Here is a 57153-nt window from a genome sequence, read left to right as displayed (position 1 = left end):
GTCCGCGCCGCGCAGCACCAGGTCGCTCGCGCGGCCGTCCAGCGTGATCTGGCCCAGCGGGGCGCCGCGGAAGGCCTGCGCCACCGCCTGCCCGACCTGCGCCTCCGACAGGCCGCGCTCGGCGGCCTCCTCGCGGTCGACCACGACCTCGACCCGCGGCGCGCTGGTCTCCAGGTTCGACGCCAGGTCGCGCAGCCCGGACACCTCGCCCATCGCGGTCTTCACCGCGTCGGTCGCGGTGCGCAGCGTCTCGGTGTCGGGCGCCTGCACGATCACCTCGATGGTGTCGGAGGCGAACCCGCCGCCGCTCGCGCCGCCGACGGTGACCTCGCCGACCCCCGACAGGCCGGCGATCTTGTCGCGCAGCTCCTGCTCGATCTTCGCCGTGTCGGCGTCCTCGTTCAGGGTGACCGAGTACGACGCCCGGTCGGCGCCGCCGCCGGTGCCGCCCATCATGGCGTTGCCGCCGCCGACGTTCACCTGGTAGGTGTCCACGCCGTCCTGGTCGGCCAGCACGTCCTCGACCTGCTTGGCCGCCTTGTCGGTGGTCGCCAGGTCCGTGCCCACCGGCATGCGCTGCGAGATCGACAGCGTGTTCTGGCCGGAGGAGTCCAGGAAGTTCGTCTGCAGCCCGCCGGCCAGCCCCATCGTGCCGATGAACACCGCCACGCCGATCAGGATCGTCACCAGCTTGAACCGCGTGGCGAAGCGCAGCACCGGCAGGTAGGCCCGCTGCAGCGGCGAGCGCAGCTCCTTGGCCTCGGCCTCGTCCCGCTGCTTGCGGGCCTCCTCCGGCGTCAGGTCGGGCGCCTTGAGGAACCAGAACGCCAGCACCGGCACCACGGTCAGCGACACCACCAGCGAGGCCAGCAGCGCCACCGTCACCGTGATCGCGAACGGGCTGAACAGCTCGCCCACCATGCCGCCGACCATCGCGATCGGCGCGAACACCGCCACGGTCGTCAGCGTCGAGGCCGTCACCGCGCCCGACACCTCGCGTACCGCCGTCAGGATCGCCTGGAGTTTCGCCTCGCCGTACGCGAGGTGCCGTTTGATGTTCTCCAGCACCACGATCGAGTCGTCCACGACCCGGCCCACGGCGATCGTCAGGGCGCCCAGCGTCAGCATGTTCAGCGAGTAGTCACCCGCCCACAGCACGATCAGCGCGATCACGACCGACAGCGGGATCGACACCGCGGTCACCAGCGTCGAGCGCACCGACAGCAGGAACACCAGGATGACCAGCACCGCGAAGATCAGGCCCAGCAAACCCTCGGTGGTCAGGCTCTCGATCGACTGCTCCACGTACGGCGCCTGGTCGAACACCACCGACACCGCCGTGTCCGAGCCGTCGCCCAGCGCCTTGGTCAGCTCGGGCAGCTTCTCGGCGACGGCGTGGGAGATCGCCACCGCGTTGCCGTCGGGCACCATCGTCACCGACACGCCGAGGCTGGTCCTGCCGTCGGTACGGGTGATCGTCGTGGCGTCCGCCAGCCCGCGCGTGATCTTCGCGACGTCGCCCAGCTTGACCGGCTTGGGAGGCTTGGGCTGCGTCACCGGCTGCTGCGGCAGCTGCGTACGCCCCTGGGCCTGGGCCTGAGCGCGGGCCGCGGCGGCCTGCTGGGCCTGCGCCTGGGCGGCGGCCTGCTGCTGCGCCGCCGACGGCTGGGCGGGCGTCAGGTAGAGGTTCTTCAGCTTCTCCACCGAGTCGACCCGCGAGCCGACCTGCACCGACAGCGACTTGTTGTCCGAGGTCAGCGTGCCGGCCGGGATCGGGGTCCCGTTCGCCTTCAGCACCTCGGGGATCTGCGCCGCCGACACGCCCTTCTCCGCCATCTTCTTGGCGTCGGGCTCGATCGTGACGACCTCGTCGCGGGTGCCGGTGACCGCGGCCTCCCGTACGCCCTCGACGCCCTGGATCTCGGGCACCACGATGCGGCGCAGCTTGTCGGCCATCGCCCGCTCGTCGCCACCGTCGCCCACCGCCAGCACCAGCACCGGGATGTCGTCGGTGTTGCCCGCCACGACCTGCGGATCCACGCCGTCCGGCAGCGCCACCCTGCTGATGGCCTGCTGCATCTTGTTCAGCGAGGACTCGACGTCGGTGCCGTACTCGAAGGCGACCTGGATCTGTGCCAGGCCCTCCTTCGAGGTCGAGGTCATCTGCTCCATCCCGGCAAGCCCCTGGAAGGAGTCCTCGATCGGGGCGGTCACCTGATCCTCTACGATCTCAGGCGACGCTCCCGGATACGACGCGATCACGAACGCGCCCGGGAACGACAACGACGGCAGCAACTGCTGCTTCAACTGCGGGATCGTGAACGCGCCGAATGCGCTGAGCACGACCGCCACCAAAATCACAAGGCTCCGGTTGACCAGGCTCAACCGAGCAAATGCGGTCATAGGGTCCCCCTCCAAGAGTTCGCCCCAGACTAACACTTTGCCTTGTACGAATATTTAGATCACTCAAGCGTTCCTGATAACCTTCTCAGGAAGCGAGAGGTGAGCGTGAGCAACGAACGCGAAGACCTGATCCTCCGGATCACCGAGACACAGCGAGGCCTGGCACGGCTGTTCGCCCAGCACCAATCCCCCCTGTTCAGCTCCAACCTCACCATGAGGCAGCTCAAGGTCGTCATGGTCCTGTCCATGAACGGCTCCGCCTCAGGCCAGGACCTGGCCCACAACCTCGGCGTCGGCCTCGGCACCGTCACCGGGATCGTCGACCGCCTCGTCGCCCAGGGCCTCGTCAGCCGCCACGAGGACCCCCACGACCGCCGCGTCCGCCGCGTCGAGCTCACCTCCGCCGGCGCCGGCCTCATCGAGGAGATCAACAACGCCGGCATCCAGCAGTACCGGCGCATCATGGAGCACCTCGACACCGAGACCCTGCGCACCCTCGACGACGTCACCCGGAAGATCCGCGACGTCGCCGGCAAGCTCGCCTCGGCCGGCGCCTCGGACAAGGCACCGGCTTGTGGTGAGCTCACCTCCGACAACGGCTGAGCGCCGGCCCCGGTTCCGGGCAGGGTGCACCAGAGCCGGCGCCTTTACGTTGTAGATTTCTAGGCCAGCCGGGACAGCACCGGCGGCAGGTCGCCCTCGTGCACCACCGTCAGCCGCCGCGTGGCCCGCGTCACCGCCACGTACAGATCCTGGCCGCCCATCGGCGACTGCCCGATGATGCCGGCCGGATCCACCACCACGACCGCGTCGAACTCCAGCCCCTTGGCCTGCCCCACCGTCAGCACCACCACCGGCGCGTCCAGGTCCCCCGCCGGGAACAGCCGCGCCACCTCCGCGTGCCGCGCGTCAGGCGTCAGCACGGCCACCCGGCCCTGCTCCCGCCCGGCCCCGATCTCCGCCAGCTCCCCCGCCACCAGCTCCGGCAGCCCGGACACCGGCATGCGCACCGCGCGCGGCTCCGCCTCGCCCTCGCGCACCGACTCCGGCGGCTCCTGGCCCGGCGCGAACGCGCGCAGCACGTCCGCCGCCACCCGCATGATCTCCACCGGGGTGCGGTAGTTGACCAGCAGCCGCTCCTCCCGCCAGCGGCCCTTCAGGTACGGGTCCAGCACCTCGCCCCACGAACGCGCGCCCGCCGCCGAGCCCGTCTGCGCCACGTCACCCACCACGGTCAGCGACTTGGCCGGCACGCGCCGCATGATCATCCGCCAGGCCATCGGCGACAGCTCCTGCGCCTCGTCCACGATCACGTGCCCGTACGCCCAGCCGCGGTCGGCCGCCGCCCGGTCGGCCGTGGTCAGGCCCAGGCCGTCGTCGGCGTGCCGCTCGGCCAGCACGTCGGCCCGCTCGAAGACGCCCGCCTCCGCCACACCCGTCGTGACCAGCACCTCACGCGCGTACAGCTCCTGCTCGGCCTGCTCCTTGCCGGCCAGCCTGGCCGCCACCCGCCGCGCCGAGTCGTCCTCGCCCAGCAGCTCGGCCGCCTCGTCCAGCAGCGGCACGTCCCCCACCGTCCATCCGGCGTCCGGCGGGCGCACCAGCAGCCGCCAGTCCAGCCCGGGCGGCGCCGCCTGCCGCAGCGCCTCCGGGTCCGACAGCAGGCCCGCGATCAGGGACTGCGGCGTCAGCTCCGGCCACAGCTCGTCCACCGCGCGGCGCACCTCCGGCTCCCCCCACAGCCGCTGCGAGGCCAGCTCCAGGTCCAGCTCGTCCAGGTCGCCCTCCAGGTCGAGCGGCTCGCTCAGCTCCGGCTCGTCCTCGATCACCAGCTCCTCGATGTGCAGCGACTCCTCCAGCGCCCGCGCCTCGGCCCTGGCCAGCTCCTTGAGCAGTTCGGTGACGTACAGCTTGCGGGCCATGTTGTGCGGCAGCCGCACCGCGCGCGCCCGCTCGCGCAGCCGCACGCACGTCTCGTGCGGCACCCGCAGCCGCAGCCCGTCCAGCTCCACCACCAGCTCGCCCTGCGGCCCGCGCCGGCGCAGCTCGAGCGCCGCGGCGACCACCCCGGCCATCCGCGCGTCGCCCTTGACCACCGCGGTCCGCGGCTCGTCGGCCGCCTGCGCCCGCACGCCGGGGAACATCTCCCCCACCGTGGTCATCACCACCTGCGTCTCCCCCAGCGCGGGCAGCACCTGGCCGATGTAGCGCAGGAACATCGGGTTCGGGCCGATCACCAGCACGCCGCGCCGCTCCAGCGTGTCACGGTGGGTGTAGAGCAGGTACGCCGCGCGGTGCAGCGCCGCCACCGTCTTGCCGGTGCCGGGACCGCCCTGCACCACCAGCGCCCCCTGCAGCGAGGCCCTGATCACCCGGTCCTGCTCGGTCTGGATGGTCGCCACCACGTCGCCCATCCGCCCCGTACGGCCCCGGCGCAGCGCCGCCAGCAGCGCCGCCTCGCCCACCAGCGCACGCCGGTCGCCCTCGCTCATCCCCTCCAGGTCGAACACCTCGTCGTCGATGCCGACGACCAGCCGGTCCTTCAGATGCAGGTGGCGCCGCCGCACCAGCCCCCCCGGGTCGGTGGCCGTGGCCACGTAGAACGGCCGCGCCGCCGGCGCCCGCCAGTCGATCAGGGCCGACTCGTGCGCCTCGTCGCGCAGGCCGATCCTGCCGATGTAGGTGCTGCGCCCCGAGCCGTCGTCGATGCGGCCGAAGCACAGGCCCCGCTCGACCGCGTTGAGCTGCGCCAGCCGCCGCGCCTGCTCCGAGGCCAGCACCTCGCGCTCCACCCGCGCCTGGCGGGTGACCGCGACGCCGCCGTTCGCGTACACCTCGCGCAGCGTGCGCTGGGCGCTCTCCCTGGCCGCGTCGAGCCGCTCGTAGAGCCACGACACAGTGCGCTGCTCGGTGTCAAGGGCTTGCGCGAGACCATCTTGACGATTAGTCATTCGGTGATATACTCCTAACAGGAGGTCTGTGAGAGCTCGCATTGGAGAATGGCAATGTTCGAGCTTAGACCCGCGCGTCGCCGCGCGCAAACCCCTCCGTCAACTTTCCGCTTCCTCGGCGCCCCTACAGGTCCGCCCGTACGGGCACGCAGCGGGATCGCAGGGAACGCGTTGTCCAGCGGCAGGATCGGTTTCCCGCCCGGAGTTCGGCTCGCACCGTTCGCTGTCCGACGGCAGAGCGCGCCCGCCGGCGCCCGACCGGCGGTGTCCGCAGCCGACCATCTGCATCCGGATGAGACGCCGAAGGCCGTGTCCGAGGCAGGCTCGCCGCCCGGCGGCGAGCCTGCCCTGGGTCAGTTGCTTGCCTGGTCGGCGGGCTCGGACGCGGACTGCTCGGGAAGGGACTGCCCGGCAGCCCGGCGCGTGTCGCGCCTGGACTTGATCATGCTGGCCACCGTCGTGACGGTGAGCACGGTGACGATGACGGCCAGGGAGATCCAATTGTTGATCTCTGGGACCCAGGTGACGTGCTCGCCGCCGTTGATGAACGGCAGCTCGTTCTCGTGCAGGGCGTGCAGGACGAGTTTCACGCCGATGAAGCCCAGGATCACCGCCAGGCCGTAGGTGAGGTAGACGAGCTTCTCCACCAGTCCGCCGAGCAGGAAGTACAGCTGTCTCAGCCCCATCAGCGCGAACGCGTTGGCCGCGAAGACCAGGTAGGCGTCCTGGGTGATGCCGAAGATGGCGGGGATCGAGTCGACCGCGAAGACCAGATCCGCGCCGCCGATGGCGACGATGACGATGAACATCGGGGTCAGCACGCGGCGGCCGTCCTGCTTGATGGTCAGCCGTGAGCCGTGGTAGGCGTCGGTGACCGGGAACAGCCTGCGGACCAGCCGTACGACGCCGCCGTTGGGGTCGTACTCCTCGTCGTCGTTGTTGTTGAAGGCGAATTTCCACGCGGTGTAGATGAGGATGCCGCCGAAGAGCCAGAACACCCAGCTGAAGCGCTGTACGGCCTGTGCGCCCACGCCGATGAAGATCCCGCGCATGACCAGCGCCATCATGATCCCGATGAGCAGCACGCGGTGCTGGTGGATCGCGGGCACGGCGAAGTTCGCCATGATGAGCATGAAGATGAACAGGTTGTCGACGCTCAGCGTGTACTCGGTGATGTAGCCGGTGATGTAGGAGGCCGCCTGGTCATCGCCGCCGAAGATCCACACTCCTGCGCCGAAAGCGGCGGCACAGCCGATGTAGAAGGCGATCCAGCGGGCCGACTCGGCGATCGTGACCTTGTGGGGTCTCCTGTTGACGATGATCAGGTCGAGGAGGATGAGGCCGAGCAGGGTGGCGATGGTGGCCGCCCACAGCCAGGCGGGCACGGACATAGGTGGGGGCATGAGTGCTCCTCCGACTTGGCGTTGACACGTCCGTCGGAGGTCTTCTCCGCCCGCGTCGTCGCGGACCGACCGCACCGGGCCCCGAGGCGGGTCCGTGATGACGACGCGGCCGCGAAGGAGTACTCCCCTCCACTTCGCCTGTGATCATACATACTGAATGCAGTATCCAACATCCACCCCCGGGTGTTGCTCGGGAGTCAGCCTCTTCACGCTGGACGGAGGAAAGGCATCGAGGACCGGCTTGGGTGATCCTTCAAGGCCGCCGTCCGAAGAACGTGCAGGGTGACGATCAAGTTCCTGGATGCGGCTCGCGCCACCAGTGACACTCACCACCCCGTCCCGCGCTGGGCACTGCGTGCCGCCTACGCGCTTGCCTGGCCGCTGCTGTCCTCGTGCCCGTGGAGATCGCCGTTCGCCTTCCCCTTCGACATGGATCAGCTCAATGACGCACCCGTGTCACCGTTCGGGCTGGATCTCCGTCATCGGCGGGCGGCGCCTGACGACCGCATGGCGTACGAGAGCGGCTGGTGGCATCTACCGCGGGGAGCTGGTCTGCGTGCGGCGGAACAGCGCCGACAGCAGGAAGGGGGCGCCGAAGAGCGGGCCGCCCGGTGGCTGGCGCACCATCGGCCGCAGCTCCACCTCGGCGTAGTCGGAGAACAGCCACCGCAGCTCGCCGGGCGTGTAGGCGAGGCCGCCGTGCAGCTCACCGTCGCGGTACAGCTCCTCGTCGCTCTTCTCCGACCCCATGCCGCCGGCCGCGAAGCAGGTGATCGCCAGGTGCCCGCCCGGGGCCAGCACCCGCTCCAGCAGCCCGAGGTAGCTCACCCGGCGGTGCGGCGGCAGGTGGTGCAGGCAGCCGGAGTCGTACACCAGGTCGTAAGGCCCCGCCACCTCCGGCGAGGTGAACGCGTCGCCGCACACGAAGCGCACCTCGGCACCCGCCTCCTTGGCCCGCTCCTCCCCCCACGTCACCGCGGCCGGCGACAGGTCCACGGCGTCCACCTCGAACCCGAGCGAGGCCAGGTGGACGGCGTTCCTGCCGGGCCCGCACCCCAGGTCCAGCGCGCGCCCGGGCTTGAGCAGCCCCCGCTCCAGGTAGGAGACCAGGCTCTCGTCCGGGCCCGGCACGAAGAACGGGACCGGCTTGGACCGGTCGGCGTAGAAGCCGTCCCACCAGGTGGAGGCGTTGCCCGTCCACCGGTCGGCGTCTGAGGCGAACATCCGGTCCATGAGGGCCAGGACGTCGTCGATCGTACGAATGGTGCGGTTCACTCGGGATCTCCAGAACAGGGCGGCCGCCCCGCGCGGCCGAACGCTCATGATCCTACGGCCATCGCCCTCTGTCTTCCCTGGTCAGAGCGCGTTTTCGGGGTGTCGTGGCGGGCCCGGGAACGGCTGCCGGCAGGCGTTCCCGGACGCACGGCCCTCCCCTTCGCGCCGGCCGCTCCGCGCCTGCCGTCCTGGCTCCGGCGGGCGGGGAAGGGCATCCCAGCGCCGCTGGGGCGGCCCGCACGGGCGCGGCCGGCTGTGGTGTCGGTCACACCGCCCCCTCGTGGCGGCCGGGTGGCGGCGGGGTGCTAGCTTCATCGACCATGTCGGACTATCTGCGGGAGCTGTTCTCCCTTCACGGCCGGCGCGCGCTGGTGACCGGCGGCAGCTCCGGAATCGGGTACGCCATCGCCGAGGCGATCGGGCGCGCCGGTGCCGAGGTCGTGGTGGTGGCCCGTAGGGAAGCCGAGCTGGACAAGGCCGTCACCCGGCTGCGCGAGCACGGTGTCACCGCGTCCTGGATCAGCGCGGACCTCGGCGACCGCGCCGACGTGCGGCGGGTGTGCGAGACGGCGGGCAGCATCGACATCCTGGTCAACGACGCGGGCAACAACATCCGCAAGCCCATGGCCGAGCTCACCGCGGACGACTACGAGCGCACCGTGGCCGTGAACTTCACCGCCCCGTACCTGCTCGGCCAGCACTACGGCCCGCGGATGGCCGCGCGCGGCTGGGGCCGCATCATCAACGTCGGCTCGCAGCAGTCGGTCAGCGCATTCGGCGACAGCGGCATCTACGGCGCCGCCAAGGCCGGCCTGGCCGGGCTGACCCGCTCGCAGGCCGAGGCGTGGTCGGCGGCCGGGGTGTGCGTCAACACGATCATCCCGGGGTTCGTGCTGACCCCGCTGACCGAGCCCGCCCAGGCGGTCCCCGGCCGGGTCGAGGCGCTGGCCGCCCGCCACATGGTCGGCCGCAACGGGGTGCCGGAGGACTTCGAGGGCGCCGCGGTGTTCCTGGCCGGGAACGCCTGCGCGTTCGTCACCGGCCAGATGCTCTTCGTGGACGGCGGCTTCGCCGTCCACTAGCCGGGCCGATCGCTGGTCCCCGGCCGAACCGCCGTTGACGCAGCGAAGGGGGCGGGCGCCTTTACATTGTAGATCAGGTACGGCGGAACTCCCGCTCCCCCACCCCCTCGCGCCAGGCGGCGATGACGATCTCGTTGCCCTGCACCCTGGTCCAGGCCACCTCGGTCAGCTCGATCCGGAACAGGTGCGAGTCGGCCTCGATCGGGCCGAACGAGGCCAGCACCGCGGCGTCGGTGATCTCCACCGCTCGCCCGGACAGCTTCAGGTCCCCCTCCCATGAGGACGGGTCGGCCTGGTCGGGGTCGCGCGAGGTGACGTGGATGGCCATGCGCGGATCGCGGCGCAGGTCGGCGGCCTTCACCGCGCGGGACATCGAGCCCGTCCACAGCTCGCCGTCCTTGAAGCTCGTCTCGATGCCGCTCACCCTGGGCGAGCCGTCCTTGCGCAAGGTCGCCAGGACCTTGTGCGTGTAGGTGTCCATCAGCCGGCGGGCGGCCTTGGCCAGCTCCGGCGCCTGGGTCTCGAACTCCTGCCATGAAGCCATGCCCCCCATCATGGCGGCCCGGGCCGGCCGAGTCGCCCCGTTCCTGAATGTGCGTTTACAAACCCTTCCGGGCTCGCTACGTTAATAAACGAAGAGTCATTTACTAACGGGGAGACGCACACATGACTGCAGGCCGTCCGTTCACGTGCTCGGTGTTCATCGGGATCAGCCTCGACGGGTTCATCGCCCGCGAGGACGGGGATCTCCACTGGCTCACCAGCAGAGGCGAGGCCGCCGGGGGCGATCTGGGCTACCAGGAGTTCATCGACGGCATCGACACCGTCGTCATGGGACGCGGCACCTACGAGCCGGGCCTGACCTACGACCCGTGGCCGCACGAGGGGCGGCACTGCGCCGTCCTCAGCAGCAGCCTTCCGCTCGACGCCGACCCGCGCGTCACCGTCCACCGCGATCTCGGCACGCTGCTGCGCGCGCTGGAGGAACGGGGCACGAAGAGCGTGTACGTGGACGGCGGGCAGGTGATCCGCACGTTCCTGCGCGAGGGGCTGATCGACGAGCTGACCATCACCACGGTGCCGGTGCTGATCGGCACGGGGTTGCCGCTGTTCGGGCCGGTCGGCCGGGACGTGCCGCTCACGCACGTGTCGACCAGGGTGTTCGGGGCGGGTGTGGTGCAGTCCACCTACGCCGTCGAGCAGTCCGCCAACGCCGCCGGGCGGGAGGTCTGAGCACCTGGGCCACCGGGTGGAAGGCGTGAGACAGAATCAAGACCGTGATCGACATCACGGCTGATCTCGTACGGGCTCTGGTCGCCGAGCAGTTCCCCGCCTGGGCCCACCTGCCGGTGATACCCGTGGCCCGCCAGGGCTGGGACAACCGGACGTTCCGGCTCGGCGACCGGCTGGCCGTGCGCCTGCCCAGCGACGACGCGTACGTGGAAGGTGTCGGGAAGGAGGACCGCTGCCTGCCGCTGCTGGCCGGGCGCCTGCCGCTGCCCGTGCCCACGCCCGTCGCGACCGGCCGCCCCGGAGCGGGATACCCGTACCCCTGGTCGGTGCGGCGGTGGCTGCCCGGGGACACCGTGGAAGGCGCCGCGGACGTCGACCGGTCGGCGCTGGCCCGTGACCTCGGGGCCTTCCTGTCGGCGCTCCGTGCCGTCCACGCGGAGCACGGGCCCGCCGCCGGAGCGCACTCGCACCGGCGCGGCCGCCATCCGGCTGTCCTGGACGGCGAGGTCGAAGAGGCCCCTGCGCAGGCTGGACGGCGACGTCGACGCCGCCGCGTGCCGGGCCGTCTGGGCGGACGCGGTGGACTCGGCCTGGAGGGAGGCTCCGGTGTGGTTCCACGGTGACGTCGCGCCCGGCAACCTGCTCGTCCGCCGCGGGCGGCTGTCGGCGGTCATCGACTTCGGCACCTGCGGGGTCGGCGATCCCGCCTGCGACCTGGTCATGGCCTGGACCTACTTCGACGGCCCCGAGCGGCAGGTCTTCCGCGAGGCGGCCGGGCTGCCCGCCGACGCCTGGCGGCGGGCCCGCGGGTGGGCGCTGTGGAAGGCACTGGCGACGATGGCCGGCCTGTCCAGCCCCGATCCGGAGGGTTTCCAGCGCGGGGTGCTCGGCCGCGTGATCGAGGACCCGGTGGCGGTCTGACGGGGCCCGGCGCCAGGATCCGGCGCACACGACTCGGCGCCGGATCCTGGCGCCGGCATCCTGGGTGACGACCACGACCGGCTGACGGCCACGACAGCGTGACGGGCGCGGCGCACGTCGGATGATGCGCCCGTCCTGCCGTCTCGGCGGAGACGTACCGCCTAGGGATGGGTAGGAGGCCGGGGATGGAAGTGACAGGCGAGGGGTGAGGACGTGCGGAGCGACGGTGAGCGCGCCCTTGGCGGCCTGCTGGAGGCCATGCACCTGGCCGGGATGGAGGACCTGCCTGCCCAGGTGGCCGAGCACGCCCGCCTGTCCGGGTTCGCCCACGTCATGATCTACGTGACCGACCTGCAGGAGCAGCTTCTCGTGCCGCTGCCGGGCCAGCACGACACCGCCGGCGAGCCGCTGGAGACCCTGCGCATCGACGCGACCATGCCGGGCCGGGCCTTCCGCGCGGTGACGATCATCCGCGGCCGCTCGCCGAAGGACGGCCGGACGCCGCTGCTGTGGGTGCCGCTGCTGGACGGCACCGAGCGGATCGGCGTGCTCGGGCTGATCGCGCCACAGGACGACGAGCTCGCCGAGACCCGGGCCAAGGACCTGGCGTCCCTGGTGGCGGTGCTGGTGGTCAGCAAGCGGCCGCACAGCGACTCCTTCGCCCGGCTGGTACGCGCCCGCCCGCTGACCCTGTCGGCCGAGGTGTTGTGGAACCTGCTGCCGCCGGGCACGTTCGCCAACGACGACGTCGTGGTCAGCGCCGCGCTGGAGCCCGCGTACGAGATGGGCGGCGACGCCTTCGACTACGCGCTCGACAGCGGCACCCTGCACGTGTCGATCTTCGACGCCATGGGACACGACACCTCCGCCGGGCTGACCGCCTCCATCGCCATGGCCGCCTGCCGGAACAACCGCAGGCAGGGCATGGGGCTCGCCGCGATCGGTGAGGCGATCGACGTGGCGATCAGGGAGGAGTTCACCGGCCGCTTCGCCACCGGCATCCTGGCCCAGCTCGACCTGCGCTCGGGGCTGCTGAGCTGGATCAACCGGGGGCACCACCCGCCGCTGGTGCTGCGCGAGGGCCACCTGGTGGCGAGCCTGGAAAGCGAGCCGGACCCGCCGATGGGCTTCGGCATGGACGCCTCCACCGGGCTGCTGCGCTACCAGCTCCAGCCCGGTGACCGGCTGCTGTTCTACACCGACGGCGTCATCGAGGCGCAGAGCCCGCAAGGGGAGCTGTTCGGGCTGGAGCGGTTCATCGACTTCGTGGTGCGGTGGGAGGCCGACGGGGTGTCGGCGCCGGAGACGCTGCGGCGGCTCATCCAGGCCATCCTGGCGCACCAGCACGGCCGGCTGCAGGACGACGCGACCGTGGTGACGGTGGAGTGGCAGACGCGGCGCCGCTTCCAGCTCGTCCTCTGACCCGGGCACATGGGATGATCGTCCGGAAACCGTACGATCACGAAGGAAGGCGGACACGGTGCCAGAGCAGCAGGCGCGCCGCGTGCCCGGGACGGACACCCCCCTGGAGGCGATCACCCTCGGCACGTCGGCGCTGGGCCGCGAACCCGGCGGCGAAGAACTGGCGCGGGCGCTGGTGTCCGGCCGGTTCCGGCAGCTCGACACCTCCAACGAGTACGCCGGCGGGCGCAGCGAGACGCTGATCGGGCAGGTGCTCGGCACGGCCGTCGGGGTGACCGTCTTCTCCAAGGCCGACCGGGACCCGGACACGGGCGTGTTCGACGGCGACCGGGTGATGCGCTCGTTCGAGGAGACCGTCTCCCGGCTCGGCGTCGGCACGCTGCCCATCTACCACCTGCACGACCCGTTCACGATCACGGTGCGGGAGGCGATGGCGCCGGGCGGCGCGGTGCCGGCCCTGGTGTCGCTGCGCGAGCAGGGGCTGGTCGGCGCCATCGGCATCGCCGCCGCCGGGGGGACGCTGGTGGAGGACTACATCCGCACGGACGCGTTCGACGCGGTGCTCACCCACAACCGGTACACGCTGGTGGACCGGGGCGCCGAGGACATCCTGCGGCTGGCGACCGAGCGGCGGATGACGGTCTTCAACGCCGCGCCCTTCGGCGGCGGGATCCTGTCGGGTTCGCCGCGGCACGCCTCGCGGTACGGGTACCGGCCGATCTCGCCGGAGTTCGGGCGGCACGTGGAGCGGGTGCGGGAGCTGTGCGAGCGGTGGGAGATCGCGCTCCCCGCGGCCGCCCTGCACTTCTCGCTGCGGGAGCCGCGGGTGCACTCCACGGTGGTGGGGATCACCTCGGTGGAGCGGCTGGAGGCCCTGGACGCGCTGGTGGACGCGGTGATCCCGGACGGGTTCTGGGACGAGCTGCGGGCGCTGGGCGCGCCGCCGCCGTCACCGGTGGACTGACCGATCACGGTTCGGGTAGGAGGGCGGCTCCCTGTGGAAGGAGAGGCGTGCCGCTCGAATCGCTGGTCCGCACCGCCCTCGGCATGAAGCTGGCGGTGTGGCGAAGTCACGGGCCCGGGCCCGCCGTGGTGTGCGTGCACGGCGCCGGGGTGTCGAGCCGGGAGTTGCTGCCGTTCGTGCGGGCCATGGGGGTCACGCACGACGCCTGGAGCCTGGACCTGCCCGGGTTCGGGCGCAGCGAGAAGCCGCGGGCGCCGCTGACGCTGACGGCGCTCGCCGACACGGTGGCCGACTGGCTGGCCGCCAGCGGGCTGGAGCGGCCGTGCCTGCTGGGCGGGTCGTTCGGATGCCAGGTGGCGGTGGACGTGGCGGCCAGGCATCCGGGCGCGGCGGGCGCGCTGGTGCTGGTGGGGCCGACCGTGGACGCGCGGGGCCGGAGCCCGGCGCGGCTGGTCGGCCAGTGGCTGCGCAACTCGGTCCGGGAGAGCCCGCGCATGCTGCCGCTGAACGTGGCCGACTACGCCGACGCCGGGCCGCGCCAGGTGCTGGCCAGCTTCGGCACCTCGATGCGCGACCGGATCGAGGACAAGCTGCCCCACGTCACCGTGCCCGCCCTGGTGGTGCGGGGCGGCAAGGACCGGATGGTCAGCCAGGCGTGGGCCGAGGAGGTGACCCGGCTGCTGCCGCGGGGGCGGCTGGTGGTCATGGACGGGCTGCCGCACATGGTGCCGTACAAGGACCCGGAGGGGCTGGCGCGCGAGGTGGCGGCGTTCCTGCAGACGGCGTTGCTGGAGGCGGAATGGTGAAGCCGCAGAAGGCGGTGGCGTCGTTCGACTCGGCCACCGGGATGTTGCGGGCCCTGTCGCGGTTCCTGCGCGACCAGGACGTGCCGATGCTCGGGCAGGCGCCGGGCGCGCTGGAGCCGGTGGCCGCCGCCGTGGCGGGCGCGGCGGCGCGGCTGCCGAGGGCGGCCAAGGAGAAGGCGTACGCGGTGAGCGGCTGGGCCGAGGCGGTGCCGCTGCGCCGCGTGCCGGAGATCCGCTCGCAGGAGCTGGCACGCTGGGTGAGCGGGCACTACCCGCGGGGGCCGTACCCGGTGGCGTTCGTCGGGTCGTCCAACGGCGCGCTGGTGCACCTGGCGGCGGCGCTGCGGGCGCCGTGGCTGCCGCAGACGCTGCTGCTGCCGGTGCGCCGCCGCGGCGTCGGCCCCGACGACCCGCAGGGCGACCTGCGCGCGACCCGGGCGGCCGGCGAGGCGCTGCTGGCGGCCAACCCGGACCTGGTGCTGCATCACATGCACGACGCCAACCAGGACCGGCTGATGATCGCGGGCATGACGTACTTCCGGGTGAAGTGGCGCAGGCTGCCCGAGGCCTACCGGCGGTTCCTGGAGGAGTCGCTGCCGGCGGGCGCGACGCTGGTCGTGCCGGAGTGCGGGCTGCGCTGGCCGGTCACCCGCGTGGGGCCGCGCTACGTGTTCCAGCACGGCGCGCTGGGCGGCGCCACCCGGGAGGAGTACGAGCACGGCGGGCCGCGCGTGGCCGGCTACCTCAGCCGGTACGGCGCCGGGAGAGAGCGGTGGGACTACCCTCCGGCCGACGGCGAGAGCCCGGAGGCGGAGTGGGGGTTCGAGCCCGAGCTGCTCGCCGACCTGGAGGAGCTGGCGGCGCGCAACGGGTGGCGGCTGGCGCGGATGCGCTTCTCCGAGCCGGAGGACCTGAGCCCGGTCGTGGCCGACCTGTACCGCGACTGGTACCGGCGGCGGGGGCTGCCCGGCGACCGGCTGCTCGTGGAGTGTTTCCTGCTGCTGGAGCCGTGGTGGGCACTGCGCAGCGGGTCGGTGCCGTACTGGATGGTGTTCAACGCCGAGCAGTCGCACGCGCGGGCCATGGCCTACCTGGACGGGGCCGATCCGTTCGACGAGATCAGGCTCATGCTGTTCTCGCACGGGGTGGAGTCGGTGGGGCTGGCCGGCGTCGGGGACTGGCGGCGGCTGCTGGAGCGGGCGCGCAAGATCGGGGTGTTCACCGGGGTGGACACGCGGACCTACCCCCGCGACTTCGCCGGGCTGATCCGCGCGCACCGGGAGCTGTCCAGGATCCGGACGACGTATCCGATGCCGTTGCCGCTGGAGTGGGAGGCGGCCGAGGAGTTCCTGGGCAAGCGGGAGGAGATCGACTGGTCAGGGTGAGGGCAGCAGTCCCTCGTGCCGGACGTGCCAGGTGCCGGGGAAGCCGGGGGTGCGCGGGCCGGCGTCCCAGCCCCTGGCCATGAGCGCGACCGCGGCCAGCAGGCCGCCGTTGCCGGGCAGGTAGACGGGCAGGGCGGCGGTCTGGAAGTTGTGCCCGTTGGGCAGGTAGGTGTTCTTGGCCGTGGGCATGAGCAGCGCCTCGACGGCGGTGCGCGGGTCGCCGAGGCGGGTGGCGGTCATGGCGATGGCCGGGTAGTCCCACCCCCAGGTGCTGTCCCAGTCCCAGGTGCTGTCCCAGTCCCAGGTGCTGTCCCAGTCCCAGGTGCTGTCCCAGTCCCAGCCGGACAGCGCGTCGTGCAGGGTGGCGCGCATCGTGGCGGCGTAGATGAGGCGGGTCGGGGGTACGAGGCCGAGCGCGTACAGCATGGAGGGGTGGTCGTCGCGCACCGTGTACGGCGGCGCGGCCATCGCCGCGTACACGCCGCCGCGCACCAGGGGCCTGGCCATGCCCGCGGCCACCTCGGCCCAGCGGGGCTCGGGCGCCAGCCCCAGCAGGCGCCGCCACCGCTGGGCCACCTCCAGGGCCCACGACCAGTAGGCCAGCTCGAACGTCGGGTTCGCCGCGCGGGCGCGTACCGCGGCGTACGACTCCTGGGCGGGCACCAGCGGCGGCCCCAGCCCGTACCCGCCGGGTCCCTCGACGGCGAACGCCGCCATGAACGCGGCGGTCTCCAGCACCAGATCGGCGTAGCGGCCGAGGGCGTGGCGGGTGCCGGCGGCGCGCCGCACCAGCTCGGCCAGGAAGATCGGGTGCGGCTGCTGCCACACCAGGAACGGCCCGATCGGGCTGGGGCTCTCCCGCCCGTCCGGGCCGGTCTGCTTGGGCCAGCGCGCCCCCGGGCAGCCCTGGGCGCGGGCGGTCCCGCCAGCTTGGCCATCAGCCCGGTCTCGGCCGGCGGGCTGGAGCCGGCGCAGTGGATCGCCGTCAGGTACCGCGACAGCACGATCCGCCGCTCCAGCTCGTGGGCGCGCTCGTCGCGGCTGCCGGACAGTTCGACCGCGCCGCCCGTGCTCCAGAACCACGCCCAGTGCGCCGCGGCCGCCTCCACCACCTCGGCGAAGCCGGGCACCCGGGTCGCGGCACCGCGCTGGAAGGCGAAGGTCAGCTCGGCGGCGGGCCCGGGGAAGGTGATGCGGAACTCGTGCGGCCCCGTCCGCATCACCTCGCCGCCGCCCGCCATCCGCACCGACACCCGGTACGCGGTCGCGTCCAGCGTGCGCTCGACGGTGAACCCGCCCTCCTCGATCCGCAGCTGCGACGTGTGCGCGTCGGGCCGTGCCCAGTCGGCCGCGTTCCCCCAGGCCTGCGACCCGTACGGGAACGCCACCCGCACCCCCGTCTTGGCCAGGGCGGGTGACCGCAGCCGCACGGCGATCGCGTCGGGCCCGATCCGGCCGAGGTCCAGGCGGTGCGGGTTGGCGCGCAGCCACGACTCGGCCGCCGACGCGGCGGGCTGCTGCCGGCCGAACAGCACCTCGGCGTTGACCCGGTCCAGGATCTTCGGCGTGTCGGTGGAGCCGGCGGGGCCGATCACCAGGGGCGGTCCGGCCTTCGGGGTGAGCGCGTCGATGAAGGCGGCCTGCGTCTTCTCCGCCTCGCCGAGCACACCCTGGATGGCCGCGCGGACGTCGGAGTTGGCCGGGATGCCGCGGTCGGCGAGGATGATCTTCCCGGCTTCCGGGCTGTTGACGAGGAAGTCCACGAGCTTGGCCGCCTCCTGCGGATGCTCGCTCCTGGCGTTGATGCTGTAGATCTGCGAGGCCTGGAGCCACATGGCGGACAGCGGCGGGGGCGGCGCGCACCACCGGGTGGTCGGCAGCCTGGGCACGGCCATCGTCAACGGCGAGCTCGCCCCGGACGCCGACCTCGACGCGGTGGCGCTGCAGGAGCGGTTCGGGGTGAGCAGGACCGCGGTGCGCGAGGCGCTGCGCGTGCTGGCCGCCAAGGGGCTGGTGGGCGCGCGGCCGCGGCGCGGCACGTTCGTCGCGCCGCGCGAGGAGTTGGGCCCTGCTCGACTCCGACGTGCTGCGGTGGCGGTTCGCCGCCCGGCTGGACGAGGTGTTCCTCGACGAGCTGGGCGAGGTGCGGCTGACCGTCGAGCCGGAGGTGGCGCGGATGGCGGCGCTGCGGCGTACGGACCGGGACCTGGCCGAGCTGGAGGACGCGCTCGCCGCGATGCGGGCCGCCGCCGGCGATCAGGTGGAGGCCGACCTGGCCTTCCACCACACGCTGACTGCGGGCGGCGCACAACGAGCTGATGGCACGGATGGCCACGGCGATCGAGGCGGGGCTGCGGCTGCGTGACCAGTTCGTGCACGCCACGATCGCCGGCGAGTCCGCCGGCGAGTCCGCCGACGGGCACGCCGAGGTGCTGCTGGCGGTGCGCAGGCGGCGGCCGAAGGCGGCCGAGTCCGCGATGCGGGCGCTGGTCGAGCGCTCGATCGCGGACGTCGAGCTGGCCAAGAAGGTCCACGGCCAGAACGCCTGCCGCCAGCCCGACCGGGCGGAGTGCGGGCGGGCGGACGGGACTTCGGGCAGGCGAAGTACGGGGCGGACAGGACTTCAGGCGGGCAGAGTACGGGCGGACGGATTTTCGGCGGGCAGAGTACGGGCGGACGGATTTTCGGCGGGCAGAGTGCCGGCGGCGGACCTGACCGCCGGTGCCGGTTGCGGGGTCAGCCCGCAGCGGCCGTGATCACGGTGCGGGGCAGCGGGACGAGCGTGGCCGAGCGGAGCTCCAGGACGGCGCCGCCCGGGTAGGCGGGCGGGCGGAAGCGCGGGGAGAGGTAGACGGGCGCGTCCTCGCGCAGGGGCAGCAGCCGCAGCTCCAGGCCGTGCGCGAGGACCTCCTCGCGGAACCTGCGCAGGCCGATCTCCCACGGCGGGCCGTGCCAGAACTGGTCGGCCACCAGGCGCCCGCCGATGTAGGCGCGGCCCACGTCGCCGGTCCAGTCCAGGCGCAGCAGCACCTCGTCGTCGCCGGTGAAGGCGTCCGGGGGGATGGTGAGGCGGTAGACGGCGGCGGCGTCGAAGTCGGCGTCCACCGGGGCCGACGCCCGTCCCGAGGCCGGGTCGATCACCGGGGGCCGGGCGGGGCCGGCCTGCTTGACGGTCTCGATCGCGACCGCCGGGGGCTCGCCCGCCTGCGGGGGCAGCGGCAGGACGCCGAACACGCCGTGGGTGCCGGTCGCGTAGGCGGGTGCGGGGAAGACCAGCACGCGGTCCCCCGCCGAGGCGCGGTCGCCGCCCGCGTTCCCGCCGCTCGCCACCGAGGCGTGGTTGCCGCCGGTGTCCCCGCCGCTCCCCGCCGGGGCCCGGTCGCCCTGCCCAGGGGCGGCGCCGCCGTTCCCGTACACCACCAGGTGGTCGCCGTCGATCACGGCGGGGCGGTCGCTCAGGACGAGCCGGTCGGCGCCCCAGAGGTGGCCGCGGGTCGCGGTGAGGGCGCTGTCGTGATCCAGCACCAGCACCGATGCGGTGCTCCCGCCGGGGGCGGTCACCCGCAGGAGGCATTCCGGGCCCGGCCGCAGCCCGCTCACCACGACGTCGCCGCCGGTGGTGGTGACGGTCGCGGGCCCTTCCACGCCCGCGACCGTGGCGGCGTCGAAGGCGAGCTCCACCGGGATGCCCGCGGTCTGCGTGAACACGTGCACGGGCTCCCCGGCGTCGATCACGCACACGGGCTGCGCGGTGGCCGTCAGCAGCACGCAGTCGCCGACGCGCCGCGCGAGCGGCCAGGCGAAGCAGGCGCCCGCCGGCACGGTCACGGGCTCGCGCGGCACGACGAGCGAGCGCCCGTCCAGCTCGACCGCGAACCGCACCCCGTCGTGATCGGGCAGCGTCTCGACGGGCTGGTGGTTGTTGACGAACAGGAACCCCGAACGCCCGTCCGACCGCACGGCCCAGCGCAGCGCCGCCCGGTCTGCGGGGTCGGTGGGCGCGCCCGGCGGCATCGTGAGCGTCATGGTGGCCAGGTCGGGCCCGTCGCAGGCCAGCCAGAGGTGCTGCAGCCGCAGGTGCCGGTAGGAGTCGCGGAACTGGCCGTACTCGCCGAGCGGCGCCTGGAAGTCGTAGGTGATGACCGGGCAGTCGTTGGGGTAGCCGGTGGCGTGCGACTCCTGCAGCGTGGACAGCTCGCCGATCTTCTGGGACGCCCCGTGGTACATGTAGTAGCCCTGCCACACCGAGCCGCTGCCCAGCTTGACCAGCGCCAGCGCGGCCACGTCGGCCGCCGCGACGACGGGCCGGCGGTGGTAGGCGGTGTACATGCCGCCGCCCAGCTCGCAGGTGGCGAACGGGTAGCGTGCCAGGTGGCTCTCGTCGCCGCCGGACGCCGCGCCGGTACGCAGGTCGGCGCCGATCGAGTCGTCGTCCCGCCCCGGCCCGAAGAAGTAGTGGGCCCGGCTCTGCGCCGGCCAGCCGTCGTGCGCGGTGTCCCAGGCGGCCTCCGGGTAGCCGCCGAACAGCGGGATCACCTCGTCGGGCGGCAGTTGCGCGTGCCCCCAGCCGGTGGCCGTCCACAGGGGCGCGTCGATGCCGGCCTGCCGGGCCATGCGCTTGAGCGTGAGGAGATGGCCGGGCTGGTCGTGCAGCTCGTTCTCCAGCTGGACGGCCACGACGGGCCCGCCGTGCTCGCGCGTCAGGCCGCGCAGCCGCGCGCCGATCTGCGCGAGGAACGGCCGGACGAGGTCGAGGTAGCGGGGGTCGTCGGTACGCGGCACGCAACCGGCGGCCAGGAGCCAGTCGGGGAAGCCGCCGTTGCGCGACTCCCCGTGCGCCCACGGGCCGATCCGCACCACCACGTCCAGGCCCAGCTCGGCGCAGGTCGTCACGAAGCGGCGCAGGTCGCGGTCGCCGCTCCAGTCGAAGAGGCCGCGGCGCTCCTCGTGCAGGTTCCAGAAGACGTACGCGGCGACGATCGTGACGCCGCCGGCGCGCACCTTGAGCAGTTCCTCGCGCCATTCCGCGGCCGGGTAGCGGGCGTAGTGGAACTCCCCCATGACGGGGAACCAGGGCCGTCCCGCCCGGCTGAGGTGGCGGGAATTGACGGTGATCGCGTCCGGCCGGTCCGGCGGGTCGCCGAGCCGCAGGTGGCCCTGCGTGGGCGGGGTCGTCTCGGGCGGCACGGTGATGCGCTGCACTCGGGGCCTTCCTGTCGTCGCACGAACGAATACGAATAAATCGTATTAGTTGAGCCGCCGGTCGAGGGCTGGGGCGAGCTCCGTCGTGGTCAGGAGCAGCGCGACGATGTAGTCGACGAGGTGGTCGCGGCCGGTGTCGACGTCCCCGCGCAGCCAGGCCGACAGCAGCTCCCACAGGCCGCTCACGACGGTCAGCGCGGTCATGCGCAGGTCGGTCTCGCCCAGCGGCGTCTCCTCGAACAGCTCGCCGACCTGCCCGAGGTAGATGCCGGCCAGTGTCGCGATGATCTGCCTGCGCCGCTCCTGCAGCAGCGGGCTGGCCGGGAACTCGTACGCCAGCACGCGGGCCCGGCGCGGGTCGGCGGCCAGGAAGTCGACGATGGCGCTCACCACCGCGGTGGCGCGGGCCCGCAGGCGGCGCGGGGACTGCGCCGCGACGGTCGTGATCAAATCGGTGACCTGCGCGGCCTGGTCGTCGACCACGGCCAGCAGCAGCGCGTCGAGGTCGGTGAAGCTCTCGTGGAAGTAGCGGTCGTTCAGCCCCGCCCGCGAGCAGACGCCCCGCACGGTGGCGGCGGCCCAGCCTTCGGTGCCGAGCACGTCGAGGCCGGCCTGCAGCAGCGCCGCGCGCCGCCGGGCGCGCCGCTGCTCGGCCGGCACGCCGCGGTAGGGGCGCATGGAGGTGCGGTGGGGCGTCATGTCCCCGATTCTGCCGCAGGCCCTTGACGCCCGCGGCAAATCTGGTGATGGTAAACACCAGATCCGTGGAAGGCGGTGGACCGTGACGGCGGAGAACCCGGCGGCCCTCACCCTGGCCGACATCGACCTGAGCGACCTGCGGTTCTGGGAGCGGCCCGAACAGGAGCGGGCGCGGGCGTTCGCCAGGCTGCGGGCCGAGCCCGGCCTGCGGCTGTTCGCCATGCCCAAGGTGCCGTTCCTGCGCCGGGACCCGGGCGCGTGGGCGCTGGTGCGCCACGCCGACGTGGTGGCGGCCAGCCGCCGGCCCGAGGTGTTCAGCAGCGAGCCGAGCGCGACCAGCCCGGCCGACCTGCCGCGCTGGATGGACGGCTACTTCAACTCGATGATCGACATGGACGACCCGCGGCACGCCAAGATCCGCCGCATCGTCTCCCGCGCGTTCACGCCGAAGACGCTGGCCAGGACCGAGGACGACATCGCGCGCCGCGCCCGGCGCATCGTGGACGAGCTGATCGCGGGCGGCCCCGGCGACTTCGTCTCGCGGGTGGCGACGCGGCTGCCGGTCGAGGTGATCTGCGACATGCTCGGCGTCCCGCCGCGCGAGCACGAGCGCGTGGTACGCCTGACCAACATCGTCGTCGGCTACACCGACCCGGAGTACGTCGGCAATCCCGTCGACTACGCCGGCGGCACGGCCCGGGTCGGCCGCCTGCGCACGGCCCGGCTGCTGGGCACGGTGTCGGCGGCCGGCTGGCGGCTGCACCGGCTGGCCGCCCAACTGGGCAGGCGGCGCCGCGCCGCCCCGACGGGCGACCTGACCTCGGCCCTGGTCAACGCCAACATCGACGGCGAGCGGCTGAGCCCGCGGGAGTTCGGCGCGTTCTTCCTGCTGCTGGTGGTGGCGGGCAACGAGACCACCCGCACGGCGCTGGCCCACGGGCTGAAGCTGCTCACCGACCATCCCGGCCAGCGGGAGCTGCTGCTGTCCGACTTCGACGCCCGCATCGGCGGGGCCGTGGAGGAGATCGTCCGCCACAGCACACCGGTGATCTTCATGCGCCGCAACGTCACCCGCGACCACGAGCTGAACGGCCACCGGTTCAGGGCGGGCGACCGGGTCACCCTCTGGTACGCCTCGGCCAACAGGGACGAGAGCGTCTTCGCCGACCCCGACGCGTTCGACATCACCCGCTCCCCCAACCCGCACGTGGGGTTCGGCGGGCCGGGACCGCATTTCTGCCTGGGGGCGAACCTCGCGCGCCGGGAGATCACGGTCATGTTCCGCGAGCTGTTCGGCCGGCTGCCGGACATCAGGGCGGGCGAGCCGGACCGGCTCCTGTCCAGCTTCATCAACGGCTACAAGCGGCTGCCCTGCACGTTCACCCGCTGAGCGAGCGGCCGGTCCGCGGCAGGAGGGCCGGCGCCCCGTCCTGACCGCCGGCGAGTTGAACACCCGCGGCGCCTGCCGCGTACCTCCTCATGGAACGGCGCGAAGGAGGCAGGCGGGTGACGGTGTCGGCGAGGCTCGCACGGGCGGCGGCTGCCACGGCGCTGGCCATGACCGTTTCGGTCGTCATACCGGGCGCGGCCTGGGCCGACCCGTCACCCGCCCAGGTCAGGGCCCGGCTGGTGAAGCTCAACGAGCGGGCCGACCAGCTCGTCGAGCGCTACAACCAGGCCACCGAGACCTACCGCAAGGCCAGGAAGACGTACCGGGCGCTGGAGACCGAGCTGGCCGGCAAGGACGAGCAGGTGGCGGCGCTGCGCGAGGAGCTGGCCGCCATCGCGGCGCACAACTACCAGTTCGGCCCGTCGCTCGGCTGGCAGCGGCTGGCCATCGGCGGCCCGCCGGAGGCGATGCTCAGCGGCATGGCCTCCCTCGACCAGATGGCCCGGGACCGGGCGGCGAAGATCCAGGCGTTCGAGGAGGCGACCCGGGGCCTGCGCGATCGGCGCGACCGGGCCAGGGCCGCCCTGGAGGAGGCCGAGCGGGCCCGTGACGACGTACGCGGCAAGCAGGAGGAGGTCGACGACCTCGTCGACGAGCAGACGAAGCTGCTGCGCCGCCTGGGCGCCTACCGGACCGGCGACCCGCGCAGCACCGGCATCAGGTACACGGGCCCGGCCTCCGGCAACGCCCGCGAGGCGCTGGAGTTCGCCTTCGCCCAGGTCGGCAAGCCCTACCGGTACGGCGGCACGGGGCCGGGCTCCTTCGACTGCTCGGGCCTGACCCAGGCGGCCTGGCGGGCGGCCGGGGTGGAACTGCCCCGCACCACGTACACGCAGTGGGCCTGGGGCGCCGGCCGGCGCGTGCCCCTGGACCAGGTGCAGCCCGGCGACCTGCTGTTCAGCAAGGGGCTGGGGCACATGGGCATGTACGCGGGCGGGGGGAAGATGGTGCACGCCCCGCAGACCGGCGACGTCATCAAGGTGGTCGATCTCGACGACTACTGGCGGGGCCGCCTCGTCGGCGCCATCCGGCCCTGAGACGTCACCGGCAGATCCGGGTGCGGACGTGCCCGGCACCCCGTCCACGCGGCACCCCAGCGCGGCCCGGCAGGCTGCTGAACGCCCCCCGGAACCGGTGCACCCCGAGTACGGGAACCTTGCCGCCGATGCCGTGATCGGGCGATGACGTCCGGGGATAGACCTCAGAGACCCCGGGGTTCGCGCGCCTGCCAGGGGGGCGGATCGCCCGGATTCTCCGGATCTCCCGGTCGCGTACCGGTACGGCATGGTAGTGATCTGTAGGCGCCCGCCGAGCGTGGCCGGGGCCGCGGTCATCGGCCCGCCCGGCGGTGATCACGTACAGCGACACGATGGATACTCGTCGTCGATCGAAGGGTGTGAGACTCATCCAGACGCAAGACGGAGGTGCTCGATGCCGTATTTGACCCAGCTCGCCGACGTCGCCCGCCGCACGGGCCACCCGGTGACCGAGGTGGCGGGGTGGAAGAGCCGCGGCCACGGGCCGCAACCGGAGGTGCAGGGCATCGTCTGCCATCACACCGCCGGCCCGGCCGGCGGCGGCGACCACCCCTCGCTCGCGGTGGTGCGCGACGGCCGGCCGGGCCTGCCGGGGCCGCTGTCGCAGTTCGGGCTCGGCAGGTCGGGCCGCATCTACGTCATCGCCGCCGGGCGCTGCTGGCACAACGCGCCCTCGACCTCGCCGCGGCACGACAACTCCAGCTCGCTCGGCATCGAGGCCGAGAACAACGGCTTCCAGCCGTGGCCGGAGGTCCAGCTCGACGCGTACCGGCGGCTGTGCGCGGAGCTGTGCCGCGAGTTCGGGCTGGGCGCCTCGCGCGTCAAGGCCCACCGGGAGGTCAACACCGCCAAGCCCGACCCCCACTCCATCGACATGACCGACTTCCGGGCGGCCGTCGCCGCCCTCATCGCCGGCGCGCCCGGCCCATCCTGGACGGAGGAGATCGTGAAGGAACTGCCGCTGATCCGGCTCGGCGACGACAACTACGACGTCAAGACCGTCAGGGGTTGCCTGTTCGCCCGGGGGCACGTGCCTCCCGCCGCCTACGCCTCGGTCCAGGACGGGCTGGAGGGGTGGCTGAAGTCCACCCGCTGCGACGACGGGCTGGTCGAGCTGGTGCGCAGGTTCCAGCAGGCCGAGGGCATCGACCCGGACGGCCTCGTCGGGCCGCGTACCTGGGCGCCGCTGCTGCGGGTCTGACGCAGCCGCCCCCACGCCGCGGGCGTGGGATACTGCGGGGATGGCGCGGATCGTCTTCATCGGGGTCGGTGACGTGGAGCTGACGCGCCGCGTCCTGTCCGCGCTGATGCTCGCCCCTGCCCTGCGCGGCGAGCTGGAGGTCGTGCTGCACGACGACGACCCCGGCAGGCTGGCGACGGCCGAGACGCTGGTGCGGGCGCTGGGCGCGGAGGCGGGGGCGGATGCGAAGATCCGCAGCGTGTTCGACCGGCGGCAGGCGCTCAAGGGGGCCGACTTCGTGGTCGGCCACCTCGACGTCGGCGGCTTCGAGGCCACGCTGCGCGACTTCGAGATCCCCCACCGGTACGGCCTGCGCCAGACCATCGGCGACACCATCGGCATCGGCGGCGTGTTCCGCGGGCTGCGCACGATCCCGGTGCTGGTGGAGCTGGCCGGGCAGATGGCCGAGCTGTGCCCGCAGGCGTGGCTGCTGAGCTGCACCGACCCGATGGCGATGACCGGGTGGGCGGTGCACGAGGCCACCGGGTTCGAGCGGTTCGCCGGGCTGTGCCACGCGGTGTGCGACACGCACGCCTACCTCGCCGACCTGGTCGGCCGCGACGAGGACGAGATCACCTTCCTCAGCGCCGGGCTCAACCACCAGTCGTTCGTGCTGCGCTTCGAGGCGGGCGGCCGCTCGCTCTACCCCGAGCTCGACGCGGTGATCGCCGCCGACGCCCAGTTGCGCAGGCACGTGCGGGTCGAGCTCTACCGGACCTTCGGCCACTTCCCCACGCAGTCGAGCGAGCACGCCGCCGAGTACGTGCCGTGGATCATGCGCCATCCCGAGGAGACCGCCAGGCTGGGCGTGCCGGTCGAGGAGTACCTGCGCCGCGTCGGGCAGAGCCTGCACCTGTACGAGGAGACGCGGCGCGCCCTGTCCGCCGGCCACAAGCTGCTCATCCGGTGGCAGCACCAGGAGCCCGCCGCCGCGATGATCCTGGCCCTGCTGACCGGCGAGGAGAAGGAGATCTACGTCAACGTGCCCAACCGCGGCCTGATCGGCAACCTGCCCGGGGAGGCGTGCGTGGAGGTGCCGGCCCTGGTCGGCTCCGGCGGGGTGCGCCCGCGGGCCGTCGGCGACCTGCCCGTCCAGCTCGCCGCGCTCAACCGGACGTTCCTCAACGTGGTGGAGCTGACCGTGCGCGCGGTGCTCGACGGTGAGCGCGCGCACGTCTACCGGGCGGCCATGCTCGACCCCAACACGGCGGCCACGCTGCCGCTGCCCGCGATCGAGGCGCTCTGCGACGAGCTGATCGAGGCGCACGGCGACCTGCTGCCGGCGGCGGTGCGCCGGTGAGCGAGTCGATGCCGACGGAGGTGCGGCGCGAGCGCATGCTGGCGTTGCTGACCGAGCAGGAGTTCGCCCGGGTCGCGGAGCTGGCCGAGGCGTTTGGCGTGTCCAGCGTGACGGTCCGGGCCGACCTCGACGCGCTGGAGGAGCAGGGCAAGGTGCGCCGGGTGCGCGGCGGCGCCGTGTCCGCCGGGCCCGCGCCGCACGTGGAGCCGTCGTTCGAGCTGTCGCTGGGCACGGCGGCGGTGGAGAAGTCGTCCATCGCGAAGGTCGCGGCGCGGCTGGTCGGCTCGGGCGAGAGCGTGCTGATGGGGGCGGGCACGACCACGACGTACGTGGCCAGGGAGCTGGTGGCGCGCTCCGACCTGACCGAGGTGACGGTGTTCACCAACGGGCTGCGCACGGCGCTGGAGCTGGAGCCCGCGCTGCCGCGCATCTCGGTCGTGGTGACCGGTGGCAGCCTGCGGCGGCAGCAGCACTCGCTGGTCGATCCGCTGGGCGGCAAGCTGCTGGAGGGCATCCGCGCCCACACCGTCATCCTGGGCTGCGGCGGGGTCGACGCGGCCGGCGGGGTGACGAACGTGAGCCTGCCCGACGCGGAGATGAAGCAGCGCATGCTGCGCGCCGCGACCAGGAAGATCCTCGTCGCGGACGCGTCCAAGCTGGGTGTGGTGGAGATGGCGCCGATCTGCGCGGTCGGCGAGATCGACCTGCTGATCACGGGCGAGTCCGCCGACCCCGAGTGCGTGGCCGCGCTGCGGGACAAGGGGCTGGCGGTCGAGATCGCCCGCTGAGCTCCCTGCTACGCCCTGAGGGCCTCCGGGAGGAGGTCGCCGTGGGCGCGGGTGAGGTCGTCGGCCATGCGCCAGATGTCGTCCAGCGTGAGCGAGGCCGCCGTGTTGGGGTCGATCATCAGGGCGTGCCTGACGTGGCGGGGGTCGCCTTCGAGCGCGGCGCGTACCGTCAGCTCGTTGACGCTCGCGTAGGTCCTGTTCAGGGCCGCGCACTGCGGGGGCAGCGCGCCGATCGCGGTGGGCCGCACGCCGGTGGCGTCCACCGCGCACGGCACCTCCACCACGCAGCCCTGGGGCAGGTTCGAGATGAGCCCGTCGTTGACGACGTTGCCGTAGACGACGCGGGGCGTGCCGGTGACGATGCTGTGGATGATCTGGGGGGCGTACTCGTCGGTGCCGGCGATGTCGAGCTCGCCGCCGTGCCGGACGAGGTCGCGGGTGCGCTTGTACTCGGCCAGGTTGTCCTCGCTGACCCGCAGGTACTCCCCCACCGGGATGCGCAGCCGGTCGAGCTCGGAGTCGTGGTGCATCAGCCAGGGCACGTACTCGGCGGAGTGCTCGCTGGTCTCGGTCGGGTAGTAGCCGAGCCGCCGGTACATGTCGATCCGCACCCGCCGCCGCAGCTCGGGGTCGTCCACGTTCAGCCGGGGGTACAGGTCCTCGCCGTCGCGTTCGAAGCGCAGCACCCACGCCTGGTGGTTGACGCCGGCCGCGACGTACGAGATCTCCTCGTACGGCACCGCCACCAGCTCTGCCAGGCCCCGCATCGTCCAGTAGACCGAGTGGCACAGGCCGACCACGTTCCTGACCTTGCCCGACAGGTACCAGACGTTCATCGCCATCGGGTTGGTGTAGTTGAGCAGCAGCGCGTCGGGGCAGACCGCGTTGATGTCCGCCGCGAGCGCGTCGAGGAGGGGGAACGTGCGCAGCGCGCGGAACACGCCGCCGGCGCCGATGGTGTCGGCGATGGTCTGGCGCAGGCCGTACCTGGCGGGGATCTCGAAGTCGGTGACGGTGGCGTCGTAGCCGCCGACCTGCACCATGTTGATCACGAAGTCGGCGCCGTCGAGCGCTTCGCGGCGGTCGAGGTGGGCGGTGACGGCGGCGGCCCCGTCGCCGTCACCGGCGGTGATGCGGCGGGCGACGGCCTCGGCCACCTGCAGCCGCTCGGGGTCGATGTCGTGCAGGGCGATGCGCATGCCGCGCAGCTCGGGGAAGGCGACCAGGTCGGCGAGCAGCCCCTGGGTGAAGACGACGCTTCCCGCCCCGACGAACACGATCTTCTTCATGAGGTTGCTTCCTCCCAGGTGGGTTGCGCCGCGGTGCCCCCGGCGGCGCGGGTGGAAAGGGTGCCGCAGGTCACGGCGACCGACATGCTCCGGCTCAGGGGCAGGCCGCGCAGGAGGGCGGCGAGCAGGCCCGCGTTGAAGCTGTCTCCCGCGCCGACGGCGTCCACGACGGTGGCGGGGCGGGCGGGGACCTCGACCGGCTCGCCGTCGGCGAAGGCGAGGGCGCCGCGCTCGCCGCGCTTGACGACGGGCAGGGTGCCGAGGGCCGCCAGCTCCTTGACCGCGCGCCCGAGGTCGACGTGCTCGTCCGTGCCGGCTCCCGAGACGGCGCGGGCGATGGCGAGGGCCTCGTTCTCGTTGGGCAGCAGCACGTCGGTGACCGGCAGCACGTCCGCCAGGCCCGCCCAGCGGCCGGCCGGGTCGTCGTTGGTGTCGAGGGAGGTGGAGGCGCCCGCGGCCCTGGCCATGCCGAACAGCCCGGCCAGCCCCGCCGCCAGCAGCGGCTGCAGGAAGTACGACGAGACGTGCACGTGCGCGGCGCGTTCGAGCAGGCCGGGCGGCACGTCCGTGGCGGTGAGCCGGTCGAGGCAGCCGGGGGCGGTGAGGATGGCCCGGTCGTCGCCGTCCACCAGCACCACGGTCATGGCGGTGGGCACGGCGGGATCGACGACGCAGGCCGAGACGTCCACGCCGCCACCGCGCAGGGCGTCCAGGACGAAGGCGCCCGCGGGGTCGTCCCCCACCCGCCCGACGAACGCGGTGCGCAGGCCCAGCCGGGCAGCGCCGTACGCGGTGATCGCGCCGGAGCCGCCGAGCACGAGGCCGGCGGCGGGGACAAGCTGCTCGCGCTGGCCGAACTCGGGATGGCGAGGCGAACCCGACACGATCACGTCCGGGTTGGCGTCGCCCACGACTAGAAGGTCGAAGGTCGTTCTGGACACCACGGCACAGTCGCAGGAGTTGTGAAAGCTTGTCAACCCTTGCGCTTTTTCGAAGGTATTGACAAGACTTCGAAAGTAGCCATGATGGGCTCCAACATTCCGGGAGGGAGCATCCCCAGTGCGAAGAAGAACGGTGGCGGCCCTGGTCGCGGCGATCATCCTGGCGGCCGCCGGCTGCGGGGGCCCGTCGCAGGAGGGCCCCAGGACCGTGGACCCGCAGGCGAAAGTGAAGCTCACGTGGTGGTCGGGGCAGACCTCCGACGCGCAGAAGATCCTGGAGGGCCTGGCGGCCAAGTTCACCCAGCAGCATCCCAACGTCACCATCGAGGTCACCTCGGGCGCGTCCACCACCGACGAGCTGCTGCAGAAGCTGTCCGCGGGCTTCGCAAGCGGCGTGTATCCCGATATTTCCTATGCTTTCGGTAGCTGGGCGTCGCAGCTTCAGGAGTCGGGCAAGACGCTCGACCTGACCGAGAAGGTGAAGGACCCGGCGGTCAAGTGGACGGAGTTCCCCGCCTCGGCCCGCACCACCGCGACGCCGAACGGCCAGGTCATCGGCTTCCCCGCGATCGTGGACAACCTCGCCCTGCTCTACAACAAGACGCTCTTCGACGCCAAGCAGGTGCCGTACCCGACCGACGACTGGAGCTGGGACGACTTCAGGGCGGCGGCCAAGAAGCTGACCGATCCGGCGGAGAAGATCTACGGGACCGCGTACTCGGTGAGCGCCTCCGAGGACACCACCTGGCACTTCTGGCCGCTGCTGTGGCAGCGCGGCGGCAGCATCCTGTCGCAGGACGGCAAGCAGGCCGCGTTCAACTCCCAGGCGGGGGTGGACGCGCTGGAGTTCCTGCGGGCGATGGCGGTGGACGACAAGAGCGTCTACCTCGACCAGACCGACGAGCGGTACGCGCCGCTGTTCGGGGACGGCCGGATCGCGATGATCATCAACGGGCCGTGGTCGCTGCTCGAACTGAAGGAGAAGAAGACCGACTACGGCGTGGCCTTCCTGCCCGGCACCAACGGCGACCACCAGACGGTCTCGGGACCGGACCTGTGGACGCTGTTCGACAACGGCGACGCCAACCGGGCCTACTGGTCGTTCGAGCTGATGAAGTGGCTCACCTCGGCCGAGGGCGACGCCCAGTGGAACCTGGCCCAGGGCAACCTGCCGCTGCGCGCCTCGGAGACGTCGCTGCCGGAGTACCAGACCTACGTCAAGGAGTACCCGGGCGTCGAGAAGCTGGTGGCCAACCTGGCGAACGCCAAGCAGGCCAGGCCCACGGTCAGCGGGTACGTCGAGATGTCGCGCTACGTCGGCGAGGCCATCGCCAAGGCGCTGCAGGGCGCGGCCACGCCGAAGGCGGCGCTGGACGAGGCGGCCGCCAAGTCGCGCCAGGCGCTGGCCGGGGGCTGAGGATGTCGCTGCTGTTCGCCGGGCGGCGCCGGTCCGCCGCCCCCCGCGCGGCGATCCCGTCCGGCCGGCTGCGGTGGCTGCACCGCAGCCTGGTCGGGTGGGGGTTCGCGGGGCCCGCCACCGCGCTCGTGGTCGGCCTGTCGATCTTTCCGGCGGTGTGGGCGTTCCTCATCTCGCTGCAGAAGTGGAACGGCATCGCCCCCGCCAAGCCCGTCGGCCTGCTGAACTACGAGCTCATGGTCCAGGACCCGGACCTGCTCGCGGCGGTGCGGCATACGCTGGTGTTCACGGTGCTGTTCGTGCCCTCGTCGATCTTCCTCGGCATGCTGATCGCCGTCGCGCTCAACCGGCCGATCAAGCTGGTCGGCTTTTACCGTACGTGCATCTTCATCCCGTTCGTCGCGTCGGCGGCGGCGACCGGCATCCTGGCCAGCTTCGTCTTCAACCCCCAGTACGGCGCCGCCAACACCGTGCTGCGCACGATCGGCCTGCCGCAGCAGCAGTTCCTGGAGAGCCAGTCGCAGGCGCTCGCGGCGATCTGCCTGATCGCGCTGTGGGGCCAGGTCGGCTTCACCGTGGTCGTGTACCTGGCCGCGCTGCAGGACATCCCCAAGGACGTGGTCGAGGCGGCCCGGATGGACGGCGCCAACCGCTGGCAGGTGTTCCGGCACGTCACGCTGCCCGCGCTCGGGCCCGTCACCGTCTTCACCTCCATCTGGCAGACGATCACCGCGTTGCAGCTGTTCGACCTGGTCTTCACCACGACCAGGGGCGGCCCGCTGGGCGCGACGCAGACGATCGTCTACTACGTCTACCTCCAGGCGTTCAAGCTCACGAAGTTCGGCTATGGCTCGGCCGTCGCCTACGGGCTGTTCGCCGCGACCCTGCTCATCACCGTCGGGATGATCGTCTACTCCCGGCGCAGCAAGATCGAGGCCTTCTGATGCTGAGACGCCTGCCGTTCAGCCCGTGGCACCTGCTGCTGATGCCGCTGGCCCTGCTGTTCGCGCTGCCGCTGGTGCAGATGGTGCTCACCGCGTTCATGCCGGACGGCGACATCAACCGCTTCCCGCCCCGCCTCATCCCGAGCCGGTTGCAGCTCGACGGCTTCGCCGGCCTGTTCACCGAGTCGCAGGCGCTGCGCTGGCTGCTGAACACCGTCATCGTGTCCGCGATCGCGGTGCTCGCGCAGCTCGTGCTCTGCTCCATGGCCGGGTACGGCTTCGCGCGGCTGAAGTTCTTCGGCAGGAACGCCGGGTTCCTGATGATCCTGGCGACCATCATGATCCCCACGCAGCTGCTGATGATCCCGACGTACGTGATGTTCAGCCGGCTCGGCCTGATCGACACCCTGGCGGCGGCGTTCGTGCCGTGGCTGGCGTCGGCGTTCGGGATCTTCCTGATGCGGCAGTTCTTCCTGTCGCTGCCGGCCGAGCTGGAGGACGCGGCCCGCATCGACGGGTGCTCGACGTTCGGCGTGTTCTGGCGGGTGGTGCTGCCGCTGGCCAGGCCCGCGCTGGCGACGCTCACCGTGTTCACGCTGCTCGGCTCGTGGAACGACCTGATCTGGCCGCTGGTCGCGATCAGCGACGAGAGCCTCTACACGATGCAGCTCGGGCTGGCCAACTTCCAGGGCACCCGGCACACGCAGTGGTCGCTGCTCATGGCCGGGAACGTGGTGGCCACGATGCCGCTCATCATCGCGTTCGTGCTGGCGCAGCGGCAGTTCGTGGCCACCATGACGTTCAGCGGGCTGAAGGGCTGAGCCTCACCAGGTGACGTGGAAGGAGGTCAGCCCGTACACGACGTTCATGGCGCGGAACCCGGGCGGCGGACCGGCCTCGCGCAGCCCGGGGAAGCGCGCCAGCAGGGCGTTGAAGGCGATCTGCATCTCCATCCTGGCCAGCGGCGCGCCCAGGCAGTGGTGCACGCCGTGGCCGAAGGCCAGGTGCCCCAGGTCGCCGCGGCCGAGGTCGAGCCGGTCGGGGTCGGGCACGAGCGCGGGGTCGCGGTTGGCTGCGGGCAGCGCGACCGCCACCAGCGCGTCCTCGGGGATGCGCACGCCCGACAGCTCGACCTCGGTGGTGGTGACCTTGAACGTGCCGTTGTGCACGATGCTGAGCCAGCGCAGCAGCTCCTCCACGGCGGCGCCCACGCGCTCGGGCTCCTTCCTGAGCAGGTCGAGCTGGTCGGGGTGGCGCAGCAGGGCCAGGGTGCCGAGGCCGAGCATGTTGGAGGTGGTCTCGTGGCCGGCCACGAGCAGCAGGCTGCCGATGCCGATCAGCTCGTCGGTGGTCAGGTCGTCGCCGTGCTCGCGTACCAGCATGCCGAGCAGGTCGTCTCCCCGATCCACCCGGGCGCGGGCGACGAGCTCGCCCATGTAGGCCCGCGCGGCGTCGCGGATCGGGGCCCGCTCCTTCAGCGACAGGGACAGGTCGAGCAGGCTCGCCGTGCGCCGCTGGAACTCCTCACGGTCGGCGTAGGGCACGCCGAGCAGCTCGCAGATCACCAGGGACGGGATCGGCAGCGCGAACGACTCGACCAGGTCCGCGGGCGGGCCGGCCGCCTCCATCGCGTCGAGGTGCTCGGTCACGATCTCCTTGATGCGCGGCTCCAGGCGGCGGATGCGGCGCACGGTGAACTCCGGCGTCAGCATCCGGCGCAGCCGGGTGTGCTCGGGCGGGTCGAACAGCAGCAGGTGGCCCGCCCGCTGCGCCTCGACCTGCTCCCTGGGCATGTCGGGCGCGCCCGGCGGGCGCGGCTGCCGGGCGTTGCTGAAGCGCGCCGGGTCCGCGAGCACCTCCCTGACGTCGGCGAACCTGGTGACCATCCAGACCTCCACCCCGAACGGGGTGGCGACCCGCCGCACGCCCTCCTGCTCGCGCACCCGCACGAGCTCGGGGTCCGGGTCGAACAGGGAGCGGCGCATGTAGAGGGGTAAGGTCGCGGAATCGCTCATGTGGTCTCCCGAGGGGATCTGCGCTGACCGCCACCTCCAGATGCTAGGCGTTCTCCCCGTCCCGCGGGCGGCCGGGCGGCACGAGATCGCCGAGCGAGACGGCCAGCCACAGGTGCAGGCGGTGGCCGGGGTCGGCGAAGGGGCGGCCCGAGACGCGTTCGGCGGTGGTCAGGCGGCGGCGCAGCGTGTTGCGGTGCACGCCCAGGCGCCTGGCGGCCAGCTCCAGGTTCTCCCCCGCCTCCAGGTACGCGCGCAGCGTGCCCACCAGGTCGCCGCCGTGCCGTGCCTCGTGCTCGCGCAGCGGGCGCAGCACGGCGGCCGAGAAGCGGTGTGCGGCCTCGGGCACGAACGCGTCCCTGAGCAGGGCCGCCGTCTCCAGCTCGTCCACGTGCGTGTAGCCGGGGGCGGTGCCGCGGCCGGCCAGGGCGGTGGCGTGGCGGGCCGCCGCGGGCAGTTCCTCCAGGTCGTGCGCCCGGCAGCCGCCGCCCGGCGCGCCCAGCCGGTCGCACAGCCGCGCTCCCCGCGATCGGACGCCGCCCTGCCCGGGGCTCCGCGGCCGGATCTCCTCGGGGAGCACGAAGAGGGTCGTCCCGCCGGGCCGGGCGCAGACGAACGCCCGGTCCTCGGCGTCCGGGGCGGGCAGCACGTCCTCCAGCGCCTCCATCGCCGCGTCCGCCGGTACCTGCGCCCGCACCGCGATCACCTCGTACGGCGGCGCCACCGGGCACAGCTCGCCGAGCTGCCGCGGCGTCAGGGTGCCGTCGAGCACGGCCGACAGCAGCGCGGCCCGCTGGGCGTGGGCCCTGGCCCGGTTCGCGCGCACGCCCACCAGCTCCATGGCCAGCAGGCAGGCCGCCTGGTTGGCCAGCATCCTGGTGTGCCATTCCAGGGGCGAGGACGTGCGGATCGCCAGCCAGCCGCTCGGCGGGCCGGTGAAGCCGAGGCTCTGCACCTGGACGGCGTGAATGCCGTCGTCGAGAACGGTGGCGCTGCGGCGCGCCGCGCTCCGGGCCGCCGCCACCGCCCTGCCGTGCCACGGCCGCTCCACCACCGCTGCCGTACCGGCCGCAGCACCGAGGGGGCCGGAGGGGGTGCGGGCACCGGGCGCGCCGTGCTGCTCGGGTGACGGCCTGGCCGGGCTCGACGCGCGAGGTGTGCCGTGCGGGTCCAGCAGGAGGGCCTCGCCGCCGGTGTGCTCCGCCAGGGCGCGCAGGATGCCCGCGCTGCCCGCCTGCAGCGCGGCCCGCGCCATGGCCTCCTGGGCGGCCACGACGCGGCGCTCACCGCGTACGCGCTCGTCGGCGTGCCAGCGGGCGACCGCCTCCGTCACCGCGATGAACGGCGTCAGGATCTCCAGGACCGGCAGGCCGTGCTCGTCGGCCGTGGCCAGCACCTCGGCGGGCACCGAGGTCACCGCCTCCCCCAGGGCGAAGGCCAGCGCCGCGCAACCCGCGCCGGCCAGCCGCTCGACGTACGCGCGCCGCCCGGCGGCGTCGGCGGGCAGGCCGAGGCCGATCGTCATCACCAGCTCGCCGCCGAGCAGCCACGGCACCGGGTCGGTCAGCTCCGACACGTGCGCCCACCGCACGGCCCGCGCCAGGCCCGCGCGCCCGGCCAGCAGCCGCATCTCCATCGCCGGCAGGGTCATCACCTGCGCCACCGTCAACGCCACGGCGCCACCTCACGAGAGTGCATACCGCACTCTAATTCACCTCCGGTGGTGCGTTCCGTCCCGGCTCTCCCCGGGGTGACCTGCGCATATCGTCGTCGCACCCCCTACACCCGGAGGAACCATGAACCGCGCCACCCGGGCGGCCGGCGCCGCCTTCGTCGGGACCACGATCGAGTGGTACGACTTCTACGTCTACGCCACCGCCGCCGCGCTGCTCTTCGACGACCTGTTCTTCCCCAACGCCTCCAGCCCCACGGTGGCGCTCATGGCGTCCTTCGCCACCTACGCGGTCGGCTTCTTCGCCAGGCCGCTCGGCGGCATCGTGTTCGGCCACTTCGGCGACCGGGTCGGCCGCAAGTCGGCGCTGGTGGTGACGCTGCTCATGATGGGCGCGGCCACGTTCGCCGTCGGGCTGCTGCCCACGTACGACTCCATCGGGGCGCTCGCCCCGGTGCTGCTGGTGCTGCTGCGGTTCGTGCAGGGGCTGGCGGTCGGCGGCGAGTGGGGCGGGGCGGCGCTCATGGCCGTCGAGCACGCGCCCGAGGGCAGGAAGACCTTCTACGGCGGGTTCGCGCAGCTCGGCAACCCGGCGGGCGCCCTGCTGGCGACCGGCGCGTTCAGCCTGATGAGCCTGTTCGGCGACGACGCCCTGCAGTCGTGGGGCTGGCGGGTGCCGTTCATCGTCTCGGCCGTGCTGGTGCTGGTCGGCCTGTTCATCCGGCTGCGGGTGGAGGAGTCGCCGGTCTTCGAGCAGGCCGACAAGACCGGGGTGCCGATCAAGGAGGTGTTCCGCACCTCGTGGCGGTCGGTGCTGCTCGGGATCGGCACCCTGCCGGTGGCCATCGGCGGCTACTACATCCTGACCACGTTCCTGCTGTCGTACGCGACAGGGCCGTCCGTCGGCGCCTCCGAGCAGCTCATCCTGAACGGCCTCAGCTTCGCCTCGTTCGTCGAGCTGGTCGCCACGCTGGGCATCGCCTGGCTGGGCGACCGGTTCGGCAGCCGCAAGGTCGCCATCGTGTTCCTGGTCCTGACCGCGGCGCTGGCCGTGCCGCAGTTCGCGGTGCTCGGCTCGGGCGACGCGGTGCTGATCTTCGCGTTGCTCGGGCTGATGCGGCTGGCCACGTCCGGCACGTACGGGCCGATGGCCGCGATCCTGGCGGAGATGTTCCCGCCGCAGGTCCGCTACACCGGGATCTCGCTCGCCTACCAGGGCGCGGGCGCGATCTTCGGTGGCCTGTCGCCGCTGGCCGCCACCGCCCTCGTCGCCGCGTACGGCGGCGCCGCCTGGCCGGCCGTGGCGCTGCTCGTCGGCATGTGCGTGCTCAGCGTCGTCTGCCTGGCCGTGGCGCCGCGTCACCGCGACCGCGTGCCGGCCGCCCCGGTCCTCAGCCAATAGCCCCGATCCTCAGCCGAACAGGAGAGCCCAGACATGTCCACCACCGTCATCACCGGCGGCAAGGTCATCACCATGGATCCGGCGAGCCCGCAGGCGCAGGCCGTGGCGGTCCGCGACGGCCGGATCCTGGCCGTGGGCCGTGAGCCCGACGTGCTGGCCGCGGCCGGTCCCGGCGCCGCGGTGGTCGACGCGGGCGGGCGCAGCGTGCTGCCGGGCTTCATCGACCCGCACAACCATCTGCTGTCCACGGCCGAGACGCTGGTGGCGGTGGACGCGCGCTACCCGGCCGTGGGCAGCGCCGCCGATCTGGTCGCCGCGATCGCCGCCGAGGCCGCCAGGACGCCGGCGGGCCAGTGGATCAGGGCGTACGGGATGGACGACGCCAAGTTCCCCGGCGGCCGGCCCACCCGGCGGCAGCTCGACGAGGCCACCACCGACCACCCGGTGATCGTCTACCACGTGTCAGGGCACCAGGCCGTGGTGAACTCCACCGCGCTGGCCTGGCGCGGTATCGGCGAGGACGTGCCCGACCCGGCGGGCGGCGCGTTCGTGCGCGACGAGGGCGGCCGGCTGACCGGCATGGTGCTGGACTCCGCCATGGAGCTGCTGCTGCCGGTGGCCGTGGACATCGGCTGCCACGGCCCGAACTTCCACGTGGACCTGCCGCTGGAGCAGCTCCGGTCGTGGCTGGAGCTGGCCGGCGAGACGTACCTGCGGGCCGGGGTGACCACCGTGTGCGATCCGCAGGTGTCGCGGCGGGAGCTGCTGGTCTACCGGTCGGCGTGGGAGGCGGGCACGCTGCCGGTCCGGACGGCCGTCATGCCGCTGTCGCACATGCTGGACGAGCTGGCCTCGATCGGGCTGGCGGGACCGTTCGGCGACGACCGGCTGCGGTTCGGCGCGATGAAGTTCTACTGCGATGGCACGCTGCTCGGCGGCACCGCGATGTTCGAGGAGCCGTACGGGGAGGACTTCGCCGGGTCCCTCTACCACGAGCCCGCCCAGCTCGTGGAGCTGGTGCGGAAGGCGGCGTCCGCCGGCTGGCAGGTCGGCATCCACACGCAGGGCGACCGTGCCATGGGCTACTCCCTGGACGCGATCAAGGCCGCGGTGGCGGTGTCGGGCGACGACGCCAGGCCCCGGATCGAGCACTGCGGCCATCCGACGCCCGCGCAGGTCAGGGAGTTCGCCGCGCTCGGGGTGATCCCGGTCAACCAGCCCAACTTCCTGTTCGACAGCGGCACCGACTTCGTGCGCCGGCTCGGGGAGCGGCGGGCGCACCGGCTGCAGCCGATGCGCGAGGAGCTGGACGCCGGGCTGCGACCGGTGCTGTCCAGCGACTCGTTCGTGTCGTCGCTGCGGCCGATGGAGACGATCTCGAACGCGGTGCGGCGGCGGACCCGTGAGGGCGGGCCGATCGGGGCGGAGCAGGCGATCACCCTGGAGGAGGCGCTGCGGGCGCACACCATCGACGCCGCCTACGCGCTGCGCATGGAGGATCGGATCGGGTCGCTGACGCCCGGGAAGCTCGCGGACGTGGTGGTGCTGGACGCCGACGTCGCCGGGCTGCCCGCCGACGGGCTGGCCGGGGTGGACGCGTGGCTCACCATGCTGGACGGGAAGATCGTTCACCGCGCCTGAGCCCGTCCACCGCCGCGCGGCGGGCAGGCGGGCGTGCGGTGCCGCCGCTCGGCAGGCCCCTCACGGTCGTGCCGCCAGGCTGGCGATGCGGCGGCGCCGCTCGGGGGTGATCTCCGGAGCCGGCATGCGCAGGGTTCCGGTGCCGTGGCCGAGGTGGTGCAGGGCGAGCTTGATGCCCTCCACGGTGCCGGCCAGCGTGTCCAGCACCTCGTCCGCCCGGGCCTGCGCGTCGCGTTCGGCCCGGGCGTCGCCGCTCGCGACGGCGCCGGCGAGGCGGGTGAACGGCTCGGGGAAGGCGGCCGACAGGCCGGAGACGACTCCGGCGCCGCCGCCGCGCACGACCTCGGCGAGCCGGGTGTCGGAGCCGGACCACAGCCGCCGGCCGGGCGGGAGGGCGGCGGCGTACTCGGCGAACCGGTCCGCCGCGCGGCCGCTCAGCTTGGCGCCCGCCAGCCCGGTCGCGGCGGCCAGGGCGGCGGGCTCGGCGGCCACGCCGGTGCGCTCGCTGAACACGTACCCGTACACGGCGGCCGGGCCCGCCGCCCGCGCCACCTCGTCGAAGTGCCGCAGGACGGCGCCGGCGTCGGCGGGCAGGTAGTACGGGGTCAGCGCGGCCAGCCTGCGCGCGCCCGCGGCGACCGCGTCCCTGGTCAGCGCCACCGACTCCCGGGTGGCGGCGGCCCCCACGTGCACCACCACCCGCTCGGGCCCGAACGCGGCCAGCGCCGCCTCCGCGACCGCCCGCCGCTCGGCCCGCTCCAGGGCCGGGAACTCGCCGGTGGTGCCGCAGACGAACACGCCGTCCACGCGGGGCGCGAGGTCGGCGAAGTACGCCTTGGTGGTGGCGAGGTCGAGCTCGCCGGCCTCGTCGAAGAAGGTCGGGACGGCGGCGAGCACCTCGGCGCGCGGAGCGGGAGGTCCGGCGCTTCGTGGCGCGGCGTTGCACGACATGGGGCCGGTCTGTGGTGCGGGGTTGTGTCGTGCTGGGTCGTGGGGCGCGGCGCTTTCTGGCATGGCGCTTGGTGGCATGGCGCTTTGTCGCATGGCGAGGCCTCGCTGTGGGATGACCGGTCCGAGGTGGTGACTCGAGGGGGAAGGGCCGGTCCGAGTCAGGAGGTCCACTGCGGACCGGCCCGGCCTGGGACGAGGATCGGTGTCAGAACGCGGGCTGCGGGCGGGGCCGTTCGCTCAGCGTGGCGCGGATGCGGCCGCAGGAGCCGTCGAGGTGCGCCGCGAGGGCGGTCAGCGCCGCGTCCACGTCGCCCGAGCGGACGATGCCGCTCAGGTCGGCGTGGTCCTCGGCGACGGGGATGAGGTCGCGGTCGGTGTTGGTGATCTCCAGCACGGTGGCGAACAGCGGCCGGTGCAGCTCCCACGTGGCGGTGAGCCAGCGGTTGGCGCCGAGCGTGTAGAAGCCGCTGTGGAAGTCGAGGTCGGCGGCGGCGAACTTGGCGGGGTCGGGCGTGGCCGCCGCGGCGCGCATCTGCTCGACCGCTTCGTCCATCGGGGTCCAGTCGGCGGCGTCGAGCCGGGCGATGGCCTCCTTGATGGCCAGGCCTTCCAGGGCGCCGCGCAGCGAGTAGAGCTCGACGAGGTCGGTGTCGGACAGGCCGCGTACGAAGACGCCACGCTTGCGCGTCTCGACCAGGCCTTCGATCTCGAGCTGGCGCAGGGCGTCGCGGACCGGCCCGCGGCTCACCCCGAAGCGCTCCGCGATCCTGCCCTCGACCAGGTGCGTGCCCACGGCCAGCTCGCCGCGCACGATGAGCGAGCGGAGCTGGGCGAGCAGCTGGTCCCCGAGCGGGGGATGACGCAGCGGATTGGTGATCGTCACCCAGCTCTCCTCTCGTGTCCTGCACGGAGCCTAACGCGCTGGACGGCATACGGTCAACGTTAACCGTTGACGGTTAACCGTTTGCCGAGTCATAGTGTGCGGCAACTGAATCCCTGCGGAAACGTCGAATGCCGCACGGCAGAAAGGGCGTCGCCATGGTCGCGACCTCTCCCCCACGCACCGACCTTCGCTACACCTGGAAGGTCACGGCCTCCAGCTTCCTCGGCAACACCCTCGAGTACTACGACTTCCTCGTCTACGGCACGGCCGCCGCCGTCGTCTTCCCCAAGGTCTTCTTCCCCGACGCCGGCGGCTTCGTGGCCACGCTGTCGGCCTTCGGCACGTTCGCGGTCGGCTTCCTGGCCCGGCCGCTGGGCGGCCTCTACTTCGGCAGCCGCGGCGACCGGCACGGCCGCAAGTCCACCCTGATGGTCACGCTGGTGCTGATGGGGGTGAGCACGATCCTCATCGGCCTGCTGCCCGGGTACGACTCGATCGGGGTCTGGGCGCCGGTCCTGCTGGTGGTGCTGCGGCTGCTGCAGGGGTTCGCGGTCGGTGGCGAGTGGGGCGGCTCCATGATCATCGTGCTGGAGTCGGCGCCGCCGCACCGGCGCGGCTTCTTCAGCGCCTGGCCGAACACCGGCGGGTTCTCCGCGCAGATCCTCATCACGGGCGTCTTCGCCTACGTCTTCACGCTGCCGGACGAGCAGTTGCTGAGCTGGGGGTGGCGCATCCCGTTCCTGCTGTCGGCGGTGGTGCTCGTGGTGACGTTCTGGATGCGGCGCAGCCTGCACGAGACCCCGGTCTTCACCGAGGCCGTCGCCGCGGATCCTCAGCGTCACGCCCACGGGCCGATCCGCCGGATCTTCGTCGACGACTGGCGCAACCTGCTGCTGATCGTGGGCCTGCGGTTCGCCGAGGCGCTGCCGTACTTCCTGCTCACGGTGTTCGCCCTGTCCTACGGGGCGAGCATCGGGATCGACAAGGGGCAGCTCAACAACGCGATCCTGATCGCCGCAGTGCTGGCCTTCGTCAGCCACGGCGCCTTCGCCGCCCTGTCGGACCGGATCGGGCGGCGGCCGGTCTACTTCTTCGGGGCGGCGGTGGTGTTCGTGATGGCCTTCCCGTTCTTCGCGATGCTGCACAGCGGGTCGATGGTGCTGATCGTGCTCGGGTACGTGCTGGTGCTGAACGTCGGGCACAACGCGATCAACGCCATCCAGCCCGCCTTCTACGCCGAGCTCTTCCCCGCCGAGCGGCGCTACACGGGGGCCGCGGCCGGGCGGGAGATCGCCTCCATCTTCGCCGGCGGGCTGACGCCGTTCGTCGCCACCGCCCTGGCCGGGGCGGACGGGTCGCGGTGGCCGCTGGTGGCGGTGTACGTCATGGTGGGAGCGGTCGTGACGATGATCGCCGTCTACAAGGCACCCGAGTCCTACCGCCGCGACCTGACCACCACCGGCACCTCCGTCCGGTGAGCCGCGATGATCCCGGGTCGCGCCGGGCCCCGGCCGCGCTGCGCCAGGCCCTGCCGGCGCCGGTCCGGTAGGGCCGTGCCCGCGCAGAAGGGCGGCCGTCCCGGCTTCCTCTGACGGCTCTCGTGCCCGGCGTGGGAGGGAGTGCCCGACAAGCCGGTGTCGGCCGGCCCGGCGCCCGCGGCGCTTCGCGTGGTTCGTAGGATGGCCGTCGATCCCCGCAGGACACGAGAGGTGCAGCACCATGGTCAGCCGCGACGTCCCCGCTCTCGACGACCCGGTGGGCGAGTCGCTGCGCGGTCACCACGCTCACCTCGCCCGCCGGCTCGGCCGGGCCGCCACCTACCAGCATGGAGTCGCCACCTTCTCCACGGTGACCCCCGGCGCGGGACCGGAGGAGTGGGCCGACCTCGCCCGGCTGCTCGGCACGGGCGAGCTCGCCGACATGTTCAGCAGCCCGGCGACACCGCCGCCGGGCTGGGAGCCGGTCTTCGTCCTCGACGGCCGGCAGATGGTCGGGCCCGGCCGCCCGCCCGCCGGGACCGGCGCCGGAGTGGTCGAGCTGGGCGCGGACGACGTTCCCGAGATGCTGGCCCTCGTCGCCCGCGCCCAGCCGGGGCCGTTCTGGCCGCGTACCCGCGAGCTGGGCACCTATCTCGGCGTGCGCGAGAACGGCGCCCTGGTGGCGATGGCGGGCGAGCGCCTGCGGCCTCCGGGGTGGACGGAGATCAGCGCCGTCTGCACCGCCCCGGAGGCACGCGGGCGAGGGCACGCCGCCCGCCTGGTCGGCGCCCTCACCGCGCGTGTCCTGGCTCGCGGCGAACGCCCCTTCCTCCACGTGGCCGAGGCGAACACCGGCGCGATCGCCCTCTACGAGCGGCTCGGCTTCGAGACCCGCAAGCCCGTGACGTTCCGGGGCTTCCGCACGCCGTGACGACCTCAGCCCGCTGACGGCCTCACCCGCCTGACGACCTCACCCTGCTGACGGCCTCACCCGCCTTACGGCCACAACCGTTTGACGACCTCATCCGTTTGACGACCTCATCCGGCGGTCAGGACGGTTTCACCCGCCTGACTGCCGCTCGGCGCCGAGCCCGTCCAGCGCCACCGGCTTGGGCCGCTCGCAGGTGCTCTCGACGTCCACCGCCCGGCCCTCGTGCGCCGAGGCGAGCAGCGACTCCATGACGTCGAGCACGTGGAAGGCCAGCGTGCCGCCCGCCCTGGGCTCGCGGCCCTCGGCGAGGTCGATCAGGCCGACGCCGCGGCCGGCCCCCGCGTACCCCGCCGACACCGGCAGCGGGCGCGGGCCCTCGTCGCCGAGGCGGGTCAGCATGACCTCGCCGTCGAAGTGGTTGGGGTCGGGTACCACGAGGGAGCCCCGCTCGCCGTGCACCTCGATGTTCGGCGCCTTGGTGGCCACCGCGTCGAAGCTCATCACCAGCGTGGACAGCGCGCCGGACTCGTGCACGAGCACGCCGGTGACGTGGGTGTCCACGGTGACCGGGATCTCCTCGCCCTGGCGCGGGCCCGAGCCGATCGTGCGCTTGGCCCGCGTACGGCTGGCCGCGCCGATCACCGTCGTCACGGGGCCGAGCAGCGTCACCAGGCTGCTGATGTAGTACGGACCCATGTCCAGGAGCGGCCCGCCGCCGGGGACGTAGTAGAAGTCCGGGTTGGGGTGCCAGCGCTCGTGACCGGGCGTCACCATCGTCGCCGTGGCCGCGACCGGCCTGCCGATGAGGCCGTCGTCGATGGCCTGGCGGGCGGTCTGGGTGCCGGTGCCGAGCACCGTGTCGGGCGCGCAGCCGACCCGTACCCCCGCCGCCTCGGCCGCCTCCAGCACCCGGCGCGCGTCCTCGCCGGTCGCGGCGAGCGGCTTCTCGCAGTAGACGTCCTTGCCGGCCGCGATGGCGAGCAGCGCGACCTCGGCGTGCGCGGCCGGGATGGTCAGGTTGAGCACGGCGTCGATCCGGGCGTCGGCCATGAGTTCCGGCACGCCCAGCACATCCACGCCCGGGTACGCCGCCACCGCCGCCCGCGCCCGCTCCGGGTCCAGATCGGCCACCGCCACCAGCCGCACCTGCGGCAGCCGGTCGATGGTGCGCAGGTACTGGGCCGAGATGGCCCCGCAACCGACGATGCCGAGGTTCAGCGGCTGGCCCACAACATTCCCCTCTCGATGATGGTGCGCACGCTGTCGTGCTGCAGGACGTCGAGGCTGTGCCCCGGGGTCGCGACGAAGATGCGCCCCTTGCCCCAGCGGCGCGTCCAGATCGCCGGCGAGGTCACCTCCCGGTGCCAGGGGTCCCACGGGCGCACCTTCTGCGTCGTGGTCGCCAGCACGTCGTTGTAGTCGTCGGCCAGCACCCAGTACTGCTCGGTGACGAGGTCGAAGTCGCCGATCCCCTCGGTGATGGGGTGCGCGGCCGCCTCGGGCAGCATGTTGACGGTGTACGGGACGAAGTTGTGCCGTTCGGTGCCCGCGTCCTCGTCGTCGGGGTGCTTGCCCGGGTGGCACGCGAACTGCCCGCCGATCAGGTGCAGGTAGTCGGAGGAGTTGCGGTAGGAGTCGGCGATGCCGCCGTGCCAGCCGGCCATCCCGGTGCCGGCCTCGATCGCCGCCCGCAGGCCCTTGAGCTGGTCCTGCTCGATGGTGCCCATCGTGTAGCACTGCACGATGAGATCGACCCCGGACATGTACGCGGGGTCCGCGTAGGGCGCCGGGCTGTCCGCCAGCCACACCTCGAACCCGTTCTTCTCGAGGAAGGGCACGAAGAGGTCGGTGGCCGCCACCGGGACGTGCCCTTCCCACCCTCCTCGCACCACCAGGACCGTACGCCTGTGCTCGCCCGCCATGCACTCGCCAATCACTCGATGAACCACAAATAGGCCGCGCGCCACTTAAGTCCCAAAAGAGGCACACTTCACCAATTGTGGCGGAGTGAGGGCCAAAACTCCCAGTGCCAATTCCTGGTGTGGCGTCATGGGGTGGCCAGGGCACGGCGGGCGTAGGCGCGGACGTCGGCGTCCGTGTCGTCGAGCGCGCCGCGCAACGCCCGCACCACCTCCGCGCCGCCCGCCCCAGTGCGGTCCGCCCCGTTGCCGTCCGCCCCGTTGCCGTCCGCCCCAGTACCGTCCGCACCCGCGCCGGCCGTTCCAGTCCCGCTCGCACCCGTGGCGGCCGCCCATGGCCCCAGCGCCAGCACCGCGGCCTTGCGTACGTCCGGATTGGCGTCCGACAGCGCCGCGACCAGCGGCGGCGTCGCCGTGGCGGGGTCCGCGGCCGCCAGGCAGCGCGCCGACCCCACCCGCACCTGCCAGGCCGGGTCCCGCAGCCCTTCCAGGGCCGCCGACACCAGCGGATCGCCCGTGGCGGCCGACGATTCCAGGGCGGCGGCCCTGACCAGAGGGTCGGTGTCGCCGGCGAGCACCCCCAGGGCGGGCGACGGCTTGCCGATCAGGCCGAGGCCCTTGGCCGCCCACACGCGCACCTCTCGCGACGGGTCCGTGGCCGCGCCGGCCACCTCGGAGACCGCGTCGAGCGAGACCAGCCCCCTGACGGCCGCGATCCGCACCCGGTGGTCGGGGTCGTGCAGCGCGCCGTGGAAGAGCTCCGTGCCGCCCAGCCGCAGCGCGCGCAGCACGTCCAGGACCGCCGCCCGTACCGTGGCGTCCCCGCTCGGCAGCCGCCCGGCCAGCGCGGCGCCGAACGTGCCGGTGGCGGGCAGCACCTCGACCAGCTCGACCAGCCCGGTGGCGGCGGCCCGCCGCACGGTGCCGTGGGCGTCGTCGAGCGCCTCCGCCAGCGCCGGTCCCGTGCCGGGCGGGACGGTCTCGGTGAGCGTGGCGATCGCGGCGCGGCGCACCTTGGGGTCGGGGTCGGCGAGGTACGGGGCCAGGTCGGAGACGACAGGCTGCTGCTCGGCGAGCCGGTGCAGCTCCAGGATCCGCGGCGAGCGCCCCACCGCGGCCTGCCGCACGACCTGGCCGGCGGCCCGCCGCATTACGGCGACCGCGCCTCGCGTACCCAGCACCACCGGCTCGGCCTGGACGGGCGTGAACTCCTCGACGGGCACGAGGTACGGCTCAACCGGCCGCTTGACGAACTCCATCGCCCCGTCGGCGCGCTTGCGCAGGTTGAGGTGGAACAGCCACTGGGAGTCGTCGCGCCCGGGCAGGTCGGCCCGGTCGTGGTAGAGCCCCCACCGGCTCTCGGTACGGACCAGCGAGGAGCGCGCCGCCATCTCGGCGCAGTCGCGGATGAAGTCCACCTCGGCGCAGCGCATCAGCTCGTGCGGCGTGCGCGCCCCCATCGCGGCGATCTCCTCCCGCATCCGCTCGAACGACTCCAGCGCGATCTCCAGCTTGGCCCCGGTCTTCGGCGGCGCCACGTAGTCGTTGACGAAGCGGCGCAGCTTGTACTCGACCTGCTGCTGCGGCGGCCCGTCCGGGTGGCGCAGGGGCCGGTAGACGAGCTCGTGCGCGGCGGCGATCTGGTCCTCGGGCAACGCGCCCGGCACCCGGTGGTGGGCGGCGGCGTGCGCGCCCGCCAGGTCGCCGAAGACGAAGGCGCCGATCATGTAGTTGTGCGGCACGCAGGCCAGGTCGCCCGCGGCGTACAGGCCGGGCACCGTGGTCGCGCCGTTCTCGTCCACCCACACGCCGGAGGCGGAGTGGCCGCCGCACAGGCCGATCTCCGAGATGTGCATCTCCACGTCGTGGGTGCGGTAGTCGTGCCCGCGCCCTGCGTGGAACGTGCCACGGGTAGGGCGCTCGGTGGTGTGCAGGATGTTCTCGATGGCGGTGACGGTCTCGTCGGGCAGGTGGGAGAGCTTGAGGTAGATGGGGCCTCGGGCGGAGCCGATCTCGGCCGACACCTCGGCCATCATCTGTCCCGACCAGTAGTCGGAGTCGACGAACCGCTCCCCCCGGTTGTTGACCTGGTAGCCGCCGAACGGGTTGGCCACGTACGCGCAGGCCGGGCCGTTGTAGTCCTTGATCAGCGGGTTGATCTGGAAGCACTCGATGCCGCTGAGCTCGGCGCCGGCGTGGTAGGCCATGGCGTAGCCGTCGCCGGCGTTGGCCGGGTTCTCGTACGTGCCGTACAGGTAGCCCGAGGCGGGCAGCCCGAGCCGGCCGCACGCGCCCGTCGCGAGGATCACGGCTCCGGCGGAGACCGTGACGAACCGCCCCGAACGGGAGTCGAGGCCGGCCACGCCGACCGCCCGGCCGCCGGAGGTGAGCACCCTGACCGGCATGACGCGGTTCTCGATGCGGACCCGCTCCCGGATGTGGCGCTGCCGCAGCACCCGGTACAGGACCTTCTTGACGTCCTTGCCCTCCGGCATCGGCAGCACGTAGCTGCCGGAGCGGTGCACCCGGCGCACCGCGTACTCGCCGTGCTCGTCCTTCTCGAACTTCACCCCGTAGCCCTCCAGGCGGCGCACCATGTCGTGGCCCCTGGTCGCGGTCTGGTAGATCGTCTTCTGGTTCACGACGCCGTCGTTGGCGCGGGTGATCTCGGCGACGTAGTCCTCGGGCGTGGCCTTGCCGGGGATGACCGCGTTGTTGACGCCGTCCATGCCCATGGCCAGCGCGCCGCTGTGGCGCACGTGGGCCTTCTCCAGCAGCAGCACGCGCGCGCCGCGCTCGGCCGCCGTGATGGCGGCCATCGTCCCGGCGGTGCCGCCGCCGACGACGAGCACCTCGCACTCCAGGTGCAGGCGGTCCTCGATCGGGGGGATCTCCATCTTCACAGCTCCTCGAGTATCTGGCCGCGCAGGCCGGCGCGGCCGGCGGCGGGGTCGCGGGGCGAGGGCACCTCGATGACCGAGCGAACGCCGCCCTGCCCGAGGACCACGACGCGGTCGGCGAGCAGCAGCGCCTCGTCCACGTCGTGCGTGACGAAGACGATCGTCGCCCGGGTGTCGCGCAGCACGTCCAGCAGCAGGGCCTGCATGCCGGCGCGGGTCTGGGCGTCGAGCGCGCCGAACGGCTCGTCCATCAGCACCGCGCGGGGCGTCCCCGCCAGGGCGCGGGCGAGCTGCACGCGCTGGCGCATGCCGCCCGACAGCTCGCGGGGCAGCCGGTCCTCGTGGCCCTCCAGGCCGACGCGGGCCAGCCAGTCCTGGGCCACCGCCCTGCGCTCGCGCCTGGACAGCCCGCGGATGCGCAGCGGCAGCTCGACGTTGCGCCGCACGGTGCGCCAGGGCAGCAGCCCGTCGTCCTGGAAGACCATCGCCCGCTCCCGGGAGGTGCCGGTGACCTCCGCGTCATCGGCGAGGACCCGGCCACCGTGCGGAGGCAGCAGCCCGGCCAGCGCGCGCAGCAGCGTGGACTTGCCCGACCCCGACGCGCCGACGATCACCAGCACCTCGCCGGGCCGGACCGCCAGATCGACCTCCCGCAGCACGGGGCCGCGCGCGTAGCCGAGCGACAGGGACTCCAGGGTGATGCCGAGCGTCACGACTCCTCCTCCGCCCTGGGCAGCCAGCGCGTCACCCGGCGCCCCACCAGCTCGACGGCGGCCGAGGTGAGCCAGCCGAGCACCCCGATGGTGATCATGCCGACGATCACGGCCGGGTAGTCGACGATCGTGTACGACATCCACGTCCGGTAGCCGACCCCGAACTCTCCCGAGATCATCTCCGCCGAGATGACGCAGATCCACGACACGCCCATGCCGACCGACAGGCCGCCGAACACCCCGGGCAGGATCCCCGGCAGGACGACGTGCCACAACACGTGACGGCGGCCGCCGCCCAGCGTCCTGACGGCGTCCTCCCACAGGGTGGGCAGGGCGCGTACGGCGTGCCGGGTGCTCACCATGATCGGGAAGAACGCCGCGGCGAACGTGATGAACACGATGCCCTGCTCGTCGGCCGGGAACAGCAGGATGGCCACCGGCACCAGCGCGATCGCGGGGATGGGCCGCACGGCCTCGAACAGCGGGGTCAGCACGTCCCCCGCCCTGGCGGACCTGGCCACCAGCACGCCCGCGGCCACCCCCGCCACCGCGGCCAGCCCGAACCCGGTGAGGATCCTGATCAGGCTCTGCAGCAGGTCGAGCCAGTAGAGCGGGGTGGTGACCCGGCTCGCGGCGCCGGCGCCGATCTCGCCCAGCGTGGGCAGCCGGTCGAAGCGCAGCCACACCTGGGCGTCGGTGACGGTGAGCACCTGCCACAGCCCGGCCGCGACCAGCAGGGACGCGGCCCCGACGAGCCGCCGCCGCACCTTCGCGCCGCTCCTCGCGCGCCGTCGCGCCCAGGCGGACGCCCCCGGCGGGTCTCCCGCCTGGGCGCCGGCCGCCCGCGGCCCGTCAGCCCGCGCCCCAGCGGTCCTGCCCTCGGCAGCCCGGACCTCGCCGGCAGGCCGGACCTCGGCAGCCCGGGCGTCTGTGATCCGGGCGTCGGCCGTCATCGGGCGTCACCTCCCCCCGCCACCGACGCGAGCGCGTCCGCGTAGCCGACGGGCTCGGCCTTCGGGTGCTCCGCGCGGTAGGCGTCGGCGCCTTCCTGGGTGGTGAAGGGCAGGAAGCTCCCGCCTGGTTCCTTCAGCCAGACCGACCGGTCGGCGAACCACCTGGTGCCGGTCACGGTGTCGGGCACGTACGCCGCCCGCACCTTCCCCCGGGCGGCGGCGATCTGGCGCAGCAGGCACGTGGGCGTGGCGGCGGGCCTGGTCGCGCTCTCGCCCGCCAGCCAGAGTTCCGAGGCGGTGCCCGGGTCGGTGACGGGCCGGCCGCAGGCGGCGTCGGTGCCGGTGGTCGTGGCGGGGTTCGCGGTCGAGGCCCGGTCCCTGTCGTACGCGGCCCCGTACGCCCTGCGCAGGTAGCTGTCGTTGACGAACGCCTGCACGTCCACGCCGGAGAAGTCGGAGCTGATCTGCTTGAGGTAGGCGACGTCGCGCTGGTGCGCCTGTCGCAGCGGCTCCTTCAGCGTGACGTCGAACGTCGAGATGCCGTCCCGGCCGTTGTAGAGGTAGACCACCTCGGCGGGCAGCCCGGTGTCCTTCGCCACGGACTCGGCCGCCTCCAGCGGGTGCTCGTGCAGGTAGCGGGTGGCGTCGAGCTGGGCCTTGAGGAAGGCGTCCACGACCTCCGGATGTTCCTCGGCGTACGCCTGCCGCGCCACCACCCCGTGGAAGGTCGGCACGTCCAGGGCCGACCCGTCGTACACCAGGCGGCCCTTGCCCTGGAAGGCCAGCAGGCCGGGCCAGGCCACGAACTGCGCGTACCCCTGCACGCCGCCCGACTCGAGCTGCGCCGCGCCGACGGCGGGCTGGTGGTTGACCACCTCTGCGGTGATCTTCGCCCGCTCCATGGCCTGCACCAGCGTGCCGTGCCCGGCCGAGCCGACGCTGGCGGAGATCTTGGTGCCGGCCAGGTCGGACAGCGTGCGGGCCGTGGAGCCGGGCGGGACCAGCACCATGTTGAGCCCGCCGCGCAGGTTGTAGCCGGTGATGGAGATCAGCTCGGTGCGGGCGGCCGGGATCGGCTGGGTCCTGGCGGCGTTGATCAGCAGCGGGTAGTCGCCCATCGAGCCGATGTCGATCTTGCCGGCCACCATCTTGGCGGTGATCGGGGCACCGGTCTCGTAGTCCTGCCACTCGACCGCGTACCTGTCGCCGAGCCGCTTCTCCAGGTATCCCAGCGAGCGCAGCAGCGTGCCCGCCGTCACCGTGTTGATGGTCCTGGACTGGTACCCGACGACGAGCGTGATCTTCCCGCCGTCGCCGGCCGCTCCGGAGACCGAGCAGGCCGTCGCCGCCAGCAGCAGGGCGGCCGCCATGAGCGCTTTGCGCATCGCGCGTTCCTTCATCGCAGCAGGTAGGGGATGTTGATGGTGACCGCGTCGACCGGGCAGCGGGCCGCGCAGGGGCCGCAGTACCAGCACTCGTCCACGTACATGTACGCCTTGCCGGTCTCGTCGCTGATCGCCAGCGAGTCGAGCGGGCACGCCTCCACGCACAACGTGCAGCCCTCGATGCACAGGGATTCGTCGATCGTCACGGGCACCTCGACCCGCTGCTCGATCAGGGCCATGCCTGCTCCTCCTTCTCGGTACGCCGGAGGTGGCCGCGCATCGTCAGCCGGTCACCCCTGAAACGGATGAACTCCAGGTCCACCGGCCTGCCGTCGGCCAGGTGGGTCAGCCGCTCGACCATCAGCAGCGCGGCTGCGCACGGCGTGCCGAGCGCGGCGGCGGTGTGCGGGTCGGCGTTGACCGCCTCCAGGGTCAGCTCGGCCGTGCCGAGGGGCTGCCCGGTGATCGTCTCCAGCAGGACGAAGATGTCGTTGCCCGCCAGGTCCTCGTCGAACAGCGGCTCGCCGACGTCGCGCACCAGGTACGTCAGGTCGAGCGAGAGCGGCAGGCCGTTGAGGCTGCGCAGCCGTTCGAGGTAGACGACCTGCTCGCCGGGCGCCAGCCCGAGCCGGTGGCTGACCGGGGCGGGCGGCTCGATGAGGGTCATCGTGCGCACCTGATTGACGACCCGGCCGTGCTCGTGCAGGGTCTCGGCCAGGCCGAGCAGGCGGTGCAGGCCGTGCGGGTACTTCTCGGCCGCCACCGTGGTGCCCACCCCCGGGCACCGCTCGACCAGGCCCTCCTCGCGCAGCAGGTCCAGCGCCTGCCGCACGGTGTTGCGCGAGGTGTCGAACTCGCGTGCCAGCGCCGCCTCCAGCGGGAGCTGCCCGCCGGGGAAGCCGCCGTGGATGATCTGTCTTCTCAGCAGGTCGGCGACCTGCCGGGCACGATCCGCCCGGCGCCGCCGATCGTCGAGGGCCATCCGTTCCATGCCCGCTAACCTACTTAATGAGTAGGAAAAAGGGGATAACGGGGAGGTTGCGCCACCTCCCCTTGGCTCACATCCCCGCGCTCACCTGCGGTTTCGCCGCCGTCAGGGGGAGATCTGCCACTTCGCCGGCGGGCAGCCGGGGCACCGCGGCCACCAGATCGCGCGTGTACGGGTGGCGCGGCGCGGTGAACACCTCGTCCACCTGCCCTTCCTCCACGACCCGGCCGTCCTTCATGACCAGCACCCGGTCGGCGATGTGATGGACGACGCCCAGGTCGTGGGAGATGAACACCATCGCGGTGCCGTACTCGGCCTGGAGCTCGGCGAGCAGGTCGAGCACCTGGGCCTGGACGGAGACGTCCAGCGCGGAGACGGGCTCGTCGCAGACCAGCACGTCGGGGCGGGGGCCGAGCGCGCGGGCGATGGCGATCCGCTGCCGCTGGCCGCCGGACAGCTCGCGCGGGTGCCGGCCGGCCACCTCCGGCGGGAGGCCGACGCGGGCCAGCAGGTCCAGCACCCGTGCCCGCCGCTCGGCCCTCGGCAGCCGCAGCGGCTCGGCGATCAGGCGGGCGGTGGTGTGGCGGGGGTCGAAGGAGTCCAGGGGGTTCTGGGAGATGAGCTGGATGGTGGGACGGCGAGGGCGGCGAGGGCGCTCGCGCGGGCCGCTCCAGGGCTCGCCGTGCAGGGTGACCCGGCCGTGGTCGGGTTCGAGCAGGGCCATGGCCAGCCGGGCCACCGTGGTCTTGCCCGAGCCGGACTCGCCGACGATGCCCAGGGTCTCGCCCCGGTGGAGGGCGAAGGAGACGTCCGCGACCACGCGGCGGGAGCCGTAGGAGCGGGTCAGGTTGTCGGCCGCGAGCACCGGTTCCCCACCGGCACCCGGGACGGCGCCCGAGGCGGCCTGCGCTGCGCCCGAGACGGCTGGCGCTTCGGCTGGGGCGGCATCTGAGGCGGCGGCCCGCACGGCGCTCGGGGCGGAGGGCGGCACGGCGCTCGGACCGGAGGGCGGCGCGCCGCTCAGGGCCCGGGGCCGGTGCGGGAGCGGGGTTCCGTCAGTGAGGCGGGTGCCGCGGGAGGCGGCCGACGGCACCGCCGCCAGCAGGGCGCGCGTGTAGTCGTGCGCGGGCGCGGCCAGCACCTGCCCGGCGGGTCCCTCCTCGACGACCCGGCCGTCGCGCATGACGAGGATGCGGTCGGCGATCGACCCGACGACGGCGAGGTCATGGCTGATCAGCAGCAGCGCGGTGCCCGCCGCCTTGCGCTCGGCGAGCAGCCGCAGGATCTGGGCCTGCACGGTGACGTCGAGCGCGGTCGTGGGCTCGTCGGCGATGATCAGCTCGGGCTCGGCCGCGATGGCGGAGGCGATGAGCACGCGCTGCCGCAGCCCGCCGGAGAGCTCGTGCGGACGCTGCCGGACCCGTACCTCCGGCTCCGGCACGCCGGCCGACTCCAGCAGCTCCAGCGTCCTGCTCTCCCGCCACCGCCGCGGCACCACGTCGTGCACGGCCAGCACCTCGCCGATCTCCGCGCCCACGGTGCGCAGCGGGTCGAGCGAGACCAGCGCGTCCTGCAGCACGAGCCCGGCGAACCTGCCCCGCAGCGCCCGCCACTCCCGCTCCCCGAACCGCAGCGCGTCCTGCCCCGCGACCGTGAACGCGGACGCCCGCACCGCCGAGCCAGGTCCGGCCAGCCCGAGCAGGGTCCGCGCCGTGACGCTCTTGCCGGAGCCGGACTCCCCCACGATCGCCACGCACTCACCGGGCGCGACGGACACCGACACTCCTCGCACGACCTCCATCCCCTTGAAGCTCACCCGGAGGTCCGCCACGGCGACCAGAGGGGACGGCTGGACGGCGGTAGTCGTGGTCATGGGGTCCTTCCTTCGAAGCGGCGCTGGAGGCGGCGGCCGACGACGGTCAGGCAGACGACGGTCAGCGTGATCGCCAGTCCCGGGAACAGCGCCTCCCACCAGGCCACCCGCAGGTAGTTGCGGGCCTCGGAGAGCATCGCGCCCCACTCGGCGGCCGGGGGCTGCGGCCCCATGCCGAGGAAGCTCAGCCCCGAGCTGGCGATGACCGCCTGGCCGAGCCCGATGGTGGCCAGCACGGGGATGGGCCCGAGCACGTTCGGCAGCACGTGCCCGGCGGTGATCGACAGGCGGGGGCGGCCGAACGTGACGGCCTGTTCGACGTAGCCGGAGCGGCGGACGACGAAGGTCTGGGCGCGGATCACGCGGGCGTAGTTCGGGATCTGGGCGACGGCGATGGCGAAGATCACGTTCCCGGTGCCGGGGCCGGTGATCGCCACGACGAGGAGGGCGAGCAGCAGCTCGGGCAGGGTGGACAGCACGTCGAACGCGCGTGCCAGCGCCTCGTCCGCCCACTTGGGCGACAGCCCGGCGGCCAGGCCCAGCAGCACGCCGGAGGTGACGGCCAGCGCGGTGGCGGCGGCGCCGATGCTGATGGAGTGGCGGGCGCCGTGCACGACCCGGGACAGCACGTCGCGCCCGAGGTGGTCGCTGCCGAGCCAGTGCTCGGGGCCGGGAGGCGCGAGCGCGCTGAGCGGGTCGGCGGCGAGCGGATCGGCGCCGGTCAGCAGGCCCGGTACGGCGACCGCGAGCGCGAGCAGGAGGAGGAAGGCGCTCGGCAGGAGCAGCCGCAGGACGCCGGGTGAGGCCGGCACCCTCGCCGCCGCCTGCCCGCGGGCCCGCGCCGGACGCCGGGAAGAAGGGCCGCCGGGCGGACGCCGCGAGGACTCCGCCTCACCGGCGGGCTGGTGCGGCAGGCGTGCGGCGTCACCGGCCGGCGGGTGCGGGGACGGGGCCGGGGTGAGTGCGGTCATGGGCGGTCAGCCTCGGATTCGCGGGTCGATGACGCGGTAGGCCAGGTCGAGGAGCGTGCTGATGGTCACGTACACGACGGCCGACAGCAGCACGACGGCCATGACCACCGGCATGTCGCGCCCCGTGACGGCGTCCATGGCGACGCGCCCGAGTCCGGGCCGGCCGAACAGGACCTCCGTGATGACGGCCCCGCCGAGCAGGGTGCCGGTGAACCAGCCGGCCAGCGTCACGGCGGGGATGAGCGCGTGCCGCAGGGCGTGCCGGACGACCAGCGCCCGCTCGGTGAGCCCGCGTGCCCGCGCGGTGACCGCGAACGGCTGCTCCAGCGCCCGTTCGAGCCCGCCCCGCAGCACCTGCCCGAGCACGCCCGCGATGGGCAGCCCGAGCGCGAGCGCGGGCAGCACCAGCGCCGACGGCCCCTGCGCGCCCGAGACGGGGAACCACCCGAGCGTGAAGGAGAAGACGGCCAGCAGCACGATCCCGACGAGGAACGGCGGCACCGACACCGCCACCAGCTCGGCGACCGAGGCCGCGCCCCGGGCGAGCCGGCCGCGCCCGGCCGTGACGAGCGCGATGGCGGCGGCCAGCGTCACCCCGGCGGCGGCCGCGGCCAGGGTGAGCTGGACGGTCGGCCCGACCTGGGTGGCCAGGATCTCGCCGACGCCGCGCTGCAACTGGTAGGAGCGCCCGAGGTCGCCGTGCAGCAGCCGCCACAGGTACGACAGGTACTGGACGATCTCGGGCCGGTCGAGCCCCCACTCCTCGACGATCCTGGCCCGGATCTCCGGCGTGTCGATGCCGTCGCCGACCAGGATGTCCACGGTGTCGCCCGGGGCGAGCAGCAGCGCGACGTAGGAGGCGGTGGCGGCGGCCCACAGCACGGCCAGCCCGGCGCCGAGCCGCCTGACCACCCCCAGCCTCCGCACCGCCTCCAGCGGGCCGGTCACCTGCCGACCCGCAGCTCGTGACCGGCTGGTCACGTGCCGATCCGTACGTCGTAGGCGTTCGCGGGCGTGCCGGACGCGGGGTCGAACCGGAGCCCCTGCACGCTCTTCTGCGCCGCGATCTGGTCGGCGGGCACGTAGATCGGGAACACGATGGCCTTCTCCCGCACCACCTCCCGCTGCACCCTGGTGTAGAGCTCCTTGCGGCGCGCCTGGTCGGAGGTGGCTCCGGCCTCGGTGAGCCACTTGTCCACCCGCGGGTCGGAGAAGCGGGTCCGGTTGATCGCGCCGCCGGTCGGCAGGATGAGGTTGAGCGCCGCCCCGGCGTCGGAGTCGCCGCGGGAGTTCTCGAAGATCTCGTACGCATCGTCGTCGAGCGCCTTCTGGGCCGTGCCCTGGTCCACGATCTTGACCTGGAAGTCGATGCCCGCGTTCTGCTTGACCTGTGCCTGGATGGCCTGGGCGAGGATGTCGCGGCGGTCGCGGACGAACGGCGCGGAGGCGACCGTGCGCACGGTCAGCCGCTTGCCGTCCTTGACCCGGTAGCCCTGCGCGTCGCGCTGCTTCCAGCCGGCCGCGTCGAGCAGCGCGTTGGCCTTGGCGGGGTCGCCGCCGTAGGAGTTCTCCAGCGAGGCGTCGTAGAACGTGCCGCCCTTGCCGACGATGCTCCACGCCCTGGTGGCGGTGCCCTGGTAGACGGCCCGCAGCACCGCGTCCACGTCCACGGCCTCGCGGAAGGCCTCCCGTACGCGCTGGTCGTCGAAGGGGGCGTGGGAGGTGTTGAAGTAGTAGGAGAAGGAGGTGCCGGAGTTGAGCGCGGTCTGCAGGGACAGGCCGGGATCCCGCTGGATGAGGCCGGCCTCGGTGGCGGGCACGCCCTCGATGACCTGTACCTGTCCCGAGGTGAGCGCGCCGACGCGGACGGCGGCCTCGGGCAGGAACCGGTAGGTGATCTCCGACAGGTGGGCGGGGCCCTGGTGGGCGGCTCCGTCGGGCGGCCAGTTGTAGGCGGGGTTGCGGCGGTAGTGGATCTCCTGCCCCTGCACGTACCTGTCGAGGATGAACGGCCCGGTGCCGGCCAGGTCGGGCCCGCCGAACTTGAGGTCCTTGGCGCTCTTGAGCGACTTCGGGGAGACCTGTCCGGCGTAGGGGGAGGCGAGGAAGTCGAGGAAGAGCGCGTCCCGTTCCTTGAGGGTGATCTCCAGCGTGGCCGGCGAGATCACCTTCGCCTCCTGGTAGGCCCGGAGCTGGATGGCGGCCACGGCCGGGTTGTAGCCGGGCACGCGGAACTGGTCGAGGTTGGCCTTGACGGAGGCGGCGTCGAACTTCGTGCCGTCGTGGAAGGTGACGTCGTCCCTGAGGGTGAGGGTGTAGGTCAGCCCGT

At 73.0% G+C, this 57153-nt stretch carries 50 protein-coding genes and 1 pseudogene (2 of these 51 running past the window's edge); 25 read left to right on the top strand and 26 right to left on the bottom strand.

Annotation, left to right across the window (positions count from 1 at the left end; all coding sequences use genetic code 11):
• Positions 1-2403 carry the 5' portion of an efflux RND transporter permease subunit gene (locus ACBJ32_RS33595; protein ID WP_375130170.1) on the bottom strand. The gene continues 861 nt to the left of window position 1, outside the view, so only the first 2403 of its 3264 coding nucleotides appear in the window; it begins with the start codon at positions 2401-2403; the stop codon falls past the left edge of the window.
• A 105-nt stretch (positions 2404-2508) separates the two neighbouring features.
• Here ACBJ32_RS33595 and ACBJ32_RS33590 point away from each other — a divergent pair, with 105 nt between their 5' ends.
• A complete protein-coding gene (locus ACBJ32_RS33590; RefSeq protein WP_357884514.1) occupies positions 2509-3006 on the top strand; it encodes a MarR family transcriptional regulator in 498 nt (165 codons plus the stop codon).
• 59 nt (positions 3007-3065) lie between these two features.
• On the opposite strand, the gene ACBJ32_RS33585 is transcribed toward ACBJ32_RS33590, so the two are convergent.
• The 3 genes from ACBJ32_RS33585 to ACBJ32_RS33575 form a co-directional block, all read right to left on the bottom strand.
• Positions 3066-5354: a HelD family protein gene (locus tag ACBJ32_RS33585; RefSeq protein ID WP_375130169.1), complete on the bottom strand. Its 2289-nt coding sequence runs from the start codon at positions 5352-5354 to the stop codon at positions 3066-3068.
• 353 nt (positions 5355-5707) lie between these two features.
• Positions 5708-6757 (bottom strand): TerC family protein, encoded by a 1050-nt coding sequence (locus tag ACBJ32_RS33580; RefSeq protein WP_375130168.1) that lies wholly within the window; start codon positions 6755-6757, stop codon positions 5708-5710.
• Between the two features lie 534 nt (positions 6758-7291).
• A complete protein-coding gene (locus tag ACBJ32_RS33575; protein ID WP_375130167.1) occupies positions 7292-8032 on the bottom strand; it encodes a class I SAM-dependent methyltransferase in 741 nt (246 codons plus the stop codon).
• Between the two features lie 320 nt (positions 8033-8352).
• Between ACBJ32_RS33575 and ACBJ32_RS33570 the strand changes: the two genes are divergently transcribed.
• Entirely contained in the window at positions 8353-9114 is a 762-nt protein-coding gene (locus ACBJ32_RS33570) for an SDR family oxidoreductase (RefSeq protein ID WP_357884522.1), read from the top strand.
• A gap of 73 nt (positions 9115-9187) precedes the next feature.
• Here ACBJ32_RS33570 and ACBJ32_RS33565 read toward each other — a convergent pair whose 3' ends face one another.
• Positions 9188-9658, bottom strand: coding sequence for a pyridoxamine 5'-phosphate oxidase family protein (locus ACBJ32_RS33565; protein WP_375130166.1), 471 nt, complete (start codon positions 9656-9658; stop codon positions 9188-9190).
• Between the two features lie 122 nt (positions 9659-9780).
• Here ACBJ32_RS33565 and ACBJ32_RS33560 point away from each other — a divergent pair, with 122 nt between their 5' ends.
• The 7 genes from ACBJ32_RS33560 to ACBJ32_RS33530 all read left to right on the top strand — a co-directional run bounded on the left by ACBJ32_RS33560 (position 9781) and on the right by ACBJ32_RS33530 (position 15845).
• Positions 9781-10347: a dihydrofolate reductase family protein gene (locus ACBJ32_RS33560; RefSeq protein ID WP_375130165.1), complete on the top strand. Its 567-nt coding sequence runs from the start codon at positions 9781-9783 to the stop codon at positions 10345-10347.
• 44 nt (positions 10348-10391) lie between these two features.
• Positions 10392-10970, top strand: coding sequence for a phosphotransferase (locus ACBJ32_RS33555; protein ID WP_375130164.1), 579 nt, complete (start codon positions 10392-10394; stop codon positions 10968-10970).
• Positions 10867-11268, top strand: a complete 402-nt coding sequence (locus ACBJ32_RS33550; RefSeq protein WP_375130293.1) for a phosphotransferase — start codon at positions 10867-10869, stop codon at positions 11266-11268. Before ACBJ32_RS33555 ends, ACBJ32_RS33550 begins: the two co-directional genes overlap by 104 nt.
• A gap of 213 nt (positions 11269-11481) precedes the next feature.
• Entirely contained in the window at positions 11482-12690 is a 1209-nt protein-coding gene (locus ACBJ32_RS33545) for a PP2C family protein-serine/threonine phosphatase (protein ID WP_375130163.1), read from the top strand.
• Between the two features lie 58 nt (positions 12691-12748).
• Entirely contained in the window at positions 12749-13654 is a 906-nt protein-coding gene (locus ACBJ32_RS33540) for an aldo/keto reductase (protein WP_375130162.1), read from the top strand.
• Positions 13655-13701: 47 nt separating this feature from the next.
• The gene (locus ACBJ32_RS33535; RefSeq protein WP_375130161.1) at positions 13702-14460 is read left to right on the top strand and encodes an alpha/beta fold hydrolase; all 759 of its coding nucleotides are present in this window, start codon (positions 13702-13704) and stop codon (positions 14458-14460) included.
• Positions 14454-15845, top strand: a complete 1392-nt coding sequence (locus ACBJ32_RS33530; protein ID WP_375130160.1) for a hypothetical protein — start codon at positions 14454-14456, stop codon at positions 15843-15845. The genes ACBJ32_RS33535 and ACBJ32_RS33530 overlap by 7 nt, the downstream gene beginning before the upstream one ends.
• On the opposite strand, the gene ACBJ32_RS33525 is transcribed toward ACBJ32_RS33530, so the two are convergent.
• The gene (locus ACBJ32_RS33525; RefSeq protein ID WP_375130159.1) at positions 15837-16673 is read right to left on the bottom strand and encodes a hypothetical protein; all 837 of its coding nucleotides are present in this window, start codon (positions 16671-16673) and stop codon (positions 15837-15839) included. The two genes, ACBJ32_RS33530 and ACBJ32_RS33525, sit on opposite strands and share 9 nt — an antisense overlap.
• A gap of 102 nt (positions 16674-16775) precedes the next feature.
• Between ACBJ32_RS33525 and ACBJ32_RS33520 the strand changes: the two genes are divergently transcribed.
• The 4 genes and pseudogenes from ACBJ32_RS33520 (at position 16776) to ACBJ32_RS33505 (ending at position 18601) form a co-directional block, all read left to right on the top strand.
• The gene (locus ACBJ32_RS33520) at positions 16776-17657 is read left to right on the top strand and encodes a hypothetical protein (protein WP_375130158.1); all 882 of its coding nucleotides are present in this window, start codon (positions 16776-16778) and stop codon (positions 17655-17657) included.
• A gap of 21 nt (positions 17658-17678) precedes the next feature.
• Positions 17679-17879 (top strand): annotated as a pseudogene (locus tag ACBJ32_RS33515) (GntR family transcriptional regulator); the annotation flags it as partial.
• Positions 17880-17928: 49 nt separating this feature from the next.
• Positions 17929-18210, top strand: a complete 282-nt coding sequence (locus ACBJ32_RS33510) for an FCD domain-containing protein (protein WP_375130157.1) — start codon at positions 17929-17931, stop codon at positions 18208-18210.
• Positions 18164-18601, top strand: coding sequence for a hypothetical protein (locus ACBJ32_RS33505; RefSeq protein WP_375130156.1), 438 nt, complete (start codon positions 18164-18166; stop codon positions 18599-18601). Before ACBJ32_RS33510 ends, ACBJ32_RS33505 begins: the two co-directional genes overlap by 47 nt.
• Here the strand turns inward: ACBJ32_RS33505 and ACBJ32_RS33500 are convergent.
• Together ACBJ32_RS33500 and ACBJ32_RS33495 are read right to left on the bottom strand one after the other, a co-directional pair.
• Positions 18582-21047 carry a beta-galactosidase gene (locus ACBJ32_RS33500; protein ID WP_375130155.1) on the bottom strand — a complete coding sequence of 822 codons (2466 nt, stop codon included), beginning with the start codon at positions 21045-21047 and terminating at the stop codon, positions 18582-18584. The two genes, ACBJ32_RS33505 and ACBJ32_RS33500, sit on opposite strands and share 20 nt — an antisense overlap.
• Positions 21048-21092: 45 nt before the next feature.
• The gene (locus ACBJ32_RS33495; protein WP_375130154.1) at positions 21093-21746 is read right to left on the bottom strand and encodes a TetR/AcrR family transcriptional regulator; all 654 of its coding nucleotides are present in this window, start codon (positions 21744-21746) and stop codon (positions 21093-21095) included.
• A gap of 82 nt (positions 21747-21828) precedes the next feature.
• On the opposite strand from ACBJ32_RS33495, the gene ACBJ32_RS33490 reads away from it, so the two are divergent.
• The 5 genes from ACBJ32_RS33490 (at position 21829) to ACBJ32_RS33470 (ending at position 27561) form a co-directional block, all read left to right on the top strand.
• Positions 21829-23136, top strand: coding sequence for a cytochrome P450 (locus tag ACBJ32_RS33490; RefSeq protein ID WP_375130153.1), 1308 nt, complete (start codon positions 21829-21831; stop codon positions 23134-23136).
• 116 nt (positions 23137-23252) lie between these two features.
• A complete protein-coding gene (locus ACBJ32_RS33485; RefSeq protein ID WP_375130152.1) occupies positions 23253-24233 on the top strand; it encodes an NlpC/P60 family protein in 981 nt (326 codons plus the stop codon).
• Positions 24234-24627: 394 nt separating this feature from the next.
• Positions 24628-25434, top strand: coding sequence for an N-acetylmuramoyl-L-alanine amidase (locus ACBJ32_RS33480; RefSeq protein ID WP_375130151.1), 807 nt, complete (start codon positions 24628-24630; stop codon positions 25432-25434).
• Positions 25435-25474: 40 nt separating this feature from the next.
• A complete protein-coding gene (locus ACBJ32_RS33475) occupies positions 25475-26773 on the top strand; it encodes an alpha-glucosidase/alpha-galactosidase (protein WP_357884561.1) in 1299 nt (432 codons plus the stop codon).
• Positions 26770-27561, top strand: a complete 792-nt coding sequence (locus ACBJ32_RS33470) for a DeoR/GlpR family DNA-binding transcription regulator (RefSeq protein WP_357884563.1) — start codon at positions 26770-26772, stop codon at positions 27559-27561. Before ACBJ32_RS33475 ends, ACBJ32_RS33470 begins: the two co-directional genes overlap by 4 nt.
• 8 nt (positions 27562-27569) lie before the next feature.
• Here ACBJ32_RS33470 and ACBJ32_RS33465 read toward each other — a convergent pair whose 3' ends face one another.
• A complete protein-coding gene (locus ACBJ32_RS33465) occupies positions 27570-28850 on the bottom strand; it encodes an alpha-glucosidase/alpha-galactosidase (RefSeq protein ID WP_375130150.1) in 1281 nt (426 codons plus the stop codon).
• Positions 28847-29791, bottom strand: a complete 945-nt coding sequence (locus ACBJ32_RS33460; RefSeq protein ID WP_375130149.1) for a carbohydrate kinase family protein — start codon at positions 29789-29791, stop codon at positions 28847-28849. Before ACBJ32_RS33460 ends, ACBJ32_RS33465 begins: the two co-directional genes overlap by 4 nt.
• A gap of 118 nt (positions 29792-29909) precedes the next feature.
• Here ACBJ32_RS33460 and ACBJ32_RS33455 point away from each other — a divergent pair, with 118 nt between their 5' ends.
• From ACBJ32_RS33455 to ACBJ32_RS33445, 3 genes are read left to right on the top strand one after another with little or no spacing between them, the layout of a single operon-like run.
• Entirely contained in the window at positions 29910-31208 is a 1299-nt protein-coding gene (locus ACBJ32_RS33455) for an ABC transporter substrate-binding protein (protein WP_375130148.1), read from the top strand.
• Positions 31209-31210: 2 nt separating this feature from the next.
• The gene (locus ACBJ32_RS33450; RefSeq protein WP_375130147.1) at positions 31211-32152 is read left to right on the top strand and encodes a carbohydrate ABC transporter permease; all 942 of its coding nucleotides are present in this window, start codon (positions 31211-31213) and stop codon (positions 32150-32152) included.
• Positions 32152-32973: a carbohydrate ABC transporter permease gene (locus ACBJ32_RS33445; protein WP_375130146.1), complete on the top strand. Its 822-nt coding sequence runs from the start codon at positions 32152-32154 to the stop codon at positions 32971-32973. The genes ACBJ32_RS33450 and ACBJ32_RS33445 overlap by 1 nt, the downstream gene beginning before the upstream one ends.
• A gap of 3 nt (positions 32974-32976) precedes the next feature.
• Here the strand turns inward: ACBJ32_RS33445 and ACBJ32_RS33440 are convergent, their stop codons facing one another.
• Both ACBJ32_RS33440 and ACBJ32_RS33435 read right to left on the bottom strand, forming a co-directional pair.
• On the bottom strand, positions 32977-34167 hold the full coding sequence (locus tag ACBJ32_RS33440) for a cytochrome P450 (RefSeq protein WP_375130145.1): 1191 nt from the start codon (positions 34165-34167) through the stop codon (positions 32977-32979).
• Positions 34168-34210: 43 nt separating this feature from the next.
• Positions 34211-35839, bottom strand: coding sequence for a PucR family transcriptional regulator (locus ACBJ32_RS33435; RefSeq protein ID WP_375130144.1), 1629 nt, complete (start codon positions 35837-35839; stop codon positions 34211-34213).
• A 121-nt stretch (positions 35840-35960) separates the two neighbouring features.
• Here ACBJ32_RS33435 and ACBJ32_RS33430 point away from each other — a divergent pair, with 121 nt between their 5' ends.
• Complete coding sequence (locus ACBJ32_RS33430) at positions 35961-37238, top strand: MFS transporter (RefSeq protein WP_357884579.1); 1278 nt, start codon at positions 35961-35963, stop codon at positions 37236-37238.
• 33 nt (positions 37239-37271) lie between these two features.
• On the top strand, positions 37272-38879 hold the full coding sequence (locus ACBJ32_RS33425; protein WP_375130143.1) for an amidohydrolase: 1608 nt from the start codon (positions 37272-37274) through the stop codon (positions 38877-38879).
• A gap of 60 nt (positions 38880-38939) precedes the next feature.
• Here the strand turns inward: ACBJ32_RS33425 and ACBJ32_RS33420 are convergent, their stop codons facing one another.
• Together ACBJ32_RS33420 and ACBJ32_RS33415 are read right to left on the bottom strand one after the other, a co-directional pair.
• Entirely contained in the window at positions 38940-39830 is an 891-nt protein-coding gene (locus ACBJ32_RS33420; RefSeq protein ID WP_375130142.1) for a dihydrodipicolinate synthase family protein, read from the bottom strand.
• A 205-nt stretch (positions 39831-40035) separates the two neighbouring features.
• Complete coding sequence (locus tag ACBJ32_RS33415; protein WP_375130141.1) at positions 40036-40713, bottom strand: GntR family transcriptional regulator; 678 nt, start codon at positions 40711-40713, stop codon at positions 40036-40038.
• A gap of 128 nt (positions 40714-40841) precedes the next feature.
• On the opposite strand from ACBJ32_RS33415, the gene ACBJ32_RS33410 reads away from it, so the two are divergent.
• Both ACBJ32_RS33410 and ACBJ32_RS33405 read left to right on the top strand, forming a co-directional pair.
• Positions 40842-42191: an MFS transporter gene (locus ACBJ32_RS33410; protein ID WP_375130140.1), complete on the top strand. Its 1350-nt coding sequence runs from the start codon at positions 40842-40844 to the stop codon at positions 42189-42191.
• A 241-nt stretch (positions 42192-42432) separates the two neighbouring features.
• Positions 42433-43122: a GNAT family N-acetyltransferase gene (locus ACBJ32_RS33405; protein ID WP_375130139.1), complete on the top strand. Its 690-nt coding sequence runs from the start codon at positions 42433-42435 to the stop codon at positions 43120-43122.
• A 129-nt stretch (positions 43123-43251) separates the two neighbouring features.
• Here the strand turns inward: ACBJ32_RS33405 and ACBJ32_RS33400 are convergent, their stop codons facing one another.
• The 12 genes from ACBJ32_RS33400 to ACBJ32_RS33345 form a co-directional block, all read right to left on the bottom strand.
• A complete protein-coding gene (locus ACBJ32_RS33400) occupies positions 43252-44352 on the bottom strand; it encodes a Gfo/Idh/MocA family protein (protein WP_375130138.1) in 1101 nt (366 codons plus the stop codon).
• The gene (locus tag ACBJ32_RS33395; RefSeq protein WP_375130137.1) at positions 44337-45044 is read right to left on the bottom strand and encodes a ThuA domain-containing protein; all 708 of its coding nucleotides are present in this window, start codon (positions 45042-45044) and stop codon (positions 44337-44339) included. The genes ACBJ32_RS33400 and ACBJ32_RS33395 overlap by 16 nt, the downstream gene beginning before the upstream one ends.
• 125 nt (positions 45045-45169) lie before the next feature.
• Entirely contained in the window at positions 45170-47938 is a 2769-nt protein-coding gene (locus ACBJ32_RS33390) for a fumarate reductase/succinate dehydrogenase flavoprotein subunit (RefSeq protein WP_375130136.1), read from the bottom strand.
• A 2-nt stretch (positions 47939-47940) separates the two neighbouring features.
• Positions 47941-48654 carry an ABC transporter ATP-binding protein gene (locus tag ACBJ32_RS33385; RefSeq protein WP_375130135.1) on the bottom strand — a complete coding sequence of 238 codons (714 nt, stop codon included), beginning with the start codon at positions 48652-48654 and terminating at the stop codon, positions 47941-47943.
• Positions 48651-49607, bottom strand: a complete 957-nt coding sequence (locus ACBJ32_RS33380; protein WP_375130134.1) for an ABC transporter permease — start codon at positions 49605-49607, stop codon at positions 48651-48653. The genes ACBJ32_RS33385 and ACBJ32_RS33380 overlap by 4 nt, the downstream gene beginning before the upstream one ends.
• Complete coding sequence (locus ACBJ32_RS33375) at positions 49604-50992, bottom strand: ABC transporter substrate-binding protein (RefSeq protein WP_375130133.1); 1389 nt, start codon at positions 50990-50992, stop codon at positions 49604-49606. Before ACBJ32_RS33375 ends, ACBJ32_RS33380 begins: the two co-directional genes overlap by 4 nt.
• An 11-nt stretch (positions 50993-51003) precedes the next feature.
• Positions 51004-51231: a ferredoxin family protein gene (locus ACBJ32_RS33370; protein ID WP_375130132.1), complete on the bottom strand. Its 228-nt coding sequence runs from the start codon at positions 51229-51231 to the stop codon at positions 51004-51006.
• Positions 51222-51983: a GntR family transcriptional regulator gene (locus tag ACBJ32_RS33365; protein ID WP_375130131.1), complete on the bottom strand. Its 762-nt coding sequence runs from the start codon at positions 51981-51983 to the stop codon at positions 51222-51224. Before ACBJ32_RS33365 ends, ACBJ32_RS33370 begins: the two co-directional genes overlap by 10 nt.
• 67 nt (positions 51984-52050) lie before the next feature.
• A complete protein-coding gene (locus ACBJ32_RS33360) occupies positions 52051-53853 on the bottom strand; it encodes a dipeptide ABC transporter ATP-binding protein (protein ID WP_375130130.1) in 1803 nt (600 codons plus the stop codon).
• Positions 53850-54824, bottom strand: coding sequence for an ABC transporter permease (locus ACBJ32_RS33355; protein ID WP_375130129.1), 975 nt, complete (start codon positions 54822-54824; stop codon positions 53850-53852). Before ACBJ32_RS33355 ends, ACBJ32_RS33360 begins: the two co-directional genes overlap by 4 nt.
• Positions 54825-54830: 6 nt before the next feature.
• Positions 54831-55772, bottom strand: a complete 942-nt coding sequence (locus ACBJ32_RS33350) for an ABC transporter permease (protein WP_375130128.1) — start codon at positions 55770-55772, stop codon at positions 54831-54833.
• A 29-nt stretch (positions 55773-55801) separates the two neighbouring features.
• Positions 55802-57153, bottom strand: the 3' portion of a protein-coding gene (locus tag ACBJ32_RS33345) for an ABC transporter substrate-binding protein (protein WP_375130127.1). The gene runs 247 nt beyond the window's last position; 1352 of the gene's 1599 nt are visible here — the last part of the coding sequence; its start codon lies off the right edge, out of view — the gene reads right to left on this strand; it ends in the stop codon at positions 55802-55804.

The sequence above is a fragment of the Nonomuraea sp. GTA35 genome, from assembly GCF_041950525.1.
Classification (GTDB): Bacteria; Actinomycetota; Actinomycetes; order Streptosporangiales; family Streptosporangiaceae; genus Nonomuraea.
Note: the sequence above shows the minus strand (reverse complement) of the source record. Positions and strands in the feature narration are given on the sequence as shown.

What these genes read in the sequence shown, in the direction of transcription:
- ACBJ32_RS33585 (WP_375130169.1), bottom strand. Translation starts at nt 5,354, where the DNA reads ATGACTAATCGTCAAGATGGTCTCGCGCAAGCCCTTGACACCGAGCAG.
- ACBJ32_RS33580 (WP_375130168.1), bottom strand. Translation starts at nt 6,757, where the DNA reads ATGCCCCCACCTATGTCCGTGCCCGCCTGGCTGTGGGCGGCCACCATC.
- ACBJ32_RS33570 (WP_357884522.1), top strand. Translation starts at nt 8,353, where the DNA reads ATGTCGGACTATCTGCGGGAGCTGTTCTCCCTTCACGGCCGGCGCGCG.
- ACBJ32_RS33565 (WP_375130166.1), bottom strand. Translation starts at nt 9,658, where the DNA reads ATGGCTTCATGGCAGGAGTTCGAGACCCAGGCGCCGGAGCTGGCCAAG.
- ACBJ32_RS33560 (WP_375130165.1), top strand. Translation starts at nt 9,781, where the DNA reads ATGACTGCAGGCCGTCCGTTCACGTGCTCGGTGTTCATCGGGATCAGC.
- ACBJ32_RS33530 (WP_375130160.1), top strand. Translation starts at nt 14,454, where the DNA reads ATGGTGAAGCCGCAGAAGGCGGTGGCGTCGTTCGACTCGGCCACCGGG.
- ACBJ32_RS33505 (WP_375130156.1), top strand. Translation starts at nt 18,164, where the DNA reads ATGGCACGGATGGCCACGGCGATCGAGGCGGGGCTGCGGCTGCGTGAC.
- ACBJ32_RS33495 (WP_375130154.1), bottom strand. Translation starts at nt 21,746, where the DNA reads ATGACGCCCCACCGCACCTCCATGCGCCCCTACCGCGGCGTGCCGGCC.
- ACBJ32_RS33480 (WP_375130151.1), top strand. Translation starts at nt 24,628, where the DNA reads ATGCCGTATTTGACCCAGCTCGCCGACGTCGCCCGCCGCACGGGCCAC.
- ACBJ32_RS33475 (WP_357884561.1), top strand. Translation starts at nt 25,475, where the DNA reads ATGGCGCGGATCGTCTTCATCGGGGTCGGTGACGTGGAGCTGACGCGC.
- ACBJ32_RS33465 (WP_375130150.1), bottom strand. Translation starts at nt 28,850, where the DNA reads ATGAAGAAGATCGTGTTCGTCGGGGCGGGAAGCGTCGTCTTCACCCAG.
- ACBJ32_RS33450 (WP_375130147.1), top strand. Translation starts at nt 31,211, where the DNA reads ATGTCGCTGCTGTTCGCCGGGCGGCGCCGGTCCGCCGCCCCCCGCGCG.
- ACBJ32_RS33445 (WP_375130146.1), top strand. Translation starts at nt 32,152, where the DNA reads ATGCTGAGACGCCTGCCGTTCAGCCCGTGGCACCTGCTGCTGATGCCG.
- ACBJ32_RS33440 (WP_375130145.1), bottom strand. Translation starts at nt 34,167, where the DNA reads ATGAGCGATTCCGCGACCTTACCCCTCTACATGCGCCGCTCCCTGTTC.
- ACBJ32_RS33430 (WP_357884579.1), top strand. Translation starts at nt 35,961, where the DNA reads ATGAACCGCGCCACCCGGGCGGCCGGCGCCGCCTTCGTCGGGACCACG.
- ACBJ32_RS33425 (WP_375130143.1), top strand. Translation starts at nt 37,272, where the DNA reads ATGTCCACCACCGTCATCACCGGCGGCAAGGTCATCACCATGGATCCG.
- ACBJ32_RS33420 (WP_375130142.1), bottom strand. Translation starts at nt 39,830, where the DNA reads ATGTCGTGCAACGCCGCGCCACGAAGCGCCGGACCTCCCGCTCCGCGC.
- ACBJ32_RS33410 (WP_375130140.1), top strand. Translation starts at nt 40,842, where the DNA reads ATGCCGCACGGCAGAAAGGGCGTCGCCATGGTCGCGACCTCTCCCCCA.
- ACBJ32_RS33405 (WP_375130139.1), top strand. Translation starts at nt 42,433, where the DNA reads ATGGTCAGCCGCGACGTCCCCGCTCTCGACGACCCGGTGGGCGAGTCG.
- ACBJ32_RS33395 (WP_375130137.1), bottom strand. Translation starts at nt 45,044, where the DNA reads ATGGCGGGCGAGCACAGGCGTACGGTCCTGGTGGTGCGAGGAGGGTGG.
- ACBJ32_RS33390 (WP_375130136.1), bottom strand. Translation starts at nt 47,938, where the DNA reads ATGGAGATCCCCCCGATCGAGGACCGCCTGCACCTGGAGTGCGAGGTG.
- ACBJ32_RS33380 (WP_375130134.1), bottom strand. Translation starts at nt 49,607, where the DNA reads ATGACGGCCGACGCCCGGATCACAGACGCCCGGGCTGCCGAGGTCCGG.
- ACBJ32_RS33375 (WP_375130133.1), bottom strand. Translation starts at nt 50,992, where the DNA reads ATGCGCAAAGCGCTCATGGCGGCCGCCCTGCTGCTGGCGGCGACGGCC.
- ACBJ32_RS33370 (WP_375130132.1), bottom strand. Translation starts at nt 51,231, where the DNA reads ATGGCCCTGATCGAGCAGCGGGTCGAGGTGCCCGTGACGATCGACGAA.
- ACBJ32_RS33365 (WP_375130131.1), bottom strand. Translation starts at nt 51,983, where the DNA reads ATGGAACGGATGGCCCTCGACGATCGGCGGCGCCGGGCGGATCGTGCC.
- ACBJ32_RS33360 (WP_375130130.1), bottom strand. Translation starts at nt 53,853, where the DNA reads ATGACCACGACTACCGCCGTCCAGCCGTCCCCTCTGGTCGCCGTGGCG.
- ACBJ32_RS33355 (WP_375130129.1), bottom strand. Translation starts at nt 54,824, where the DNA reads ATGACCGCACTCACCCCGGCCCCGTCCCCGCACCCGCCGGCCGGTGAC.